Annotated in this window: 34 protein-coding genes and 1 tRNA gene; 21 read left to right on the top strand and 14 right to left on the bottom strand. The window is 35.1% G+C overall.

Features of this window, described 5'->3' with window-relative positions; translation table 11 throughout:
- From QZ136_RS03935 to metG, 3 genes are all read right to left on the bottom strand, one after another.
- A partial coding sequence (locus QZ136_RS03935) for a hypothetical protein (protein ID WP_291400560.1) occupies positions 1–274 on the bottom strand: 274 nt, incomplete at its 3' end.
- A gap of 728 nt (positions 275–1,002) precedes the next feature.
- Positions 1,003–1,074: transfer RNA gene (locus tag QZ136_RS03930), tRNA-Arg, on the bottom strand.
- A 191-nt stretch (positions 1,075–1,265) separates the two neighbouring features.
- Positions 1,266–3,368 carry a methionine--tRNA ligase gene (gene metG, locus QZ136_RS03925; RefSeq protein ID WP_291400562.1) on the bottom strand — a complete coding sequence of 701 codons (2,103 nt, stop codon included), beginning with the start codon at positions 3,366–3,368 and terminating at the stop codon, positions 1,266–1,268.
- Between the two features lie 160 nt (positions 3,369–3,528).
- Between metG and QZ136_RS03920 the strand changes: the two genes are divergently transcribed.
- Entirely contained in the window at positions 3,529–4,449 is a 921-nt protein-coding gene (locus QZ136_RS03920; RefSeq protein WP_291400558.1) for an LD-carboxypeptidase, read from the top strand.
- 35 nt (positions 4,450–4,484) lie between these two features.
- Positions 4,485–4,892 carry a DoxX family protein gene (locus QZ136_RS03915; protein WP_291400556.1) on the top strand — a complete coding sequence of 136 codons (408 nt, stop codon included), beginning with the start codon at positions 4,485–4,487 and terminating at the stop codon, positions 4,890–4,892.
- A gap of 241 nt (positions 4,893–5,133) precedes the next feature.
- Here the strand turns inward: QZ136_RS03915 and QZ136_RS03910 are convergent, their stop codons facing one another.
- From QZ136_RS03910 to QZ136_RS03880, 7 genes are all read right to left on the bottom strand, one after another.
- Complete coding sequence (locus QZ136_RS03910) at positions 5,134–6,777, bottom strand: RagB/SusD family nutrient uptake outer membrane protein (protein WP_291400554.1); 1,644 nt, start codon at positions 6,775–6,777, stop codon at positions 5,134–5,136.
- 32 nt (positions 6,778–6,809) lie between these two features.
- Positions 6,810–9,872 carry a SusC/RagA family TonB-linked outer membrane protein gene (locus QZ136_RS03905; RefSeq protein ID WP_291400553.1) on the bottom strand — a complete coding sequence of 1,021 codons (3,063 nt, stop codon included), beginning with the start codon at positions 9,870–9,872 and terminating at the stop codon, positions 6,810–6,812.
- A 476-nt stretch (positions 9,873–10,348) separates the two neighbouring features.
- The gene (locus QZ136_RS03900) at positions 10,349–11,026 is read right to left on the bottom strand and encodes a hypothetical protein (RefSeq protein WP_291400550.1); all 678 of its coding nucleotides are present in this window, start codon (positions 11,024–11,026) and stop codon (positions 10,349–10,351) included.
- Positions 11,027–11,141: 115 nt separating this feature from the next.
- Entirely contained in the window at positions 11,142–12,077 is a 936-nt protein-coding gene (locus tag QZ136_RS03895; protein ID WP_291400548.1) for a hypothetical protein, read from the bottom strand.
- A 34-nt stretch (positions 12,078–12,111) separates the two neighbouring features.
- Positions 12,112–13,530 carry a SusD/RagB family nutrient-binding outer membrane lipoprotein gene (locus QZ136_RS03890; RefSeq protein WP_291400546.1) on the bottom strand — a complete coding sequence of 473 codons (1,419 nt, stop codon included), beginning with the start codon at positions 13,528–13,530 and terminating at the stop codon, positions 12,112–12,114.
- A gap of 24 nt (positions 13,531–13,554) precedes the next feature.
- Positions 13,555–16,791, bottom strand: coding sequence for a SusC/RagA family TonB-linked outer membrane protein (locus QZ136_RS03885; protein WP_291400545.1), 3,237 nt, complete (start codon positions 16,789–16,791; stop codon positions 13,555–13,557).
- A gap of 243 nt (positions 16,792–17,034) precedes the next feature.
- Complete coding sequence (locus QZ136_RS03880; protein WP_291400543.1) at positions 17,035–19,560, bottom strand: M14 family metallopeptidase; 2,526 nt, start codon at positions 19,558–19,560, stop codon at positions 17,035–17,037.
- A 213-nt stretch (positions 19,561–19,773) separates the two neighbouring features.
- Here QZ136_RS03880 and murF point away from each other — a divergent pair, with 213 nt between their 5' ends.
- Complete coding sequence (gene murF / locus QZ136_RS03875; RefSeq protein ID WP_291400541.1) at positions 19,774–21,075, top strand: UDP-N-acetylmuramoyl-tripeptide--D-alanyl-D-alanine ligase; 1,302 nt, start codon at positions 19,774–19,776, stop codon at positions 21,073–21,075.
- Between the two features lie 173 nt (positions 21,076–21,248).
- On the opposite strand, the gene QZ136_RS03870 is transcribed toward murF, so the two are convergent.
- Genes QZ136_RS03870 through QZ136_RS03860 form a run of 3 tightly spaced genes read right to left on the bottom strand, consistent with a single transcriptional unit; the run spans position 21,249 to position 24,220 of the window.
- Complete coding sequence (locus tag QZ136_RS03870; RefSeq protein ID WP_291400539.1) at positions 21,249–21,719, bottom strand: gliding motility lipoprotein GldH; 471 nt, start codon at positions 21,717–21,719, stop codon at positions 21,249–21,251.
- Between the two features lie 6 nt (positions 21,720–21,725).
- Entirely contained in the window at positions 21,726–23,072 is a 1,347-nt protein-coding gene (gene ricT, locus QZ136_RS03865; RefSeq protein ID WP_291400537.1) for a regulatory iron-sulfur-containing complex subunit RicT, read from the bottom strand.
- Positions 23,073–23,074: 2 nt separating this feature from the next.
- Positions 23,075–24,220: a hypothetical protein gene (locus QZ136_RS03860; protein ID WP_291400535.1), complete on the bottom strand. Its 1,146-nt coding sequence runs from the start codon at positions 24,218–24,220 to the stop codon at positions 23,075–23,077.
- A gap of 184 nt (positions 24,221–24,404) precedes the next feature.
- On the opposite strand from QZ136_RS03860, the gene QZ136_RS03855 reads away from it, so the two are divergent.
- The 8 genes from QZ136_RS03855 (at position 24,405) to ffh (ending at position 32,141) form a co-directional block, all read left to right on the top strand.
- Positions 24,405–25,832, top strand: a complete 1,428-nt coding sequence (locus QZ136_RS03855; protein ID WP_291400534.1) for an aminotransferase class V-fold PLP-dependent enzyme — start codon at positions 24,405–24,407, stop codon at positions 25,830–25,832.
- Between the two features lie 58 nt (positions 25,833–25,890).
- Positions 25,891–26,310, top strand: coding sequence for a Holliday junction resolvase RuvX (ruvX, locus tag QZ136_RS03850; protein WP_291400532.1), 420 nt, complete (start codon positions 25,891–25,893; stop codon positions 26,308–26,310).
- A 33-nt stretch (positions 26,311–26,343) separates the two neighbouring features.
- Positions 26,344–26,982 (top strand): O-methyltransferase, encoded by a 639-nt coding sequence (locus tag QZ136_RS03845; RefSeq protein WP_291400529.1) that lies wholly within the window; start codon positions 26,344–26,346, stop codon positions 26,980–26,982.
- Between the two features lie 46 nt (positions 26,983–27,028).
- Positions 27,029–27,874, top strand: a complete 846-nt coding sequence (locus tag QZ136_RS03840) for a glucosaminidase domain-containing protein (protein ID WP_291400527.1) — start codon at positions 27,029–27,031, stop codon at positions 27,872–27,874.
- Positions 27,875–27,930: 56 nt separating this feature from the next.
- Positions 27,931–28,683, top strand: a complete 753-nt coding sequence (locus QZ136_RS03835; protein ID WP_291400525.1) for a hypothetical protein — start codon at positions 27,931–27,933, stop codon at positions 28,681–28,683.
- 381 nt (positions 28,684–29,064) lie between these two features.
- Positions 29,065–30,063: a DUF3078 domain-containing protein gene (locus QZ136_RS03830; RefSeq protein WP_291400524.1), complete on the top strand. Its 999-nt coding sequence runs from the start codon at positions 29,065–29,067 to the stop codon at positions 30,061–30,063.
- A gap of 65 nt (positions 30,064–30,128) precedes the next feature.
- Positions 30,129–30,635 carry a hypothetical protein gene (locus tag QZ136_RS03825; protein ID WP_291400522.1) on the top strand — a complete coding sequence of 169 codons (507 nt, stop codon included), beginning with the start codon at positions 30,129–30,131 and terminating at the stop codon, positions 30,633–30,635.
- Positions 30,636–30,800: 165 nt separating this feature from the next.
- On the top strand, positions 30,801–32,141 hold the full coding sequence (gene ffh / locus QZ136_RS03820) for a signal recognition particle protein (protein WP_291400520.1): 1,341 nt from the start codon (positions 30,801–30,803) through the stop codon (positions 32,139–32,141).
- Positions 32,142–32,331: 190 nt separating this feature from the next.
- Here ffh and QZ136_RS03815 read toward each other — a convergent pair whose 3' ends face one another.
- Positions 32,332–32,733, bottom strand: coding sequence for a helix-turn-helix transcriptional regulator (locus QZ136_RS03815; protein WP_291400518.1), 402 nt, complete (start codon positions 32,731–32,733; stop codon positions 32,332–32,334).
- A 510-nt stretch (positions 32,734–33,243) separates the two neighbouring features.
- Between QZ136_RS03815 and QZ136_RS03810 the strand changes: the two genes are divergently transcribed.
- The 10 genes from QZ136_RS03810 to QZ136_RS03765 form a co-directional block, all read left to right on the top strand.
- Complete coding sequence (locus QZ136_RS03810; protein WP_291400516.1) at positions 33,244–33,426, top strand: class IIb bacteriocin, lactobin A/cerein 7B family; 183 nt, start codon at positions 33,244–33,246, stop codon at positions 33,424–33,426.
- Positions 33,427–33,470: 44 nt separating this feature from the next.
- Positions 33,471–33,635 carry a hypothetical protein gene (locus QZ136_RS03805; protein WP_291400514.1) on the top strand — a complete coding sequence of 55 codons (165 nt, stop codon included), beginning with the start codon at positions 33,471–33,473 and terminating at the stop codon, positions 33,633–33,635.
- A gap of 396 nt (positions 33,636–34,031) precedes the next feature.
- Positions 34,032–35,162: an HlyD family efflux transporter periplasmic adaptor subunit gene (locus tag QZ136_RS03800; protein ID WP_291400512.1), complete on the top strand. Its 1,131-nt coding sequence runs from the start codon at positions 34,032–34,034 to the stop codon at positions 35,160–35,162.
- A 35-nt stretch (positions 35,163–35,197) separates the two neighbouring features.
- Positions 35,198–37,351, top strand: a complete 2,154-nt coding sequence (locus tag QZ136_RS03795) for a peptidase domain-containing ABC transporter (protein ID WP_291400510.1) — start codon at positions 35,198–35,200, stop codon at positions 37,349–37,351.
- A 137-nt stretch (positions 37,352–37,488) separates the two neighbouring features.
- The gene (locus QZ136_RS03790) at positions 37,489–38,109 is read left to right on the top strand and encodes a hypothetical protein (protein WP_291400508.1); all 621 of its coding nucleotides are present in this window, start codon (positions 37,489–37,491) and stop codon (positions 38,107–38,109) included.
- Positions 38,106–38,411, top strand: coding sequence for a transcriptional regulator (locus tag QZ136_RS03785; protein ID WP_291400506.1), 306 nt, complete (start codon positions 38,106–38,108; stop codon positions 38,409–38,411). Before QZ136_RS03790 ends, QZ136_RS03785 begins: the two co-directional genes overlap by 4 nt.
- Positions 38,412–38,463: 52 nt before the next feature.
- Complete coding sequence (gene creD, locus QZ136_RS03780) at positions 38,464–39,876, top strand: cell envelope integrity protein CreD (RefSeq protein ID WP_291400504.1); 1,413 nt, start codon at positions 38,464–38,466, stop codon at positions 39,874–39,876.
- A 1-nt stretch (position 39,877) separates the two neighbouring features.
- Positions 39,878–40,258 carry a DUF2809 domain-containing protein gene (locus QZ136_RS03775; RefSeq protein ID WP_291400502.1) on the top strand — a complete coding sequence of 127 codons (381 nt, stop codon included), beginning with the start codon at positions 39,878–39,880 and terminating at the stop codon, positions 40,256–40,258.
- A gap of 3 nt (positions 40,259–40,261) precedes the next feature.
- A complete protein-coding gene (locus tag QZ136_RS03770) occupies positions 40,262–41,017 on the top strand; it encodes an oxygenase MpaB family protein (RefSeq protein WP_291400500.1) in 756 nt (251 codons plus the stop codon).
- Between the two features lie 98 nt (positions 41,018–41,115).
- A partial coding sequence (locus QZ136_RS03765; protein WP_291400498.1) for a YifB family Mg chelatase-like AAA ATPase occupies positions 41,116–42,649 on the top strand: 1,534 nt, incomplete at its 3' end.

Genomic DNA, 42,649 nt, shown 5'->3' with positions numbered 1-42,649 from the left:
TACATACAGCCGTAGAAATATCCAGCGTTACCGTCTGACCCGATGCACTAAACGAGTTCGCATCGAAAATTACATTGTCAGTTGATTGTGGTACCTGGGAATAAAAGGTTGAACCTCCGGAAGAGGTAGCCCAATGCGTAGCAAAAGCACTCCAGTTACCAGAGCCGCCCACCCAATAATAATCACTGGCATTTGCAGAAAATACCGAGACTAGAAAGAATGCAAAAAATAAATAAAGTTTTTTGGCGAAAGGAGGTGTTGATGTAGTAGTCATGTTTCGTTATAAAATAGAATTGCACGAAATTACCCTTAAAGGCATGTTCAGAACCATAAATCAAGACTAAAAATCTACCAATATTGAATAGTGGTATAAACTAAAATTTAAAATGCAGGTAGGAATTGAGAAAAATCAGCGGACAATTGAGAAATAGGCAGAGGGTATTTTTCCAGTCATCTTTTTAAAAGCGCGATAAAATTGGCCAGGCTGTTAAACATTGTTTAATTTGCAATGTTGTCAATGGTAAATCTATGGGATTGTCCAGGCTATGTTTCTATAAAATATTCCATCCCGTACTTGTTGATCCAATCACTGAAATACTTTCCCAGCAAAATATTGATCAGCGATCACATTGATGGGTCGGCAAATTGAAATATTGCACAAGATGGATAATTTGAAAGTCGCTCTAAAGAAAGGGATTTATATAAATTTTGATAGTCTGAATCAAATCTTACACTTGCAAACCATATGGCTTACATGGGAAATTCAGAGGGAGACATTCGATAGGTTCTTTTCATTCCAATGTTGCTACAAGCAAAATATATCTCCGAGAGAGACATGGTTTCTCAGGATCATACGACATCATGAAGAAATTTCATCAGGTAAAAATTGAGCAAGGTATACCAATGATTAGAGCTCAATTTAATTCAATCCTCTGCAAGGTTTCACCAAAAACACAAAAAATAGGAGATTTTTTGTTTGTAACTACCTGATAATCAATAATGTGGTCCCGGCGGGAATCGAACCCACATCTAAAGTTTAGGAAACTTCTATTCTATCCGTTGAACTACGGGACCATTATTTTATTCTTCTGTTCTATTCACGTCCAAATGGCTTCTGCCGCACGGACTTTGAAAACGAAACCACTATTTGTATGAAAATTTTTAAATCAAAGCATGATAAAATCTCCACCCAGCCTGATAAAGATAACCGCCAACTGACAACCGCCAACTGATAACTGTTAACTGATAACTGTTAACTGATAATCCTACCTCACCGTACTCCCATTTACAAACACACTTTCAGGTGCCACAAAACTAAGAGTTCCATCCGGATTCTCAGCCATCAATATCATTCCCTGAGATAAAATACCCTTGATTTCTCTTGGCTCCAAATTTATTAATACAGAAACCTGCTTTCCTATAATTTGCTCCGGTTCAAAATATTCGGCAATACCCGATACAATGGTACGCTGATCTATTCCGGTATCAATTTTTAACTTCAAGAGTTTCTTAGTTTTAGCCACCTTCTCTGCCTCCAAAATCGTCCCAATGCGAATATCCATCGAAGAAAATTGCTCAAAACTAACATTAGGCTTCGCCTCTTCAACTTTCATTGAAGCTTGTTCATTAGATTTTTTACTATCCATTAATCGCTGTATTTGTGCCTCAATCTCGGCATCCTCAATCTTCTCAAATAATAAACTTGCTTCATTCAATTGATGGCCCAATGGAAGTAGGTCTAATGTTCCCGCTTTATCCCAATCCTGAACATCCATATTCAGCATATCAAACAATTTTTGAGCGCTAAACGGCAAGAAAGGCTGTGCTAGTATGGCAAGATTTGAAGCAATCTGCAATCCGATATTCAGAATTGTCTTCACACGCTCCTCATCTGTTTTAATCAACTTCCAAGGTTCTTCATCCGCTAAGTATTTATTTCCCATTCGGGCTAAAGACATAAACTCAGATAAAGCTTCCCTAAATCGATACTGCTCTATTGATGCGGCAATCTTTGATGGATATTCCTTCAATTCTGCCATCACCTGCAAATCAGTCTCCGTAAAAGCCGATCCCATCATCACTTTCCCATCAAAATATTTATGGGATAAAACCAAAACACGGTTCACAAAATTTCCAAAAATGGCAACTAATTCATTGTTATTTCTTGCCTGAAAATCCTTCCAAGTAAAGTCATTGTCCTTAGTCTCTGGTGCCGTAGCAGTTAAAACATATCTTAAAACATCCTGCTTATCCGGAAAATCTTGAAGATACTCATGCAACCAAACCGCCCAATTTCTAGAAGTTGAAATCTTATCTCCCTCCAAATTCAAAAACTCATTGGCAGGTACATTATCCGCAAGCTGAAAAGAACCATGAGCCATCAACATAGCAGGAAATATAATACAGTGAAATACAATATTATCCTTACCAATAAAATGAACTAATTTAGTATCCTCAGCATACCAATAGGTCTCCCAAGAATCCTTTGGCTTTAAGCTCTCATTAAAATAGTATTCTTTCTTCTTCTCCTCACTTAAATTGGCATCGCAAAGATCCTTTGTCCCAGAAATATAACCAATAGGCGCATCAAACCAAACATATAAAACCTTCCCATCTGCACCTTCAACTGGCACTTTCACTCCCCAATCTAAATCACGTGTCATTGCACGCGGATTTAAACCCCCACTAAGCCATGATTTACATTGTCCATATACATTTGGCTTCCAATCCTTGTGCGCGTCTATATAGGCCTCTATTTGAGGCTGCATCGTATCTAAAGGAAGAAACCAGTTTTTGGTCGTACGTAATACCGGCTGAGCTCCGGATAGGGTGGAACGTGGGTTTATTAATTCAGTCGGACTTAAAGTAGAGCCGCATTTCTCGCATTGGTCGCCATAGGCTTCTTCATTGCTGCATTTAGGGCAAGTACCAATAATATAACGATCTGCTAAAAAAGCTCCCGCCTTTTCATCAAAATATTGTTCTGTCTCTTCTTCCTTAAATACTCCTTTATCGTAAAGGGTTTTAAAAAATCCAGAAGCTGTATCATGATGGGTTTCCGAAGAGGTACGATGGTAGATATTGAAAGCAATTCCAAAATCACGGAAAGAATCACCAATAATTTTATGGTATTTATCTACTACTTCTTGCGGACTAACACCCTCTTTCTTGGCTTTTAAAGTAATGGGAACACCATGCTCATCGGATCCACAAACAAAAACTACATCCTTACCTGTAGATCTTAAAAATCGAACGTATATATCCGCAGGAATATAAACACCTGCCAGATGCCCAATATGCACAGGGCCATTGGTATAAGGTAAAGCTGCAGTTACTGTGTATCTCTTGAATTTATCGTTTCCCAAAATGTAAATATTAGCTAATTTTTAATTTGCAAAGATACAGGCTAATGTGCTAATTTAAAATGGCTATTTATACAATTTCTATTAAATCAAATTGTATTTTTAAATTTAATAAAATCAATACTTACCATAACGTAAATGGTTAATTTTAAACATAAATCAATAAATGACGGATATAAAATCTTATAAAACTCCTCCATATTTAATGCCCGGAGATACAGTAGCTATTACTTGTCCGGCGAAAAAACTACCCCATAATATCAATGATGCAGTCAAATTACTAGAATCCTGGGGATTAAAAGTAATATTAGGGGAAACCGTAAATGCCTCCTGGAATCAGTTTGCAGGTACCGATGATGTTCGTGCTTCTGATATTCAAAAATTTTTAAATGATCCTCAAGTAAAGGCTATTTTCGCTGCTCGTGGAGGCTATGGGACTATCCGAATCATTGATAAACTTGACTTTAACAGCTTTCAAGAACATCCTAAATGGATTATTGGTTTTAGCGATATTACGGTTTTGCATAGCCATGTACAAGCCTTATTCGGAATAGAAAGCATTCACGGACAAATGCCATTAACTATTCCAGATGGATCAAAACCTTCTTTAGAGAGCCTGAGAAAAGCCTTATTTAATGAAGCTCTGGAATATAATTATACAAGTGAGATACCAAATAGAATTGGTGAATCTACTGGGATATTAATTGGTGGAAACCTAACATTAATGGTTATGATGGCTGGCTCTAGCTCCGAACAAGATTACACGGATAAAATTCTCTTTTTAGAGGATGTAGGCGAATATCTATATTCCCTAGACCGTATGATGTGGAATTTAAAACGAGCTGGTAAACTAGATAATCTAAAAGGATTAATTGTTGGCTCATTCACAGAAATGAAAGATAATGATATACCTTTCGGACAGAGTGCGGAAGAAATTATAATGAGTCATGTAGCTGAATATGATTACCCGGTATGCTTTAATTTTCCTGCCGGACATATTAACGATAATCAAGCACTAATTTTAGGAAGAAAAGTAAAAATGAAGATTCAAGACAAAGAGGTTAACTTAATATACACAAAATTTTAATCAAAAACAAATAAAATCAACAAAATTCATTCATTATGGCATTATTGGCATCTTTCGGAAAATACCGAAACACAGGATTATTAATTACTAGAATTGGATTAGGCATCATGTTTATGATGCATGGATATCCAAAATTATTAGGCGGACCAGAACAATGGGAATCAATTGGCGGGGCAATGAAGAATGCTGGAATAGATTTTATACCCGTTTTCTGGGGACTATTAGCAGCAGTAACAGAAACCTTTGGAGGCTTTTTACTATTGATCGGATTAGCCTTCAGACCAGTATGTCTTTTATTAACCTTCACAATGGCCATTGCCGCAAGTGTACATCTTAATAGCAATGAAGGTTTTATGAGCGCTTCACATGCTATAGAAGTTGGTGTCGTTTTTCTTGGCTTGGCCTTTATTGGTCCGGGGACTTATAGTGTAGATAAGAAATAAAAATTTTTTTAATCAAACAACAAAGGCTGTCTCTTAAAATGACAGCCTTTGTTGTTTATAATTAGTTTAGGGTCTGGTATCCCAGAAAACAAAATTCACATGTAGAGATAAACAATGCATGCACAATACAATGTTTTGATTGATAAACAATAATTTAAAACAGATTATTTTTTAGATAAAAAAAGAGGCTGAATCATAAATTATGATCAGCCTCTTTTATAAATGTTTATAAACAGATTAATTAGTTTGCAATAGCCGGAGAACCTGAAGCTGGTGCATTATAACTAAATTCAGTAACTGGAACATCCCAATAATCTAAATAGTTATACTCCATAAACGTAGGTAAAAGAGTCCAACTACCTGCAGGTGTTTTACCAATTAGCGAATTAGGAACAACTACGTTTGCATTTGCTCTACCACCGCCAGCACTAGCTTTAGCTGTAATGCCCCAACGTCTAGCGTCATAGAAAGCAAGACCACGTAATGTTAATGCAATTCTACGTTCTCTTCTCAACTCTTCTAAAGCTTGAGCTTGAGTTAAGCTAGTTCCAACTGTAGCAGCCAAACCAGCACCATTCGCTGAGCGTACTTGGTCTATGTATGCTAAACCAGCTTCAACTTGATTATTTCTAATCTCAACTTCTGCCAACATTAAAGCATTTTCTTCCCATGAACCTGCAAAATTCTGAAAACCAGTTCTTGCATTTGAAGACCAGAATCCTCCATTTTGAATAGCAGTGAAAAAATAACGACCACCAAATTGAATACCTCTAGATGATCTGTTAACCTCAACACTTGATGCTGGTAGTGCTGAAACACCTTTAACAAAACGTTGATCGCCATCTTTGAAGTCCTGCACCCAACGTTCAGATGGCCACATCCAACCAGGGTTATTTGCGAAAGAATTCCAAAGCATAGTATGCTGTTGGTTGTTCGGCGATAAACCTTCTGCTGCAACAGCAGAAATTCCTAATAAGAATGTAATGTCACCCTGAACTAAACCAGATGCAGCTAGAGTTTTGATTGACGATAAATCTGTAGCTGTTAATTCAGTAACTTTTTTATTCACCAATAGATTTCTTGCTTTGTAAGTATTTATACCTCTTACCCACATTTGTGGTGTAATAACCACATTAGGAACAGGTCTATTGAATGCTGGGATAATAGCGTTCAAAGTTGAAGCATACTCAGCATCAGATGCAGCAATTGGAGTTAACAAGGCAATTGCTTTATCAAAGTTAGCATTAGCCTCTGTAATAATTTGCTGGCGAGTCTTGTACTCAGGAGATGTAGAACCATCAGTTTTATCATTGATAACTCCAGCAACATACATCGACCCTATACGAGAATAAGCAAAACCCTTCCACCAATACGCCCAAGCTTTTAAAGTATTCTTTTTGTTAGCTGACATCGTAATTGCTGGATTCTCAATGGCTTGAAGAAGGAAATTAGCCTGTCCATTAACAAAGTATCCTAAATTCCACTCATAAACTAAAGCATTAATTTGGGAACCATTTGTTGCAGCAAGGTTATTGAGATCCTTTAATTGTTGTGGTTGTGCAATACCTAATACTGCAGGAACAACATTATTGTAAGGAGCTGGTAATGTAATTTTATCAACTTGATTTACATATCTCCAGCCAAAATTACCTGCTGAACACCATTGCTCATCACCCATAAAACTGTGCATGTTCATTGAGTGCACAAGTAAATTATTTCCTACATATAACTTATTCCAGATTCCTAGTGCAAACTGCTCTACACCTTTTACTGAAGCTAAAGAGCCAGTAGGTGTTGGTGAGTTAGGATCATCCAACTGTAAATCGGACTTTTTACAATTAGTCAAAAGCAAGACTATCGTAAAAAAAGCAAATATTTTTTTCATTTTATTATGAATTAAAGTATGTATTTAATTAATTAAAACCCAACGTTAATGCTAAACTGAAATGATTTCAAGTTTGGCGCTCCGTAATAATCAACTCCAGTGAAAGAACCTAATCCTGAAATTGTTCCTCCTTGATTGGTTAATGCAGAGGTAGCCTCTGGATCTAATCCTTTATATTTAGTCCAAGTAGCTAAGTTTCTACCAGTAGCCGTAACAGAAATAGATTTTACAAACTTTTGTTTTAACGCACTTGTTAAATCATAAGTTATGGAAAGGTCTCTTAATCTTACATAACTTCCGTCTTCCACAAAATGAGATAATGGCGTATTTGTATTATAAAGACTGTTATAAAACGCTACAAAAGCTCCTTCCTGTCCTGCAATATTTACAGAATTATCAAAGTCTGAGTGTAGTCTGTCTCTATATAGCCACTGTCTTGTTTGATTATAAACGTTAACACCTTTAATCCAATCAAGTTGTACAGATACACTTAATTTCTTGTAGATATTAAAACGATTAATAAATGAGCTCGTAAAGTCAGGATTAACATTTCCAACCACCGCTAAATCATCAGCTGCACTTAAAACTACGTTATAATTAGATAAATTAACAACATAACCGTTAACGATAGTATAATTTGCTTCGTTAGCAACAGGAATATATCTTGTTCCATCTGGCTTTAATTGATCAATACGAGATAAAGGTCTTTGCATAAATAAGTTACCAATATCACCACCTGGAGCTATATTAAATACACCGTTAGTAATTGGCACATTATTAGCAATTTTAGTAATCTCAGTTCTAGTTTTTGCCCATCTAAAACCGAAGTTCCAGTCAAAATTTTGAGACTTGTAAGCAGTAAGGTCCATTGATAAATCCAAACCATTACCTTTTAAGCTAACTAAATTATCAATGGCGCCACTACCCCCTGTTGAAGGTGCTACTGGAGCATTTTGAAGAACATCTTCAGAAGTTCTCTTCCAATAAGTTGCATTAATTACAGCATTACTTAACCAATTTCCAGTTAAAGGAGTTAAGTTTAAATCAGTACCTGCTTCTAATTCAGTAGTTTTTTGAATTCTTAGGTCAGGGTTATTTGCAGTTGCTCTTGTAAATAATGTTGAACCACTTTCACCAAAATTACCTCTAGAAAAAGTAACCTGTCTATCATAAGTTCCCGGCTGAATACCCGCTGCACCATATGCCGCTCTCAATTTCCAGTTGGTAATTACATTTTTATTAGTAAAGAATTCTGATGGGTTAAAATAAACAGTTCCTCTAGGGAAGGTAGCAGGCTTACTTTGACCACCGAAAGCTGAAGAATAATCAGATCTGAAACCAACGGAAACACCCGCTAAATTAGCATAGTCAAAAGTTTGATTTACTAAAAACCCATAAATTAATGACTCGCTATAGCTATCTCCACCTGTTCTAGTAGTTGCACTTGATAAGGTATATGGTGCATAAGCTGGCAAAGCAACACCTTGTGCAAAGAAATAATCGCTTTGAGTCTTTCTAGCATCATAAGTTACTTGCGTAGTCGTTTTAAGTGGGATATTTATTTTGAAATCTGACTGGAAATCTGTTCTTAAATATGCACTTGCACTACCATAATGAACTCTGAAATTTTGGAATTCCTTAGTTATACTTCCATTAATATCAGAACCAAAAAATACAGTCTGAGCCCTTCCTGTTTGGTTATAATAAAAGTCACTTTGCTGTTCACCTCTTGAATCTAAAGCATATTTCAAGTCTAATTCTAAGAACTTAGGTAATTTATAATTTAAATTGAAGTTCTGAAGAAGTCTTGGTGTTTTACTGTAACGCTCTCTAGCCTCTCTTTCAGCTAAAGCATTGTTTCCGTCTGTTAGGGTACTTGGCTTAACAACAATTTGACCATTAACTGGATTTCTCCAATTAAAATCAATCCACTGTAATGAATTAACCAGGTTAAATCTGCCCGAAGACAATAAATCCTCCTGAGTAGAAATTAACTGGGTAGAACTCCTGAAGTTTAATCCCTTTACAGGGTTAATACCGAAGTTTAGGTTTAAATTTGTTCTACTGAAGTTGTTACTGTAAACATCTTGTTGAGAAAGATGAGATGCGCCAAAAGCATAGTCATAATTATTGGCTCCTCCTCTAATGTTAATTGAATTTGAATACGTGTCTGCCACTCTATTACCTTGTGCAATATGATCGTAGGTAGGTAATAAAATTGCTTTATCATTCTTAACTGTTTTATCAGTTGCGAAAGGTAATGCTGTAGGATTTGGCCATACACCGATTGAATTTTGCGCAATTGGCGTACTGCCAGCACCTAAAATATTTCCAGAAGCATCAGTTACCCAATGGTGCTTAGTTGCAACTAAATCATTTAAAGCAATAACTCTATCATTACTATATCTAGAAGCAACATCAATTACTAACTTACTGTTTTGAGATCCTTTCTTAGTAAATACTTGAATAACACCATTACCACCCTGTGCACCATAAAGCATACCACCTGCAGAACCCTTTACAACTTCAACTCTTTCTATAATGTTTGGATCTAAACTAGTTAATAAATCAGAACTAGATTGCACACCATCAATCATAATTAAAGGAGTTGTACCAGATAAATTGCTATAACCTCTTAAAATAATTTGAGCATTAGCGCCAGGTTGGCCACTACGTTGAATAACTTGAGCACCAGCAATTTGACCTTGTAAGGCCTGAGAAACGTTTGTGGTAGCACTTTTGGGGAAATCTTTGGCATTTAAAGTAGCTACATCAATAGGCACAAGTCTTTTCTGAGTAGCAATACCCACACCTGTTACCACAACCTCACCTAATAATTTTGAATCAGTCTTTAAAGCCACATTAATGACTGAAGCAGTTCCAACGCTTTTAGATTGAGATACAAATCCTAAAGAACTGAATTCTAAAATAGCACCAGAACTAACTTTTAAAGTGTACGTTCCATCTACACCTGTTGAAACACCACTCGTGCTTCCTTTAACTTTAATACTTGCACCCGGCAGAGGCATATTATCATCTGCTGAGGTAACTGTTCCTGTAATTATTCGATCTTGCGCCAAGGCACTAATGGCCATAAAAAGCAATACGAATAAACTTTATAGAAGTTTTTTCATACTTAATTAATTTTAAAATTGTTTAAATTGGTAATAATACAAATTGGCACTATAATTAATAAATTTGTGAAACAATTTTGTTACCACAAAGTTAATTATAAATTATTTTTGAGTAAAATTCTAACTTATTGAAAATGAGGTGTTTAATTTTTAATAAGGATTTTTAAAAAATGAGCAGAATTTAACTTGTTGTAGAAAATATACCGAAAAGTAGATAAACTGAAGGTTTAATAATAGGAATCTTCCTCCCTAAAATGCTCCCAAATTGAATATGAATGACACCCAAATCTAGAATTGGTATTGACAATTTTTAGTGACAGCTTAAAATATCAGATAAACGATTTTAAAACCGCTTGAACTATTGGGGAAGACTTTTTGTTGTGAATACTAGTAATAAGTAAATCCCTCATCAAGAAGAGATTTTACTTATTAAATAGCTATAAAGAATCATGATATTGAAGCAACTTAATTATATCATCTCTTGTTTTAAGATTAAGTTGATTATCCTTTACATATTTACCTAAGTCTGGAATACCTAAGTAAGTTAATATGGCTTTTTCATTTAGTTTAACTAAACTAACTGAGTTATTGCTTTTTGAAATATAATATTCAGTAGTACTTTCTATTTTTTTGGTTATAGTACTCGTATTATATCCTTTACTTTCAATAACCATTTTCCCTTCTTTGCTAAGAAACTTTGTTTTTCCATTATAAAGAACCTCAAAATAGGCAGTAATCAATTGATTTTTTGAATCAAGAAAACCTGATTTAAACAATCTATCCTTTCCTTGAATATTTAAAGTAAACTCACTTATTTTTTCAGTAAAAGTATTTTCAGAACCATCAGCTCCTTTCAATACTAAAACATTTTCAAGCAAATCTAATTTCAGATCTACATTATCTGCAGGCTTAGCATTTACAAACTTAACATTACCCTTTGACCATGAATCAACGAGGTAGGGGCTACCAATAATACTTGCATCTGTAGAACTTTTTACTCTTAATGTACTCCCGCTTCTATCAACAGCTACCCTGTTGGTCAATTGAGCAAAAGAATTATCAGCCATGATAGCCAATAGAATTAATAAAATGCCTGTAAAATGTTTGATTTTCATGATTCTAATATATTAATTTATAATTATAAAATTAACGAAAAATCATAATGCAAATTGTTTAAATAAAAAAAGGAGCTCCTTTTGGGAACTCCTTTTAATAAAAGTTTAAAAATAATTAAGGTCTCTTACCAACATACTTTAAAACAACGCTCATATCACGTCCATTTCCACCAGGAGCTGATCCACCACCCCATTCAAAGTTTAGGTAGAAAGTTCTAGTAATTGGATCGTAATAATTAGGCTTGCCTGGGCTATTCTTTAATGTAGCATTACCTAAAGCGGTCATGGTAGTTTGATTAGTTACTGGATCAACATACAGTCTGAAATTATCAACACCACCAACACCACCACCATTAGCCCATAAAGGAGTCCAAGTAAGCGTGTTTCCGTCAATAGTAGTAAATGCCCTATCTGCAACACCTACAAGCGATCCCATTAGAGCATCACCTGTATTCAATACACCATTTGTATATCTATTAAATTGACTAACTGGTTCAAAACGATAAACACCATCATATTGATTTAAAATCGTAAATAAAACAGTAATGGTTTTCTTAGTAGATTCAGTAACTGTTGCTCCACCTGTATTACCAATTGTGAAAGCTAATGCATACTTCAATTTAGGATCTAATAATGCACCGTTAAGGTTGATTTCAAAATCAGCCGCAAATACGCCAGGCGCGAAATTTACTGTATAACCATTTGCACTTTTAACATACTTAGCTGCAGAAGCAGTTTGTAAAGTAAATATATTATCAGGTAAAAATGTATAACCAGCTGGAACAGCAGCTTTAACTAATTCTACAGAAGAAGATGCAGTTAAACTAGCACTACTATTTACATCTCTAACCAAACTAAAACCACTAACTGGCTTTATATTGGTAAAAGCTTCAAACAATAAGGTTTTACTTGGACCTTCAGCAAACTTAAGAATAGTTTTTCCTTTATCTCCAAGTTCATTATCGCCTACAAAATCATCCTTACGGCAAGATGTAAACGCTACAGCTAAGGTAATGCCAAATAAAAAGTATTTGAGAATATTTCTTTTCATAATATGAAATTTTAATTAATCGTTAAAAAATAACTTATTGATCCCACCAAACTTTAGAATCTTGTTTATCACCACCAGGTAATCTATCAACCGCTTCTTTTACAAGTTCAGGGTTGTTAGTGTATTCTGCAGCTGCATAGGTAAATCTTCTTACAATCTGCTTAGAAGTATTAACTGCATCTGGAGCTGGAGTTAGAACTGGAAAACCAGTTTTACGCCATACATTCCATCCCATGTGTCCGTCAGGATAACTAGCAATCCATTGTTGAGTTGCAATTTTCTTAACATTGTCAGTACCTAAAGCCACTTCAGTGCCATTCAAATATGATGAACTTGGTGCTGCTAATCCCCACTGTGTGAACGACAAAGTAATACCTTGCGTATAAGCAGTACTAGCAGACTCAGTAGTCCAACCTAAATTGGCAGCCTCAGCTCTAGCTAAAGCAACTTGTGCAGCAGTAATTAAAAATACTGTACTACCCTCTGTTCTAAAGTCGCCTCTCAAAACACGAGCCCAGCCAGCATTAGCATTAACAAATGCTCTAGATTTTGATTCATTCAAACCATAAGGTGCGCCCACAGTAGAGGTTCCAGTTCCACCAGTGTGTGAATCACCGCCATAAACATTAATTCTAGCATCACTTAAGCTTGACAACATATCAGTCATTGTTTTGCTTTCAGCATCATCTGCACGACCATTATACCAACCCCAAATTGGGCTCTTATAATTTGGCGCAGCATACTTAACTTTAAAGTTTTGATCATTTGTAGAAATATAACCTCCGTTTGCAGCTAAAGCAGCTTTAAACTCTGTGGCAGCATAGCCATCAGCAGCAGGATACTTTTTAGATAACTGAATAGCCATTAGCATTCTCATTGAATTGGCCGCTCTTTTCCAAGAATCAACATTACCATTATACAAAATATCACCATTAATAGGAGAACCATCAAAAGCAGCAACAGCATCTGTCAAAGCCTTAATCATACCCTTATAAATGTCTTCTTGTTTATCGTATTTCGGCTTACCCACTTCAATTCCCTTTAATGCTTGAGAATACGGAATATCACCCCAACGATCAGTCATCTGCCAGAATATAAATTGCTTTACTATTTCTGATACAGCAGCCATGTTTTTGCTAGAAGTAATACCAATAATATTCTGAAGATCATATAGCGTACCACTATAGTTTCCACTAAAGGAAGCCTGTGGCAATGCATATAAAGATACTGAAGGATATTGTGTCTCACTAAAATACTGTGAGTAATAACCTAGCTGACGACTAGTTGTCCAGCCTCCAAGACCAGCTAAAGAATTTGTTAACAAGGCTGGAGCATTTGGCTCTGTTGTTGCAGCTGGATTAACGTTGGTATCACCAAAGTCGCTTAGCTTCTCACAGCTCGACATTCCGAAAACCATCAAAAATGCCAATCCATATATTAGTTTATTTTTCATCTTTTATCTTTTTAAATAATTTAATTAAAACCCAACTCTTAAATTAAATCCTAAACCTCTAGTTCCTGGTAACTGTGAATTCTCACCCGCAGAACCTGAAACTTCAGACGGATCAAAGTCTTTCGTCTTAGCAAAAATAATTAGTGGATTTCTAGCTACAAGTGAGAAAGTTGCATTTTGAACAACATTTTGTAAACCTAGTTTTTTAACTGGTATACGGTAACCAATAGCAACCTCACGAAGTTTAACGAATGTTAAATCATATACATAAGGATCCCAAATTTTTCTGTTGTAGAAATTAGCAAAATAGGTTTGAGCTGGTACATAGTGCGTAACTGCTTCACCAGCAGCATTTACACCATCAACTCTAACACCACCACCATCAGCAATTTCATCACGAATAGACATTCCCTTGTCGTTAACAGTTGCAGTACGCGCAGTTAAACCACTATAAGAACCCCACATGTTTGATAAAGAAGAAAATTTACCACCAATAGAATAATCAATATTCGCATTGATATCGAACATTTTGAATAAGCTGAAAGAGTTCTGTAAACCACCCACATGCTTAGGTGTAACTAAACCATAAGATATAGGAGCAGCAGCTACCTGATATAATCCATTAGCATCTAAAATTGGTGTTCCAGCATCATTTCTCAACATACCAGTTCCATAAAGCTCACCCCACTGCTGTCCAGTTCTATGAACCATGCCAGGTAAACCAAAAGAAATAGTAGCAGCTGTAATGCTATTGATACCATATTTATCACTAATCTCCACAACTTTATTATCTAATAAATTAGAATAAGTTGCTGATATGTTCCATCTAAAGTTTGGAATACTGATAGCTTCTAAACCTAACTGAACTTCCAATCCTTTACTATTAATTCTACCAATATTAGTTAAGATAGAACTTAAACCACTTGTAGCATTAATCGAAACTGATCTTGGAATACCAACTTCCGACTTATCCCATAAGGTTACCGAAGTTGATAATCTTCTGTTAAAGAATTTTAAGTCGATACCAATCTCTTTTGCCGCTTGAACAGCACCAGAAATAGATTCGTCTACTAACTGATCTGGAGTACTCATTAATAAGTTACCATCCCATTTCAATGTACCCACACCATAAGCAGCACCTGGATAAGCATATGCACCTAAAGATTGTGGAACCTCACCCCAAGATGCTCTTAATTTACCCTCACTTAACCAAGTACCTTTAAAACTAGCAGGTATTAAATCAGTGAATACAAATGAAGCACCAACAGATTTAGACATAATGTCATTGTTTTTGGTAGGAAGTGTAGAGAACCAATCGTTACGTAAAGTACCTTCAAGGAATAAAAAGTTCTTGTATCCTACACTCACTCTTCCGAACAATGCTCTGTATTTATCTTGAGAGCGAGAATTTCCAACTGAAGGAGCATCTATTGAATTATTTACTGTAAACAAATCAGGGATAGATAATCCATTGTTAGTATTAGCGCTATTCGAATTACTTTTAGCAACGAAAAAATCTAAACCACCATTCGCATCTACACTAAAATCTTTGATTTTTTTGGTGTATGTACCAACTAATTCGTAGTTCTCTCTGTTTGAATATGTACTACCTGTACTGTAAGCACCTTTAACACCTGTAGAACTACCACTACGTTCAAGTATGTTGTATGTTCTGCCTTCAGAGAAGGTTGTGTTCTGCTGCTTACGATACGTTGCTGAAAATCTTAAATCGTTATTAACTTTATAAGTAACAGAGATGTTTCCATATAAACGATCTCTTTGATTCATAGACTTTTCGAAATCAGCATATGAGAACATATTATACCAATAGTGATTTCCATCAAAAGCTAATGGATCATTAGGATTGTATGATGTTGGATTAAAGTGATTCCAACTAGTAATAATATCATTTCCTGCACCAAGACCTGGTGTGGTTAAACCTCTTAACTCCTTCATGATACCCATATCCAAGTTTCTATGAAACCATTGGTTGAATGCACCAGAACCTAAGTTAGAATATTCATCATTAATATTACCATTTAACACTTGCTTTACATAATTGATGTTTGAAGCAATTGTAAATTTCTTGCTGATATCATAAGATCCAACTAATTGTAATGTATTTTTCAACAATTTACTATTAGGAATTAAACCTTTAGTATCCTGATTGTTATAGGTAAGTTTGAAATTAGAACGATCTGTTCCAGTTCCATAACTAATTGAATTATTGAAGGCAACACCAGTATTGTAATAATCTCTAGCATTATCTGGTTGAGGAACTAAAGCAGTAGTTTTATACGAATACTTTGTACCACCATACCAAGCATACCAAGGAATATATTCTTGACCAGTCATACGTGGACCCCATGAAGTATCATCACTATAATCATGGTAATACTTACCATCTAATGCTTTCCACTCGATTGGATCTGTAGCTTTCCAAGTATATTTCATTAAGCTACCTACAGCACCACCAGCATAAGAATTTTGATAGTTCGGTAATACATAAGGATCTTCGAATGTAACACCTCCATTAAAGGTTACACCTGAACCTGCACTTGCTTTACCTCTTTTAGTAGTAATGATAATTGCACCATTAGCACCTTGAGAACCTAAAAGCGCAGCTGCTGCTGGACCTTGTAATACTGAAACATCTTCAATATCATCTAAGTTCAAGTCATCCGCATTTGGAAGAATTGTACCATCAATAACATAAAGTGCTCCATTACCTGTACCAAAACCATTACCACCTCTTAGCCTTACTTCAGTATTTCTACCTAATGCAGCAGCCGACTGGCTTCTAATTTGTACACCGGCAACCTTACCTGCAAGAGCGTTGTTAATGTTAGTACTTCTTACAGTATTTAACTTGTCGCCCGTTACAGTTTGAAGATTGTTTGTTGCAGATCTAGGTGTTTGTTTTGCACCATAAACACCTGTAACAATTACTTCACTTAATGCTTCAGCATTTGCTGATAGCTCTACTTTCATCACATTACCTGCTGGAATAACTACGTCTTGCGTAGTATAACCAACAAATGAGAAAGTTAATGTGTTACTTCCGCTAGGAACTTTAACACTAAATTGTCCATTGCTGCCAGTTGAGGTACCTAAATTGGTTCCCTTAACTTTGACACCCACACCAGGAAGAGGCAAACCGTCCATTTTGTCGGTTACTGTTCCAGTCACAGTGCGTTCCTGAGCTATAGCTTGAAAAGCTATAAACAACATCAAGAACAAACTTTGTAGAAGTTTTTTCATACTTAATTAGATTTGAATTGTTTAAATTGAGGAATTAATAAATGAATTACTTAATTAGTAAATTTCAGCAACATATTTGTTACCACAAAGTAAATTGAAGATTATTTTTAGATCAACAACATAAGTGCCTGATAATCATGGACTTAATTTTTATTTAAAAAACGGATTTAAAAAAGTTTATTCCCTTAATATTTTAAGAATCAAACTAGTATATATTCAAGAATAAGCTAAAAAATATAAGTTTTAATTCCCAACCATGAACACCGCATTACTAAACAATAATTTACCACTTTCCCAAAAACTACGGAATAATGGATCATCCCCAAGGTAAACCACCGAGCCACTCCCCAATTCTTGAACACCAAAAATTAATCCATCAATGGTTTTTTTCTTAGCCTCTGCGCCTACAAATCCACTCACGTAATTATCTTTTTTCACTACACCCACATTCCAGCCCTCATTTAGATATTGATAACCCTGATCATCTAACTTTAAGGTATAATAAAAATTAGGGAAACCAAATCCCAATGGATGACTATTATCCAGATTCACTTTGTAAATCGCACCAGGAGTATTACTTAAAACACTCTCTCTTTCACGATTTTCATAAGGTTTGATAAATTTATATGGATCCATCACCTTCTCATCTTTCTTTGCCTCTTCCTTAACTTTAATGTCAAATCCTTTTACTTCGGCCAATTGCGACACAGCATTGCCCATAGCAATTAACTTCCCACCACCACGTATCCACTGCAATAATTTTTCATTGGATAAATCTGCATAATTCCCAGATGGTAAAATAAGTACATTAATCTCCGACCAATCTATTCGATTAAGATCCTGCGACCGTACAATACTCACTGGATAATTAATTTGTTGCTCAAAAAAGTGCCAAATCTCACCAAAAGCAAGTGAAGAAGTAGCCTCTCCACCAATTACCACAACTTTTGGCTTTTTTATCAACCTAACCTTATCCGAACCCAAATCAGCTCCCTTATCTACAAATCCAGATGCCATTGGCACTAAATCAATTCCATTCTTCTTAGCCAAATCATAGATTACATTTTCAAAATTAGATCCCAAAGCTAGATTCCCGTTTCGTGTAATAATCAATGAACCCGCATCAAAGCGATTTCCAGCACTTTCAAAAGCTATTTCAGAAAATCTAACTTTAATGTTTCTCTTTAATAAGTCGCCTAAAAACTTAACATCAGTCACAGAATTCCAATTAGCAACATAAGCTGTAGCATTCTCTACTTTGCTTATAATCTTAGCCTCCATTTCTGGTGAACTTAATAAAGGACTTAAAGTCTCTTTGCTTGCAAATGCTTGAATACCATGGGCATAGGGTAAAGACCAAGCGGTAATATCATAGGTGGCAGAATCTGATACAAAGGTATTCGGCTCAAATAAAACTTTAAGAAGCACAGATTTAGCTTGATAGGCACTAATAACCATATCGCTTTTATTGACCTTTACAGATTCATTTTTACCCGTAAAATAATTAAAAGCCTGAACCGACTTTGAAGCTCCATAGCCAAAATCAATTCCATTGCGTTTTAAAAGTGTAGCCAAAGTTTTTAACTTTTCAGGATTATCACCGCGAAGGATATAAGATTTATACTCTCCCGGCGGACTCGTCTTACTCTTAACAAAGTAATTGCTAAACTCACTAAGGGCTCTATCAGCATATTTTGAAGAAGCCTCTACAGTAGATAATCCACTGGTAAAATGATGATCAATACGATCTTTTAAAGTAAGCGTATCTCCCTCAGCTGTGATTATCGCTAATCCTGCTCTTCCCGATCCTCCCTGCTCAAAGGTCATTCCTACCGAACCATTATAAATTGGATAAGTATCTCCATAAGAAGGATATAAAAGGTCGAAACGCTCCTTTGTGAAATACATCCATGCCTTTGCATCAAAATAACGTGCATTATTCTTTCCTATGATTGTTTGAAACTCTCTTTGCCACGAAGTGATATCCTCGTGGAAGGGCTCTGCTGCCGGTGCAAAATAATAGGGTTCATCAACACCCTGCTCGTGAAAATCAACATGCACCTGAGGTAACCACTTATTATATACTGCTAAACGCTGCTGACTCTCAACCTGCGATTGCCATGCCCAATCGCGATTCAAATCAAAATAATAATGATTAGCTCTTCCTCCAGGCCATGGCTCCATGTGCTCTCTAGTAAATGGTAAAGCATCTGGTATCAAATTTTTTATTGGATTATAAAAATTTACATAGCGCTCTCTTCCATCCGGATTTAAACAGGGGTCGATAAGAACAACAGTATTATTTAACCAGCTTTTTGTCTCTTGATTTGCCGGATTTAAAAGCTCATAAACGGTTTGCAATGAGGCTTCTGTGGAAACCGACTCATTGCCATGAACATTATAACTTAACCAAACAATAACTGGTTGATCTGCAGTTTTAGTTTTAGCGATAGGAGCAGAACCTTGCTCATTAATTCCCGCAAGACTCAAATTATTTTTACGTATTTCTTCTAAGCGATTAATATTGCTTTCGGATGCTACATAAGCTAAAATCAAAGGACGACCCTCATTGGTTTTACCATAATCTTGCAATTTTATATGCTTAGAAACAGTGCTGAGATATTTATAATAATCAACAACACGATGATGTGGAGTAAATTGATCTCCAAGTTTATAACCTAAAAACTCAGATGGAGATTGTATTTTTTGGGCTACGACATTAAAAACTGTAGATAAAAAAAGAAGGATTAAAAAGGAGGATTTTTTCATATTATGATCGTTTTTAACACCAAAAAGCGTCAATTAAATTTATTTTTCGTATATTATTGTTAGCTTGAAATCACAATCTCTGAAAATTCAAAGAAATCGCAATTCGATTTCAAAACTAAGCATACGGCATCTAATCTACGAATGAAAAAGTCTAATTGCCAATTTCTTCTCCTTGACCAACAAAAATCTTAATATTGTAAATATTAATATAATATGACAACTGAGCAATTATACCAGGTTTACTTAAAACACCCAATTGTTTGTACAGATACCAGAAAAATCACTGATTCTTGTCTCTTTTTCGGACTCAAAGGTGATAATTTCAATGGAAATAAATTTGCCCTTCAGGCAATTGAAAGTGGAGCGGCCTTCGCAATAGTTGATCAGGCAGAATATGCTTTTAATGAGCAATTTATCCTTGTTCCTGATGTGTTAGAAAGCCTTCAAAACCTTGCTCGATTACATAGAAAACATTTAAAAATACCCGTAATTGGCATCACAGGTTCTAATGGGAAAACTACTAGCAAGGAATTACTCAATTCTGTTTTATCTCAAAAATTTAAAACCTTTGCCACAGAAGGTAATCTCAATAATCACATCGGAGTACCGTTAAGCTTATTATCAGTGAGCAATGATTGCGAAATTGCCATTATTGAAATGGGAGCAAACCATCAAAAGGAAATTGAGTTTTTATCAAGCATTTCGCAACCAAGCCATGGAATGATTACAAATGTTGGGAAGGCTCATTTAGAAGGTTTTGGCGGATTAGAAGGTGTCAAAATTGGCAAAGGGGAGCTGTACCAATACCTCTCTGATAATAATGGGATAGTTTTTATCAATAATGACAATACTACTCTCAAAAATATGGCTCAAGAAAGGAAGGTTAAAAATATCATTTCTTATGGTCAAGACAACTCTAATTTTCTGTCTGTAAAATTAAAAAACACTTCTCCATTTTTAAGTGTTGAATGGAAAGTAGAGGGAACTAATCAATATCTGGCGCATTCAAATTTACCGGGCACCTATAATTTTGAAAATATCGCTGCTGCTATCTGTTTCGGCGCATTTTTTAAATTAAGTCCGGAGCAAATCAACAAAGGAATAAGTGATTACAAACCAGTTAATTATAGATCACAAATTTTAAAAACAGAAAAAAATACCATCATTTGCGATTATTATAATGCCAATCCAAGCAGCATGATTGTTGCCCTCGAAAATCTGGAAGATACTGAAGCCAAATCGAAAGTTTTAATCCTAGGGGATATGTTTGAGCTAGGTGTTGAATCTGCAAAAGAACATCAATTAATCCTTGAAAAAGCATTAAGTACCACAGCAAATCGAAGAATATTAATTGGAGAAGAATTTTTTAAATTACATTCAAAGAATGGAGCTGAGTTTTATAAAAACACTGCCGATGTAGAAAAAGCACTCCAAGAAAATCCAATTGAGGGTTCCACTGTCTTATTAAAAGGCTCAAGAGGAATGAAACTTGAAATATTACTCAATAGACTTTAAACTTTTTCTATAGCGCTGCAATAGGAATAAAATTGGCGCACAAACTATTGAAAACACATAAAGTGGATGAGAAGAGTCGAGCAAAATTACTGATGACAAACAGAAAACTATCAGAAATATTGTTAACCAGATAAAATATCGGCTTAAAAGAAAGCGCTTAAAAACATTCATAATTATTGGGCTTTTTCAACACGAATTCCAGCATCGCTAACATGATTTAATGGATTATCTCTCATGTTCTGCTCGAGTTCAAAAGTATATGTTCCGGCTTTAGGAAATTTATAGTTCTCCTTAAATTTGATTTGATAGCTGTACTTATTTCCAGAACCACTACCCAGCCATTCTCCATCTGGCAATGCCAATTGAAACTCTTTTCGCTCGGTGATTTTCTTTCCATTTGGCGATGTAAGGTGGATAAGGATAAAAATATTTGAATATTTATAATCAGCAGTATGACGTAAATTAAAATATACATTATAAGGAATATCTGCCGACTCAATCTTAACTGGAACCTTAACTTTTTGGGCATAAGACCAATTGCGTTTGTTCAATTCAATATTCGTATCCACAACAGTTTGGGTATCCTGACATGAAAACAAAATCATTGAAAACAGAATTAAAAATGATGTTTTTAAGTATTTCATTCTATTTTATTCAGTAGGGCGCTCTCGGTTATTATTTGGGCGATTATTCTTCCTCCGTTTATTATTTCTATTTGCTCCGGCAGGGCGCTCAGCAGTCTGCTGTTCGGCACCTGGATTTGGTCTTGGATTTGGTCTTGGAGGATTTGGACGAGCCTCTGGACGAGCATTTTGAGTCGCTACACCAGCCTCAGCTTGATTATTTCCTGGTCCTTTGGGTCTATTAGGTTTCTTCCGGTTATTCTTTTTGTTTCTTCCGCCTTTATTATCCAAACGAGTTAAGCTATCCTGCCCAACAACATTTTCATAATCAAATACTTTAGCTACTATTGGCTTTTCCTCTTCAGGAAGCTCCTCTTTCAAGAATTCAGGCTTTATTCCCTCTTTATTTAATTTCTGAACCTCCTTTACTCGTGCGATATCTAAAGCAATCCAATTTTCATCATTTGGATAACTAAACCACATCAATTTTTTGAAAATATCAGTTTTTTGATGCCTTACGGTGCCCATTTGGGTTTCTAAACGATCTACATTATCCGGAATATCCTTCAATGCATCCATATAAGTATCGAGCTCATAATTGAGACAACATTTCAACTTACCACACTGACCAGCAAGTTTTAAGGTATTCAAGGATAAATTTTGATATCGAGCAGCAGAAGTAGAAACCGTTTTAAAATCAGTTAGCCATGTAGAGCAGCAAAGTTCACGTCCGCAAGAACCAATTCCACCTAAGCGACTCGCTTCTTGACGCATACCAATCTGGCGCATTTCGATGCGAATTCGGAAGGTTTCGGCCATCTTTTTGATAAGCTCTCTAAAATCTACACGACCCTCAGCAGTATAATAAAAAGTAGCTTTTGTACGATCACCTTGATAATCTACATCACTAAGCTTCATTGCCAATCCGAGTTCTTTGGCCAAAACTCTTGATTTATGCATAGTCTCAAACTCAAGATCTTTAGAAATCTTCCATTTTTCGACATCTGTTGGACTAGCCTTACGATAGATTTTTTTAACTACATCCTCTATTCGAACATTTCTTTTCTTGAGCTGCATACGAACCAACTCGCCAGTTAAAGAAACGTGACCAACATCATAACCACCGGTTGTTGTTTCAACTGCAACAAGCTCACCAGCTTCAAGATAAAGGTTATCAGTATTAAGAAAGAACTCTTTTCTAGAGCCCTTGAATTTTATTTCAATAATATTAAATGGCTTGTAATTAGAGGGCATATCCATGTGAGATAGCCAATCATACACATCTAATTTACTACAACCATTGGTCAAGCAAGAGCCATTACTCTTGCATCCGGCAGGGGCACAGCCACCTGTTGAACAACTTCCACATCCCATATCTAAGTCAGTATATATTGAGTCCCCGAAGGGAGCGTATTAAACTTTAAAATCTTTACGAACTGCAAAGATACATCTAAAAATAAAATTTTAGGATTCGCATTTCGTTCAATGTGATAATGAGCCTTTTCCAACTCATTTACAATTGCCTCAGCTTGAGCAATATCCAAGTGTTTACTGAAGTTTTTTACAAAGTCCATTTCCGAATTTTGCAAATGCACCAACTCTTCAGCACCCGAAATAATCATGATACACTCCCTAATTAGGTTTACGCCATATTGAATAAGGTTCTTTTGATTTTCACGACCCATTTTAGAGGCCGATTCAACAAATTCAAAAATCTGGCTTCCTTTATCGCCGAAGGTCATGCGCATCCAGGAAGAAAAGATCTTAAAATCATCGCTTTCCTCCTCTTTCAACAAATTTAAAGCGGTTTGCAAATTCCCATCGCTTAAATAAGCGATACGACTAGCCTGAGCTTCAGGTAAATTTTTATTTTGAACAAGATAATCAACAATATCTTGCTTGCTTAAAGCCGGAATTTTAACGAGCTGCGTTCTAGATAAAATGGTATTTAATATCTGGTCTTGATTTTTAGCCACTAAAATAATTAATGTCTTCTCAGCCGGCTCCTCCAATGTTTTTAACAATCTGTTTCCCTCATTTTTTAAATATTCAGGAAGCCAAATGATCATGGTTTTAAACTCCGATTCGAAAGGCTTTAAGGATAATCTTTGCAGAATATATAAACACTCTTTTGTGTTAATATTGGGCTGTTTATTTTCAGCATCTAAACGATCTCTCCACTCATCTAAATCAAAATAAGGATTATTTATGAGCATACTACGCCATTCTTCTATATCAGCTAATGAAGTTTCTTTGTCTTTACTTACAAAAAACGGATATGAAAAATGTAAGTCGGGATGAATAAGCTTGCCATACTTTCTGCAAGATGGACACTCACCGCAACTATCCGCCTCTTGACGGTCGGTACAAGAAATAAATTGCGCATAAGCCAGCGCCAATGCAAAATTTCCGGAACCATCAGGACCCAGAAATAATTGCGCATGACTCACCCGGTTTTCTCTAACCGATTGAATCAATTGTTCCTTAACTTCTTTCTGACCTATTATCTCTCGAAACAGCATCGTGCAAAATAAGAAAAATTATGCTTTTTGATCGAATCTGATTCTATATGAAAAATTCAAAAAAGCTATTACGATAAATAAAATTCAAAAAACATCCTTTCATGGGCATTTGATCGATATATTAAATTTTAGCTCTGCATGCCTCTAAAAAAGCTTAATTTTGTAAACCAATTATAAAATTCGTTTGAAAACAGATAAAACTGAAAAATTAACTCTTTCTAGAAAAGAGATGCAAGACTTTGGTTATAAGGTAGTTGATGCAATTGTTAATCATTTTGAAAGCCAAGATCAAAAACTTCCTGTAGCAACAGCCAGTAGAAAAGAAATTGATGCCCTATTCATGGAAGATGCACCAGAAAAGCCAATGGCTCCGGATGATGTTCTTCAATTTGTTCTGGAAAATGTGATGACCAACAGTAATGTCATGACTCATCCAAAGGCCTATGCTTTTGTACCCGGACCAAGCAATTATATCAGTGTAATGTCGGATGCATTAGCCACAGGATTTAATATTTTTGCCGGTGGATGGGTAGGTTCACCAGCTGCTGCCGGAATAGAAATCAGTACCCTAAACTGGTTGTTAAAACTCTTTAATTTCCCAGTAAAAAAAGGTGGTGGCATTTTCACGAGCGGTGGATCCATGGCAAATTTAACTGCCTTAGCCACTGCAAGAAAAGTAAAATGTGGTGAAGATTTTTCTAAAGCAATCATTTATCTATCAGATCAAGCTCATTCATCCAATATTAAAGCAATAAATATTCTTGGCTTTAAAAAAGAGCAAGTGAGAATCATTCCCACCGATATTGAGTTTAAGTTTTCAATAAATAAACTAAAGAATGCAATTGCCAAAGATAAAATCGAAGGTTTACAGCCCTTTTGTTTAATCGCATCTTCGGGAACCACCAATACTGGTACCGTAGATCCGCTTGAAGACTTAGCAAAAATCTGTAAAACTGAAAATATTTGGCTTCACGTAGATGGAGCCTACGGCGCAGCAGCAATGCTTGCTAAAAATGGTAAAAAAATCCTCAAGGGCATCGAAAAAGCCGACTCGCTAACCGTTGATCCTCATAAATGGCTCTTCCAACCCTATGAAATTGGATGTCTTTTAGTCCAAAATCATACTTGGCTAAAAAGTACTTTTACCGAAAAACCAGTTTACCTGAGGGATATTGAAGGCAACCAATCAGAAATAAACTTTTATGATCATGGCATCGAACTGACCAGGAATTTTAGAGCCTTAAAGTTTTATATGTCAATTAAAACCTTCGGACTCCAAGCTTTCAGAAAGGCGATTGATTATAGCATTAAACTCGCCGAGGAAGTGGAAGCTGATTTAAGAAAAAGTAATAAATGGGAGGTTGTTTCACCAGCAACACTGGCTATCATCAATTTTAGATACAATCCGGTATCCGAGAAATTGTCTGAGAAAAAACTAGATGCCATCAATCAAAAAATATCTGCTAAAATGATGTCCTCCGGAGAAGCCTTGCTTGTAACCACCATTTTAAATGGGCAGGTAGTTTTAAGAATGTGCCTAATAAATCCCAGAACTACATTTGAGCATGTGAAAGAAACGATATCACTTTGTGAAAAGTTTGCTTTAGAATAATCAATTTAGGTATTTAATATAGCTTAATCCTATATTTGACCGCATCAACAATTAAGCTATGCGAATTCTTGCTTTCGATTATGGTACTAAACGCATAGGCATTGCAGTTACTGATCCCTTGCAAATTATAGCAACGGGACTAGATACTGTTCATCCTAAGGATATTATAGAATATCTCAAAAAATATCTTTCAACTGAACAGGTGGAGCTTTTTATTGTTGGTGAGCCTAAACAAATGAATGGAAATCCTTCACAATCGGCACCGCATATAAAAGGATTTATCGGTTTACTAAACAAGAATTTTCCGGAAATACCACTAGAACGAATAGATGAACGTTTTACATCTAAAATGGCATCGGCAGTAGTGGCTCAAAGCGGATTTAAAAAGTCTGATCGGCAAAATAAAGAGCGATTGGATACTATATCTGCCACTATCATTTTGCAAAGTTACTTGGAGAAAAAAAGCCTGGGACTATAAAAAGCGGAAAATCAAAATAATTATCTTTAATCCATGGAGCTATTAAGTGAAGAACTAAGCAACTATCTTGAAAATTCATGTGAGCCTGAAAACGACTTACTCAAACATATTAATCGAGAAACGCATCTTAAAGTTTCTATGCCCAGGATGCTTTCTGGTCACTATCAAGGCAGGTTACTCAGCATGATCAGTAAAATGATTTCACCGCAAAGAATTCTTGAAATTGGTACGTTTACCGGATATGCTACGCTTTGTTTAGCAGAAGGTCTGCAGAAAAATGGACTAATTTATACCATTGATATCAACGAAGAATTGGAAGATATGGTCCGCATAAACTTTAAAAAGTCGGATTTCGATCCCCAAATTAAATACCAAATTGGAGATGCGAAGCAAATCATTCCGACTTTAACTGAAACATTCGACCTAGTTTTTATTGATGCCGACAAGAAAAATAATGCCACTTATTATGAAATGATTATGGATAGTGTTAGGTCTGGCGGACTAATACTCATTGATAATGTATTGTGGAGCGGTAAGGTATTAGACCAAGAAAAAACAGATCAGAAAACAACATTTATCAATAATTTTAATGAGATGGTTAGTTCAGACTCACGCGTAGAAAAATTGATACTTCCTGTTAGAGACGGACTATTTATAGTTAGAAAGAAATAATTTTTTAAATAGATTAACATTGCCATTATTCATAGCATTTCAATAAATGAAAAATACATTAGCCCTTTTATTCGTTTTAAGTGTCCTTACAAGCTCTTGTGGTTTATTAAAAAAGCATAATTCTGCATCTGTTAATCCCGTTTATAAACCAAATGAGCCTATCAAAAGTCCTGATAAGCCTAACGCCATAAGTCCCTCAAGCACAAAAACTTCTGCCGAAATCTATGTCGATAAATTTAAACATATTGCAATTCGCGAAATGAAAAATTATGGTATTCCGGCTAGTATTACCCTAGCACAAGGAATATTAGAATCGGGAAGCGGAAATAGTAAACTTGCAAGAGAGGCAAATAATCATTTCGGTATAAAATGTACGAGCGATTGGACGGGAGGAAAAGTTTTTGAAGATGATGATAAAGAAGATGAATGTTTTAGGGTATATAAATCTGCTGAAGAATCATTCCGTGATCATTCTGAATTTTTAAAAAGGAAGCGCTATGCAGCCTTATTTGAACTCAACAAAAATGATTATCGGGGATGGGCTAGCGGATTAAAAGCTGCGGGCTATGCAACCAATCCAAAATATGCGGATCTATTAATTAGTCTAGTGGAGCGTTATAATCTCAATCGTTTTGATCAAGGAGAAATTGAAAATATTCCGGTAGTTAAAGAAGAAAAAGTACTTAGTCAAGCTACAAATAACATCCCTAAGGATAAACCCGTAGTAGAAACTAAAAAAGCTACCGCCATGAAAATTTACGAAGTGAAATCAGGTGATACACTCACTTCTGTTTCTAAACAATTTATGATTAGTGTGGAAGAATTAAAAATACTTAATGAACTCGAAAGCTCAAGTTTATTTCCTGGTCAATTATTATTGGTATCTAAATAAGTTAACAAATGTTAAAATTTACTGAGGTTTATTCATAATCTATTAGTTTTATTGGATTGAAAAAGATTATTTATTTATTACTACTACTTTCTTTCCCGGTTTGTAGTCTATTTGCGCAAGAAAAAGCCATTCAAGGAATTGTATTTGATATGGATTCTAAGCAGCGATTAACACGTGTTTATATTTTTAACACACGTAGCGGCGAAGGCTTTTATAATACCACAAAAGGGGAGTTCAAAACCAATGTTCAAGAAGGCGATATTTTGGTCGCTGCCCTCCAGGGATATGGTGTAGATACCATAAAAATACGTTCTGAAAATACCATACTCTTTTACTTAAAGCGAAACATTATCCAGTTACAAGAGGTTGTGGTGAAAGATACCTTAGGTAGTCCGGCAGATCGACTAAAGGCCAAAATGGAAGAGTATAACTCTGCGTATAGCAAAGGAGCTGTAGGAGATATTTTTAATATGGGCGGAAGTAATGGAGGTGGTGGCGCCGGTTTAAGTATCGATGCGCTATACAGCTTATTAAGTAGGCAGGGTAGAAATGCCAGACTATTACAAAAAATTATTGAGCGCGATTATCGCGATGCAATGATTGAATATAGGTTTACCAAAACACTTATCAACAGAGTTACAGGTCTAAATGGTGCTAAACTTGTCGATTTTAAGCAACAATATAAACCTGGTTATTACTTCATTTTAGAGGCAAATGATTATGATCTAATTGAATACATCAAAAAATCATACCTGTCTTATTTAGAAAACCCAGCAGCATTCCGCTTACAACCACTTAATGGTCAATAAAGGTGTTTTTATCATCTGTTTCCCAAAGCTTAGGGTACAAGGATTAGCAATTTATCCCTTTATATTTTTACAAAATAAAAGCCTTTGTCGGGATGAAAAAATAATTAATCATGAGATGATCCATATCCGACAACAATTGGAATTGCTTATCCTACCATTTTACATTCTCTATATTTTAAATTTTATGATAAATTATTTTGTTTGTAGAAATATTTATAATTCATATAGAAATATTCTCTTTGAACAAGAGGCCTATGAGAATGATTCAAACCTCAACTATTTGAAAAGTAGAAAGTTCGCTTCTTGGCTGGATTATCTTAAAAAGTCTAGAAAAAGCTGAAAAATCTATTAAAAGAATTCTTTTTTGTTTTTCTTTGTCCTATGTTTAAACGATTTCTGGCAATTATTTTCATCTTATTGGGCCTTAACTCAGGCTCCATTGCACAAAAAACTGAAGCTGATACAACTTTAATTAAGAGCTTAAAACAAAATCCTAAGAAAAACATTCTTCCTGTTAGGCGTCCTGTCCTATTTCCAGAAGTAATCAATCCTAGCCCGGTTCCTGATTTAAAAGTTAAAGTAAATTATTGGCGTAACCTTACGCTCTTCGGTATAAATGTTAACCAAGCAGCCTTTAGTGATAATTGGGGAGCTGGGGGAGTTAATTCTTTAGCACTTGGTGGGCAGTTTTCATACAAAACAGATTATACCAAGAGTGATAAAAACTTTGCCTCCGAACTCATCTTACAATATGGAAAACTTAAGAATAAAGATCAACTTGCACGCAAAAGTGCCGATCGTATTTTTTGGGATAATAAACTCGCTCTAAAACTTTCTAAAAGCTGGTACTTCTTTGGATCTCTAAACTTTGAATCACAATTTGATTTAGGTTATTCTTTCTCTAGAGATGCACAAGGCAAGGAGAAAAGAACACTTCTTTCTAAATTTATGGCTCCAGGATACCTAACAGAATCATTTGGATTTGAGTATAAGCCCGTAAAACATTTCTTTGTACGTATTGGTACGGGTACTGCCCGACAAACATTTGTGTTAGATACTAATCTATATAAAACTAATCCCAAAAATTTCGGGGTAACACCCGGCCAAACATTTAGAAATGAGCTGGCATTTCAAGTTGTAAGCTCTTACAACAAGGAAATAGCAAAAAACTTAATCCTAAATAGCCGCTATGCCATGTTTGCCAATTATGAGAAACTATCAAGTATTGATAATAGATTGGATGTAACTCTAATTGCAAACGTTAACAAACTTATTAATGTTTCGCTATCTGGTATTTTGTTATACGATGATGATTCTGACAATAAAATGCAGGCTAGTCAAACCATGTCTTTCGGTCTAGTTTATAAACTGGCTAATTAATTTCAAATTACAAAACTTAGCACATTCTGTTTTTCGTATATTTTTGAAATAATAATTTAAATAATATGAAAAAGATACTTTCAATTTTAATGTTATCAGTACTAATTTCTTCTTGTGAAAAAGGTGCTATAAAATCAGACTTTGATAAAAGCTTAAGCGTTTGGCAAGAATTCAAAAAATCAGTAAACAATAATTATTCTTATACCGTAAAAACAGAATCATGGGCAGGATTTGGTGATAGCACAATTATTTCTGTTCAAAACGGAATTATTACTGGCAGAAAGTATGCTAGCTATGTTATAGATTCACAAACAGGGCAGAAAAATTCTACAGGAAGCTGGACTGAAACAAAGGCTGATTTAAATTCTCATGATTCTGGTGCACAAACAATTACCATTGATGCGATTTATCAAAAAGCAAGCTCAGAATGGTTAAAAATCAATAAAAATGATAATACTATTCATTTTGAAACCAAAAACCAAGGAATGATTTCTACTTGTGGCTATACCAATAAAAACTGCAAGGATGATTGTTTTGTAGGAGTAGTAATTAGCAATATTAAAGGAGAATAATCCCAATAAAAAACAGCTCAATTCTACCCATAGATTATTTTAATAGCTTTTTAAATTAATCTATCGGTAGAATTTTTTTTGTCCCATTAAAACAGAATCAATAATTATTTTAAAGCTATTGTTTAGAAAGCTTAACTTTGTATTTGGTAATAGCTGATTGAAATAATGTTTGAAAATTTACAGGATAAACTTGATAGAGCCTTTAAGGTATTAAAAGGACAGGGTAGTATTACAGAAATTAACGTGGCAGAAACCATGAAAGAGATTAGAAAAGCTCTTCTGGATGCCGATGTTAACTATAAAACCGCCAAAGCATTTACCGATGATGTGAAAGAAAAAGCACTCGGACTCAATGTTTTAACCTCAATTTCTCCGGGACAGTTATTAACTAAGCTCATGAATGATGAGCTGGCTGCACTTATGGGCGGCACGGTTGATGAACTAAATATTTCAGCAAATCCTACGGTAATACTTATCGCCGGACTAAACGGTGCGGGTAAGACTACCTTCTCGGGAAAACTTGCCAATTACCTAAAAAATCAAAAAAATAAGAAACCTTTATTAGTTGCTGGCGATGTTTATCGTCCCGCAGCAATTGATCAATTGGAAGTCTTAGGTGGCCAAATTGATGTTCCAGTTTACACAGATCGTAATTCTAAAGATCCGGTAGCTATTGCCATGGCCGGGATTGCAGAAGCGAAAAAGAACGGACAAAATATAGTCATCATTGATACCGCTGGTCGTTTAGCGATTGATGAAGGCCTAATGACCGAAATAGCCGAAGTTAAAGCACAAACCAAACCACATGAGATTCTTTTTGTGGTGGATTCAATGACGGGTCAGGATGCGGTAAATACTGCCAAAGCATTCAACGACCGATTAGATTTTACAGGTGTTGTTTTAACCAAATTAGATGGTGATACACGTGGTGGTGCTGCACTTTCTATTAAATCAGTAGTAAATAAACCCATCAAATTTATTGGTACCGGCGAAAAAATGGAAGCCTTGGATGTGTTCTATCCAGATAGAATGGCTAGCCGTATTCTCGGGATGGGTGATGTGGTTTCCCTTGTTGAACGTGCTCAAATGCAGTTCGATGAGAAAGAAGCTGCTGAACTACAAAAGAAAATTCGCAAGAATAAATTTGATTTCAACGACTTCCTAAGTCAAATCCAACAAATCAAGAAAATGGGTAACATGAAAGATTTGATGGGCATGATTCCTGGTGTTGGCAAAGCCATTAAAGATGTTGAAATCGATGATAATGCCTTTACTCCAATCGAGTCTATTATTCGTTCCATGACTCCTTTCGAACGCGAAAATCCGGATTCAATTAATCAGGGTAGGCGGACTAGAATTGCAAAGGGCTCAGGTACCAACATCACCGAAGTGAATAAGCTGATTAAGCAATTTGAAGATATGCGTAAAGTAATGAAGCAATTTTCAAACCCTGCCGCTGCCGCTAAAATGATGAAAGGTATGCCTAAAATGCCGTTTGGGAAGTAAGAAAATTGTGTTTTTTGATTAGATTGATTAGTTCAAATTGTTAAAATAGGATTACTTGGGTATTGATTTTAGGGTATCTAGCTAATCTTTTTAAAATATAAATTGTTGAATTTTACACAAATTAAATGATCACATTTAATTGAAGAAAGAATTTTATTGATTCACAATAATTTATATAAATGACTAAATACTAATCACGTTTCAATAAATTTGCCTGCATTTCTATAGTCCTTTGCAATTGACTAATAATTAAATCTTTATCTCTTAGGCGAGATTCATATAATGATTCTATTTTTTCTGACTTTTCTTTGTTTTCGTGAAAGTAGTTTTCAATCTGCTGTTGATAGCCGGTTGCATTCTCAGTATTCGTTTGATTTAATTGATTATTGGGATTAATATCTAGAATATCAACTAATTGAGCCTCCAAGATTTTTGCTATTTGAAACAGACGCTCTACAGTTAATTTAGTTTGGTTGAACTCTATTTTCCTGTAAGCAGCAGCAGAAGTGTTTAGCTCGCTTGCCATAGTTTCGTAGGAATAACCCTTTTTCTTGCGATGTTCTCTTATTTTTGAAAGTATATCTTCCATCATGATGTCTTGATGTTTTAGCAATAACTGGAAAATTTATTTTATTAATTACAAGAATAAACCTATAAAAACAAACTAATCAAATATAAGCTCTATTGATTATAATACAAAACATACTATAAGTAAATTGATTACCCAATATTAAAATTATAACGCTATTTTTTTTATAAACACATTACCATAGGTTTCTTTAAAAAGATAATTTAAAGTCAATAAAATTAACTTATATTTTTTGTTTTACTTATTTGTTAAAATTCTAGAAAAATAGCACTAAAACCAACTAAAAATCAAACTAGCTTAATTTATAAATATTAAACATTTATCTTTTTTAAAATATATTAAACAAAAAGTAATATTTTAATCCAAAAAGGTAATATTTTATATCAAAAAGTGTTTTTTAAATTCTTTTTAAGTAATTAAATTTATCTAAACAAAATATCTGCAGAATATCTTTTGTTTCAATTGTTAAATTATTAACTTGACTGTGTAAAAGCAGGCGCAAAAACTAGAATTATGAAATTAGAAAATTTGAATTTAGTTGAGCTTGATGCTCGAGAAATGAATGAAGTTGAGGGTGGATTTATACCACTTATAATATTTGGATATTATTTATCAGCTAAAGTTGTTGCTGCTGGTTGTTTTGGAGCAATGGCATTGGGTACCGCCGCAGGAATAGCTGTTTTTTCAAAACAATAATAACATAAATTAGAGTAATTATGAAAAATTTAGATAATATTGGATTGACTGAATTAACTTCCAACGAGTTAAAAAATACTGAGGGAGGTGCACCAATTGTAGGTTTAGCAGCGATTGCAGTCGGCGGAGGAATGCTTCTCGGAGCATTTGTACTTGGTGCAGTTGTGGCATATGGTGTTTGTAAACTTTTAGATAAAGCGACTAGATAATATGGCTTATAAGAATAATCAAATATTTATTAAAATATTTGATTTAGAAATTACCTATTTTGAGATAGTTAAATATTGTTACTTTACGTTTTTATTAGGATGTATTGTAGGCATAGTCTATTTTCTATTGAATTAAGTATATATTCTCTGTGATTTATAGGGTAGATTAGGGATAGGCATTAAAAATTAGTTGAAAAACAACTGCTTGAATTCTTAATTTTTAAAGAAAGTATATAATTTGGTTAAAACTTACCAGTTAAGTAATTTGTTATAGAAAATCTTCTTATAGCCTCAATTAATTACACGCAAAAGTAGCTAAATATAGCCTAAGTTATTACACCCTAATTTATTTAGGGTGTAATTTCATTTAAAATAACGCCCTTATAGAAAAACTATATGAACTTCAGTTCGGATCCGATAAACACTGTTGAAAACCTTGTCGCCAAAAATAAAACCAAAAGTATTTCAATTTATTTAGTTGTCTTAATAGGACTATTTACTGCTTTAGGTTCCTTGCCATCAGTAAAAACAGACATTAGTAGCCAAAGTCGAGGAATTATACGCAGCACAACAGACAACGTACCACTAAGTAGCTTAGTAAATGGTAAAGTGATACGCATTAACCTCAAAAACAATCGCATGGTTTATAAAGGCGATACTTTGATAGTACTTACCCAAGAAAGCCTTAACGCAGAAAAACAAACAAATCAAAACATATCCCAAAGTTTAAATGCCAGAATTTACGATTTAACAAAAATACTGACAGGCATAACAACCACGCTTAAAACCCCAGAATTGCAACAAGAATGGGAATCGTATAGCAGTAAAATGAACGAACTCGAGAACAAAGTTGCTCAAGCGAAGATAGCATATGACCGCAATAAAATTCTTTTTGATAAAGCAGTTATCTCAAGGGCCGAGTTTGAAAAATTTAGCTTTGATTACCTTTACACACAACAATCATTAGCAAGTTTAAGCAAAAGCCAAAAAAGCATTTGGCAAAACCAAAAAAGAGAGTTGCAAAATCAATTGCAGAACCTTGATGGCACACTCCAAAAAATAAAAATCGAATTTAAAAACTACGTAATTATTGCTCCAATTACTGGTACGATTGAGGGATTTTCAGGCATTCAAATAGGTTCATTTTTAAATGCATCACAACTCATTGCTAATATTTCGTCAATAGACAGTTTAATTGTTGAAAGCTCAGTTTCGCCTAGTGATATTGGATTGATTAAAAAAGGCCAAAAGGTTAAATATCAAATTGATGCCTTTAACTACAACCAATGGGGATTACTTGAAGGAATTGTAACAGATATTGACCACAACATAACAATGCAGGGTGAGAAGGCTTTTTTTAATGTACGTTCATCATTAAAATCTACCAAATTACAACTCAAATCTGGCTATAAGGCAAAAGTTTCTAAAGGTATGACGCTTACCACTCGATACATTATTACCAAGCGCAGCTTATTCGATCTATTATTTGATAAAGTTGATGACTGGCTAAATCCTAAAATAAAATAACTGTTCTTAACCTAACAGTTAAATAAAAAACTTTTATGGCCTCTATTAAAATAAAACAACATGATATTAAAGATTGTGGTGCAGCTTGTTTGGCTTCAATTGGCAATCATTACAAAGTTAATCTTCCTATAGCACGTATCCGTCAATATGCAAATACTGATAAAAGGGGCACCAATGTTCTAGGTCTTATAGAGGCTGCCGCTAGAATGGGCTTTACCGCTAAAGGTGTAAAGGGTGGTATTGATGCACTTAGCAAAATACCACTTCCAGCAATAGCACATGTTATTGTAAAAGAAGATTTACACCACTACGTTGTTATTTATGAAGTTACAAAACATAAAATAAACGTAATGAATCCTGACCTTGGTAAAATGGAAACCTATACGTATGAGGCTTTCAAAAAAATCTGGACAGGGGTATTAGTTCTTCTCGCTCCTGCTGATGACTTTATGGCCAAAAATGAAAAGACCTCGCCTCTGCGTCGATTTTGGCAACTAATACAACCCCATAAAACAATATTAATTCAATCTTTATTTGGTGCAATATTATTTACTGTTTTGGGATTGGCCATGTCAATTTATGTTCAAAAAATAACCGATTATGTGTTAGTGGAGGGTAACCGGAACCTGCTTAATTTATTAAGTGTAGGTATGATTGTGGTAATATTATTGCAAGCATTCATCAACTCAAAGAAGAGCATTTTTGTAATGAAAACAGGTCAACTAATAGATGCCAAGTTGATTTTGGGCTATTATAAACATTTGCTCCATTTACCGCAGCGATTTTTCGACACAATGCAAATTGGCGAAATTACTTCACGCATTAACGATGCTGTAAAAATACGGTCTTTTATTAACGAAGTTGCCATAGAATTGGTTGTAAATGTCTTTATCGTTATTTTCTCATTCGCACTAATGTTTACATATTATTGGAAACTTGCCCTAGTCATTCTCCTGGTGATTCCTTTTTATGCAATAATTTATTATTTAATGAACCGTTTTAACAAAAAAGTAGAACGTAGCATTATGGAAAATGGAGCCGAATTAGAAACCCAATTGGTTGAAAGCATTTCGCATATTCGTACCGTAAAAGAATTTGGAATTGAAGATTTTTCGAACTTTAAGACTGAAAATAAATTTGTAAAATTGCTGTTTAGCATTTATAAATCTGGCATGAATGGTGTTTTTGCTGGAACCTCAACACAGTTTCTAGCTTCTATATTTACTATTGTTTTACTTTGGATTGGCTCTGGCTATGTAATTGACAGAGAAATAACACCTGGTGAATTATTTTCATTTTATGCCTTGATAGGATATTTTACTTCTCCTGTTGCAGAGTTAATAGGAATGAACAAAACTGCACAAAATGCCTTAATTGCAGCCGATAGATTGTTTGAGATAATGGATTTAGAACGGGAGGAGACTGAAAACAAGGTTGTACTTGATAAAGAGCTTATTGGTGATATAACGTTTGAAAATGTTTCTTTTAGGTATGGCTCCAGAATTGAAGTGTTTAAAAATTTTAATGCTGTTTTTAAAAATAATGAAACTACTGCCATTGTGGGTGAAAGTGGAAGTGGAAAAACTACCCTGATTTCACTTATTCAAAATCTTTACCCAATTAAGGAAGGGAAAATATATATCGGTGATTATGATTTAAAATACATTCATTACAAAAGTTTAAGAAACGCAATTGGAGTAATTCCGCAACAGCTTAACCTTTTTTCAGGAAACATAATCGATAATATCGCCCTAGGTGATACATTTCCGAATATCCAATGGGTAATGGACCTTTCTAAACAATTAGGTATTACTGAGTTTGTAGAAAAACTGCCAAACGGATTTGAAACACAAATTGGAGAAAATGGAACTATGCTCTCTGGAGGCCAAAAACAGCGAATTGCTATCGCTAGAGCATTATATAAGAACCCAGAAATATTATTGATGGATGAGGCCACTTCCTCACTAGATACTAATTCTGAAACCATTGTCAAAGAAGTCATAGACAGTTTTAAGGCTAAAGGTAAGACGGTAATAATTATTGCACATCGCTTAAGTACAATCGCTGATGCAGATACTATTTTTGTAATGGAAAACGGGTCAGTTGTTGAACAAGGAAACCACTGGGAATTGCTAACCCAAAAAGGCAAATACTGTGAACTTTGGTCCAAACAAACAAGATTAGAATAATGCCACATTAGTAAATGTATACTCCACAACTAGCTAGTGTAAAATTCATTTCCAAAAATCTATTACCCTAAATCTCATTCAAAAACCTTGGAAATCTCATATTTAATTATTTACTTTGCAATTCAAAGTACTTTTAAATGGAAGAAAAAGACATTCATTCTGAGTTAGCTTCAATCCGATCCCTCATGGAACGCTCATCCAGATTCCTTTCTCTGAGCGGATTATCTGGAGTATTGGCCGGCATCTACGCATCAATAGGTGCATTTGGGGCCTATCAACTTGTTACTGATAAATATAATAGCTTAATAATCAGCGAATCATACGCAGAAAATCCCAGCATCTATCATACTCTTTATTTTATTGCTGCTTTGGTCTTGGTGTTTTCCGTTCTCACAGGTATCTTACTTTCTATCCGCGAAGCAAAGAAGAAAAAAGAGCACTATTGGAATCCCGTTAGCAAAAGATTAATCACTAATATGGCTATTCCGCTAGCTACAGGGGGACTATTCATACTAATATTAATATCAAAAGCTGAATATCAATTTATTGCTGCATCATGCCTTTTGTTCTACGGTTTGGCACTCATTGCGGCTAGCCAGTACACTTTTTCTGATGTTAAATACTTAGGATTTTGCCAAATAACTTTAGGACTTTTAGCAGCATGGATGCCAGAAAACGGACTTCTATTTTGGATAGCCGGCTTTGGTCTTCTTCATATCATTTATGGCGCAATCATGCATTTTAAATATAAGCAGTGAAGAATAGTCTAGCACAGTTTAATAAAGCCTTTGAAAACCGCATTCGCCTACAAATTATGAGCGTTTTGGTGGCCAATGTGAGTTACGACTTTAATTCGCTCAAAGAATTATTAGAACTGACTGATGGGAATCTTGCATCTCATCTTAAAGCCCTAGAAAAAGAAGCATATATCTTAATCAACAAAACTTTTATCGGTAAAAAACCCAATACTCAATACTCCGTTTCAGAAAAAGGAAAAACGGCGTTCATTAAACACCTAGAAGCACTCGAAAATTTAATCAAACAACAAAAAACACAATAATATTTTTTTATTAATTCACTTTGAGATACAAAGTACTTTTATTTAACAGATTATGAAAATTGAACTTACAACAGAAAACAAAGAATTGAAAAACCGACTCGGTGGATCAGTATTATTCAAATTGGTCTTAATTGGCTTCTTAACTCTTATTTTATTAATACCAAGTGTATTGATACAAGATTTAATTACTGAACGTGAAAGAAGACAAGAGGAGGTCAACCTTGAAATTTCCGATAAATGGTCGGGAAGCCAGTTAGTACAAGGACCTGTACTCGTTCTGCCTTATAAAACAATTCAGAAAATTACTGATTCAGAAAGTGGCAAAAGCACTAGCAAAGAGCTAATTAGCAATATTTATATTCTACCCGAAACCATTAAAATCAATTCAAAAGCCGCACCTGAAACACTACACCGTGGCATTTTTGATGCGGTAGTGTATAAGTCGCAAATTAAAGTGAATGGTACATTTAGCGCTTTAGAAAGCAAAAAATCGGGCATAAACCCAGAAGTGATTTTATGGGAAAAAGCTAAAGTAGTAATAGGCTTAAGTGATTTAAAAGGCCTTGATAATAAGCCAATTATAAAACTTGATGAACAAAATTATGAGGTAGAACCCGACTTTACCTCGCTTAAACTTTTCACAAATAATTTGATTATTCTTCCTGATTTAAGCAGCAATAAAAACACAAAGCTTGATTTTAGTTTCGATTTAAATATCCGAGGAAGCAATCAATTAAGCTTTTTGCACATCGGCAAAAATACAACAGTAAATATTGAAGGAACATGGAAAAACCCAAGTTTTATTGGTCGCTATTTGCCTGAACAACGTAGTATTTCTGATTCCACCTTCTCTGCATCTTGGAAAATGCCTTATTTCAATAGACCTTTCCCGCAACAATGGGTGGAAGAAAATTCCAATATGATTAGTCAAGATTCAACTAGTGAAAATAGTATCAAAGCGAAAGATATTAGTGGTGCATTCGGAGTTAAATTCCTAATGCCAGTTGATCAATATCAAAAAACCTTCCGCTCAGCAAAATATGCCATACTGGTTATTTTATTAACCTTTATCTCGCTATTGTTTACAGAGCTTTTAAGCAAGAAAAAAGTTCACCTTCTTCAATATGTTTTAATTGGTGCAGCCATGATCATTTTTTATGCCTTACTTCTTTCCTTGAGTGAGCAATTAGGATTTAATTTGGCTTATTTGATTGCTTCGATAGCAACAGTGGGACTCATCGGTTTATTCATTCAATCTCTACTTAAAAGCAGAAAAACAGCCTTGCTTTTCGCCGGAATTTTAGGTCTTTTATACAGCTTTATTTTCATAATTATTCAGCTGCAAGACATGGCATTACTAGTTGGAAGTGTGGGATTATTCCTAATAATTGCAGGATTGATGTACCTATCGCAAAAGGTTAATATTGATAAGGATAATACTGAAATAATAAGTAAAGAAGCTTAAAATGTTTAGATTTCATAAAACCTATTTTTTATTGGCTTTGAGTCTCTTCTTGATTGAAGTACTTATTGCAATCTTTGTCCACGATAATTTTTTTAGACCCTATTTTGGAGATTTTCTTGTCGTGGCCCTAATTTATTGTTCAATAAAAAGCTTCATAAAATCAGATTCTACATTAACGGCTATCGCAGTACTTCTATTTTCATATCTCATAGAAGTACTGCAATATTTAAACTTCATAAAATGGATTGGTTTAACTAATTCAGGCTTAGCAGGAATTGTTTTAGGTACATCATTCTCATGGTATGATATTATTGCATATAGCCTTGGAATCATCACAATTTGGGGGATGGAGAAAGCGTTAAAATTAAAGATTAAGGCCTAATTGATGAAGTATTTTGTAAACAAAGACTCGATAGTCCGTAAAATTTGGGGGAATGGAGATACCATTCTCCTAATCTTTGCGGGTGCATCTGCCGAATTTGCTTTAAACAAAGCCGTCGACTGGCTTTATTTTACAGGTAAGCTTCCTGCAGATCCATTAAAAAGACTTTTTTCTACTGTGGCCTATGCCCGACAAATTGTTTTTTCGGATTATAATGATGCCAATATTGCCATTGACAAAATTAATGGCATTCACAAAGGGTTAGAAAAGTCGCGTGGAAAAACCATTCCCGATTGGGCTTATAGGGATGTTTTATACATGCTTATCGACTACTCCATCCGTTCATTCGAGCTCTTAGAAAGGCCATTAAGCATAACAGAAAAAGAAGAGGTCTTCGAAGTTTTTTACCGAATGGGCGCGCGAATGGAATTGGTAAATTTGCCTCAAAACTATCAGGAATGGCAAATTTTACGAAATAAAGCAGTCAATGAGAACCTGATTAATGGCAATTTTACCAAAGACCTTTACAAACAATACAGAAAACATTTGGGATGGTTTAGATATCAAATACTTCTCCAAGCACAAATGGTACTAGTCCCCAAAAGGGTAAATAAATTGTTAAACTTAGGTTATAATCCCATGTTTAAAGGACTTATAAAAGTGTATCAATTAAGTAAAAGAGTGGGAATATGTTCATTTATAAAATGTATCATTATGCCACCCGAATACAAAAAAGAGATCATTGCATTAGATAATTAATTGCCCATTTAATCAAATAAATACCGTTCGCTAAATTTTAGGCACCATTCACTAAATATTCTAATTAGAGGCATTTATGCTTACTACATTAGAATATTATGTTAGCAAAGACCTTTGGCAGTGCCGTTTATGGTATCGAAGCAATCACCATAACTATTGAAGTGAATATCAGTAGCGGACTGAATTATTTTGTGGTGGGACTTCCCGACAATGCGGTGAAGGAGAGCATGCTTCGAATAGAAAGTGCGCTCAATAACTCTGTTTTTCAAATGCCTCGGCAGCGAATTATTGTCAATTTGGCTCCAGCCGATATTCGTAAAGAAGGTTCAGCCTACGATCTTACCATTGCCATTGGTATTTTAAGTGCTTCTGGTCAATTTTTAAGTACAAGATTAGAAGAATATCTTATTCTTGGTGAACTTTCCTTAGATGGTGGTATACAGCCCATTAAAGGCGCACTCCCCATAGCTATTCAAGGAAAAAGAGATGGCTTCAAAGGATTAATCCTACCAAAAGAAAATGCTCGTGAAGCTGCAATTGTAGATGATTTTGAGGTTTACGGGGTGAGTAGTCTGGCAGAAGTAATAGGCTTCTTTGAAAATACCATCAATTTAGAACGAACTATCGTGAATACCCGAGAGGAATTCGGCTATAAAGTCAATAATTATGATAGCGATTTCTCGGATGTTAGGGGACAAGAAAACATTAAACGCGCACTAGAAATTGCGGCTTCTGGGGGTCATAACGTAATTTTAATCGGTCCCCCAGGCGCCGGAAAAACCATGCTAGCAAAACGCCTACCCACTATTTTACCACCTCTCGATCTTTATGAAGCTCTCGATACCACCAAAATTCATTCTGTTGCGGGAAAGCTATCCGCATCCGATTCATTAATGACCATCAGACCCTTCCGTTCTCCGCATCACACCATCAGTGATGTAGCATTAGTTGGCGGAGGCACCAATCCCCAACCTGGAGAAATATCACTCGCGCACAATGGTGTGCTCTTTTTAGATGAGCTTCCAGAATTTAAACGCACCGTACTCGAAGTAATGCGACAGCCTTTAGAAGAAAGACGAGTAACAATCTCAAGAGCTAAATCGACCGTAAATTATCCTGCAAGTTTTATGTTGGTGGCATCCATGAACCCATGCCCTTGTGGATATTTTAATCATCCCGAAAAGGAATGTATTTGCGCACCGGGAGTAGTACAAAAATACTTGAGCAAAATATCTGGGCCCTTGCTCGACCGCATCGACCTTCATGTGGAAGTTACACCAGTAAATTTTAATGAACTAGCCTCTGAGCGATTGAGTGAAAAAAGCATGGACATAAGGGCACGTGTCACAAATGCCAGAACCATTCAAATTGCACGTTTTGAAGATAGGGAAGATGTTTTTTGCAATGCTCAAATGAGTCCCAATATGGTACGCAAAATCTGTAAAATTAGTGATAGCGGACAAGCATTATTAAAGCAAGCAATGGAGAAATTGGGACTTTCTGCTCGAGCGTATGATCGTATTTTAAAAGTGGCCAGAACCATTGCTGATTTAGCAGAAAGCGAAGAAATTATGCTCGAACACCTGGCAGAAGCTATACATTTTAGAAGCTTGGATAGGGAGGGTTGGGCGG

Source organism: Daejeonella sp. (assembly GCF_017495225.1).
Taxonomy (GTDB): domain Bacteria; phylum Bacteroidota; class Bacteroidia; order Sphingobacteriales; family Sphingobacteriaceae; genus Daejeonella.
The sequence above is the reverse complement of the archived record's forward strand: the minus strand, read 5'-3'. Positions and strand labels throughout refer to the sequence as shown.

What these genes read in the sequence shown, in the direction of transcription:
- QZ136_RS03825 (WP_291400522.1), top strand. Translation starts at nt 30,129, where the DNA reads ATGAAAAAGATACTTTCAATTTTAATGTTATCAGTACTAATTTCTTCT.
- murF (WP_291400541.1), top strand. Translation starts at nt 19,774, where the DNA reads ATGACAACTGAGCAATTATACCAGGTTTACTTAAAACACCCAATTGTT.
- QZ136_RS03830 (WP_291400524.1), top strand. Translation starts at nt 29,065, where the DNA reads ATGTTTAAACGATTTCTGGCAATTATTTTCATCTTATTGGGCCTTAAC.
- QZ136_RS03915 (WP_291400556.1), top strand. Translation starts at nt 4,485, where the DNA reads ATGGCATTATTGGCATCTTTCGGAAAATACCGAAACACAGGATTATTA.
- QZ136_RS03800 (WP_291400512.1), top strand. Translation starts at nt 34,032, where the DNA reads ATGAACTTCAGTTCGGATCCGATAAACACTGTTGAAAACCTTGTCGCC.
- QZ136_RS03845 (WP_291400529.1), top strand. Translation starts at nt 26,344, where the DNA reads ATGGAGCTATTAAGTGAAGAACTAAGCAACTATCTTGAAAATTCATGT.
- QZ136_RS03920 (WP_291400558.1), top strand. Translation starts at nt 3,529, where the DNA reads ATGACGGATATAAAATCTTATAAAACTCCTCCATATTTAATGCCCGGA.
- QZ136_RS03795 (WP_291400510.1), top strand. Translation starts at nt 35,198, where the DNA reads ATGGCCTCTATTAAAATAAAACAACATGATATTAAAGATTGTGGTGCA.
- QZ136_RS03815 (WP_291400518.1), bottom strand. Translation starts at nt 32,733, where the DNA reads ATGATGGAAGATATACTTTCAAAAATAAGAGAACATCGCAAGAAAAAG.
- QZ136_RS03885 (WP_291400545.1), bottom strand. Translation starts at nt 16,791, where the DNA reads ATGAAAAAACTTCTACAAAGTTTGTTCTTGATGTTGTTTATAGCTTTT.
- QZ136_RS03900 (WP_291400550.1), bottom strand. Translation starts at nt 11,026, where the DNA reads ATGAAAATCAAACATTTTACAGGCATTTTATTAATTCTATTGGCTATC.
- QZ136_RS03910 (WP_291400554.1), bottom strand. Translation starts at nt 6,777, where the DNA reads ATGAAAAAAATATTTGCTTTTTTTACGATAGTCTTGCTTTTGACTAAT.
- QZ136_RS03895 (WP_291400548.1), bottom strand. Translation starts at nt 12,077, where the DNA reads ATGAAAAGAAATATTCTCAAATACTTTTTATTTGGCATTACCTTAGCT.
- ricT (WP_291400537.1), bottom strand. Translation starts at nt 23,072, where the DNA reads ATGGGATGTGGAAGTTGTTCAACAGGTGGCTGTGCCCCTGCCGGATGC.
- QZ136_RS03860 (WP_291400535.1), bottom strand. Translation starts at nt 24,220, where the DNA reads ATGCTGTTTCGAGAGATAATAGGTCAGAAAGAAGTTAAGGAACAATTG.
- QZ136_RS03870 (WP_291400539.1), bottom strand. Translation starts at nt 21,719, where the DNA reads ATGAAATACTTAAAAACATCATTTTTAATTCTGTTTTCAATGATTTTG.
- QZ136_RS03810 (WP_291400516.1), top strand. Translation starts at nt 33,244, where the DNA reads ATGAAATTAGAAAATTTGAATTTAGTTGAGCTTGATGCTCGAGAAATG.
- QZ136_RS03880 (WP_291400543.1), bottom strand. Translation starts at nt 19,560, where the DNA reads ATGAAAAAATCCTCCTTTTTAATCCTTCTTTTTTTATCTACAGTTTTT.
- QZ136_RS03775 (WP_291400502.1), top strand. Translation starts at nt 39,878, where the DNA reads ATGTTTAGATTTCATAAAACCTATTTTTTATTGGCTTTGAGTCTCTTC.
- QZ136_RS03770 (WP_291400500.1), top strand. Translation starts at nt 40,262, where the DNA reads ATGAAGTATTTTGTAAACAAAGACTCGATAGTCCGTAAAATTTGGGGG.
- creD (WP_291400504.1), top strand. Translation starts at nt 38,464, where the DNA reads ATGAAAATTGAACTTACAACAGAAAACAAAGAATTGAAAAACCGACTC.
- QZ136_RS03890 (WP_291400546.1), bottom strand. Translation starts at nt 13,530, where the DNA reads ATGAAAAATAAACTAATATATGGATTGGCATTTTTGATGGTTTTCGGA.
- QZ136_RS03790 (WP_291400508.1), top strand. Translation starts at nt 37,489, where the DNA reads ATGGAAGAAAAAGACATTCATTCTGAGTTAGCTTCAATCCGATCCCTC.
- ruvX (WP_291400532.1), top strand. Translation starts at nt 25,891, where the DNA reads ATGCGAATTCTTGCTTTCGATTATGGTACTAAACGCATAGGCATTGCA.
- QZ136_RS03840 (WP_291400527.1), top strand. Translation starts at nt 27,029, where the DNA reads ATGAAAAATACATTAGCCCTTTTATTCGTTTTAAGTGTCCTTACAAGC.
- ffh (WP_291400520.1), top strand. Translation starts at nt 30,801, where the DNA reads ATGTTTGAAAATTTACAGGATAAACTTGATAGAGCCTTTAAGGTATTA.
- QZ136_RS03905 (WP_291400553.1), bottom strand. Translation starts at nt 9,872, where the DNA reads ATGGCCATTAGTGCCTTGGCGCAAGATCGAATAATTACAGGAACAGTT.